The sequence below is a fragment of the Microbacterium gawkjiense genome (assembly GCF_031932225.1).
In the GTDB taxonomy this organism is placed as follows: Bacteria; Actinomycetota; Actinomycetes; order Actinomycetales; family Microbacteriaceae; genus Microbacterium; species Microbacterium gawkjiense.
On sequence record NZ_JAUZVV010000002.1, the window covers coordinates 1292812 to 1346159 of the forward strand.

Sequence of the window (53348 nt, forward strand, 5' to 3'; positions counted from 1 at the left end):
GATGTAGTCGCCGTCGAGGTAGTCGCCGGGGTCGGGCGCGTCGCCCTTCCAGCTGACGACGGCGTCCGGCGTCCAATGCGTGTCGGTACGCCAGGCACCGCTCACGTTGTCGAGCGCAGTGACCTGCGAGCGGTTCAGGTTCTGTCTCTGGCTGTGCTTGCGGAACATGTCCGCGAGCTGACGCACGTGGACGGGAACGCCGTCCAGCGAGTTCTTCAACGGTCTGATGACCTCACCGATGCCCATGATGCCCCTCCCCGGTCAGAGTAGCCACGACGATCGCCGGCCACCCAGGTCTTGCTTTCACGCCGTCCATGGTTCAATGTCCGCCCTCGACCATTGCAGGTCGGCGGGCGCACGTCCGGACGTCGTCTCACTGCGCCCCGAGACCCAGCGCGCCGGCACGAGGTGCACCGCGAGCGCCATATCGCCCGCCTCCGGATCTCCGGAGTGGACGAGGACGAGGCCGGTCTCGTTCAGGACCCACCATCGTGCGTCGCGGACGTCCGCCGCACGCAGCGCCGCCGCGTAGGCGGCCACCGGTCCGTCGCCGCGTCCGTCGAGCGGCAGATCGATCGGTCGCCCGGCGGCGTACTCGAAGGCTCCGGCAAGCCCCGCTGCACGATCGTCGACGCGCCGACGCTCCTCCGCGGCATCCCGCCCGGACGCGCCCGGCGCGGTGCCCTGCAGCATCACCGGCACGATCCTCGCCGCCTCTCGCTCGATCACCGGCACCGCCGAGGGCACCGGCTCGAAGCGGGTGAGCGCCGTCACCGCGTCGAGGACGGTGGCATCGGATGCCGGCAGGATCCAGCCGTCCTGCTCGGAGGCAGGATCACCGGTGGCGATCTCCGCACGCGCGTACGCCTCGGCCCCGTCGATCGCATCCAGGTCGAACCGGGTCAACTCCGGCGGAGCGGATGCCGAGATAAGCGGCCCCCAGTCGCCGAAGGCCGGCACGTCGAGCCACCTCAGCTCCTGCGGCGCGCTGATCTCGGTGACGAGATCCTCATCGATCGGAGAGGAGCGCTCGATGTGGACGACGCCGTCCGCGTACCAGCGGTGCTCGACTCGCAGCAGCCGGGAGAACGGTACGCGTCGCCCCGGATCGCCCTCGGGATAGAACAGATCGACCGCATTCCGACGCAGCAGGCGCCCGCCGGTCTCCTCCCACCCGATCCGGCGCATCGGCGTCTTCGTCGGTGCGTAGAACGTGACCGAGAACCGGTGGCGGCTTACAGACACATCGAGGAACCACGTCGGCGGGGTCGACGCCGCGACCACGCTCAGTCCCTTGCCGTCGTCGTACCGGCGGCGGGCATCGTCGTCGGTCAGATACGGGTTCTCACCGAGGGCCTCGAGCCGGTGGATCTCGAACCGCTCCGGGTATCGCGCCGGTCGAGATCCCGACATCATCGCCAGTTGTACGTGAACGCCCAGTAGAGAGCCTCGAGCGCCGCCGGCGAGAGATCGGGATGCCGGTCCGCCATCGTCGCCTGCGCGTGCCGCCCGCCCTCCTGGAGGGACATCGACGACCAGTCGACGGGGACGCCCATGCACTCCTCGACGATCGCGCGGACTTCTGCGACGAGCGCCTCACGGGTGCCCGGCGCGGCATCCGGAGCGACAGCGTCCTCGTCGGCACGGGGGAAAGGCGATCGCCCCTTCGCGAGGTACGCGATCACTGCGTCGCTCAGCGACTCGTTCATGGTGTTCTTTCCCATCGGATCAGTCGGGCCAGATGACGGTTTCTTCCAGAGTGTCCGGATGCACTCGGATGATGCGGGTGATGGCGTCGTTCTGCTGCAGCCGCTCCAACTCGCTGTACCACACGGCGCCGGGACGCAGATTGTCGCCGAGCACGGCCCGCACCTCGCCCGAGGCGCCCGACGCGTACGCCTCGGACACGCGGGTCCAGGTGTCGACGGCTGCGGGGTTGTCCGCATCCCACTCGGGCATCTGGATACCCCTCGACTCGATCAGCATCTCGAGCGTCGTTCCGCCCCGCGGTCCGGCGATGGCTCCCGCCACCTCGTCACCGCGACGCGGGTACATCCCCGACCAGTAGTACGCCGTGTTCGGGGCGGTCACGAAGTCGGCCGGATTCACACTGCCGTCCGCGTTGAAGCCGGGATGGGGTGAGCCGCTGGACGGGGAGGCGGTCTCGATCCTGTCGAGGTCGGTCACGCGCCCCGTCGTCTGGTTCTGGCGGTCGCCGTGTCTGCGGAACATGTGGGCGAGCTGCCGCACATGGACCGGAACACCGTCCAGCGCATCCTTGAGCGGCCGAATGACCGCGGAGCCGATTCCCATCCGTCAGTCGCCCCCGATGTTCAGGCCGGCGAGGTCGGACATGAGCCTCTCCGTGAGGGTTTCGACGTCGGCGGCGTGCTGTTCCATCTCGCCCTGCGCCTGCTCGAGAGCCTGCAGGTCGGCGTAGAACTCGTCGGGGTCGCCCGCGACAGCCTCGACGATGGGCGAGTCGAGGGCGGCCATGATGACGCCGGGCAGCTCGTTCGCGAGCGGTTCGATCACCATAGGGAGGACCTGGTTCAGCACCTGTTCGACAGCCATGTCGACGGCAGCGTTGAGCAGCTTCTTCTTGATGATGAGCATCGGGCCGGCCCCGGCGGCGGTGATCGGGTTCGTCAGCATCGCGACGAGCGCAATCATCGTCGAGGTGACGTCGGCGATGACCTTGATCTTGAGCGCGGTGACGGCACCGGCGGCGATGTCCACCCCGGTCGGCACGGGCCCGAGGATGTCGAGCAGCTTCTGCAGGTTCTGGGCGCGGTTCGCGTTCCAGGCCCCGACGTACGCCGGGCCCGCCTGGCCGCGCAGCGCCACGGCGAGCTCGGTGTTGACCTTGCGGTCCATCGCCTGCAGCTTGCCCTCGAGCTCCGTGCGGAACACCTCGATGATGTGGCCGCCGCGGCGGAGTTCGTCCTCATCGATGTCAGGCCAGTCGAAGCCGAGCTTCTCCATCACCCAGATGAGCTCGTTCGGCAGCATCATTCCCATGGCGGAACCTCCCGCGACGACATTAGGCGAACGACGGGACCGATTTCGATGGGGAGAACTCCCCCGGCTCCGACCCGCTAGTATTCTCCGCCACTTACTCAGTGGAAGAAGTGACGCTCCCCGGTGAAGTACATCGTGACCCCGGCGGCCTGAGCGGCGTCGATGACCTCCTGGTCGCGCACGGACCCGCCCGGCTGGATGATCGTCGTGATCCCGGCATCCAGCAGCACCTGCGGTCCGTCGGCGAACGGGAAGAACGCATCGGATGCGGCGACCGAGCCGGCGGCGCGGTCCCCCGCCCGCTCGACGGCGAGGCGGCACGAGTCGACGCGATTGACCTGTCCCATGCCGATACCGACCGTGGCGGAGTTCTTCGCCAGCACGATCGCGTTGGACTTCACGGCGCGGCAGCTCTTCCACGCGAACGACAGGTTCTCGAGCTGGTCGTCAGCGGGGCGTTCGCCCGATACGAGCTGCCATGAGTCGACGAGCGACTCGATCTCGTTCGGGAACCGGTCGGCGTCCTGCAGGAGGAGGCCACCCGAGACCAGACGCACGTCCATCGGCTCCTGGCGCCAGTCGGCGGGCAGCTGCAGGACGCGCAGGTTCTTCTTCAGCTTGAAGACCTCGAGCGCCTCGGGCTCGAAGTCGGGGGCGACGATGACCTCGGTGAAGATGTCGCGCAGGTTCTCCGCCATCTTGAGCGTCACGGTGCGGTTGGCGGCGATGACGCCGCCGAACGCCGACACGGGGTCGCACTCGTGCGCGCGCAGGTGCGCCGACGCGATCGGGTCGAGCGCCTGCGGGGCGCCGATCGCGATGCCGCACGGGTTCGCGTGCTTGATGATGGCGACGGCCGGCTTGATCAGGTCGAACGCGGCGCGGAGCGCGGCATCGGCGTCGACGTAGTTGTTGTACGACATCTCCTTGCCCTGCAGCTGCGTCGCCTGCGCGATGCCGTGCCCGCCGACGCGGGTGTAGATCGCCGCGCGCTGGTGCGAGTTCTCGCCGTAACGCAGCGTCGCGAGACGCTCGGCCTTGATCGTGAGGTGCTGCGGCAGGTCGCCTTCGCCCTCGAGGGTCTCCTCCGCGAACCAGGTCGCGACGGCGCGGTCGTAGGCGGCGGTGTGCGCGAAGGCGCGGGCGGCGAGCTCCCGCCGCTGCGCGAGGGTCGTCCCGCCCTGCCCGAGCGCGTCGACGATCGCCGGGTACGACTCCGGCGAGACCGCGATCGCGACGTTGGCGAAGTTCTTGGCCGATGCGCGCACCATGGCCGGTCCGCCGATGTCGATCTGCTCGACGACCGAGTCGCCCTCCGCCCCGGAGGCGACGGTCTCGACGAACGGGTACAGGTTCACGACGACGAGCTCGAAGGGGAGGATGCCGAGTTCGCCCAGCTGGGTCTCGTGATCCTCCAGCCGCAGGTCGGCGAGGAGGCCCGCGTGCACGCTCGGGTGCAGCGTCTTCACGCGTCCGCCGAGCGACTCGGGGAAGCCGGTGATCTCGGACACGTCCTTCACGGAGATGCCGTTCTCGCGCAGCAGCGCGGCGGATCCGCCGGTCGAGACGATCTCGACGTCCGCGGCGGCGAGCGCCTGCGCGAGCTCGAGGAGCCCTGTTTTGTCGCTCACCGACACGAGCGCCCGGCGCACCGGCACGACGTCGCGGTCGCGGTAGAGGGAGGGATCGATCTGCGGTCCGGCCATGCGGGAACTCCTCGGGTCGGGGGCGTTCGGGTGCGGTTCAGGAAGTGAGGTCGAGCTCGCCCGTCGCGATGCGACGCACGACGTCGATGAGCAGCCGGCGCTCGACCGGCTTGATGCGCTCGTGAAGGGTGTGCTCGGTGTCGTCGGGGAGCACCGGCACGCGCTCCTGCGCCAGGATCGGCCCGGTGTCGACGCCGTCGTCGACGACGATGACGCTCGCGCCGGTCTCGGTGACACCGGCGGCGAGCGCATCCCGCACACCGTGAGCGCCGGGGAACTCTGGCAGATAGGCCGGGTGCGTGTTGATCAGGCGCGGCGCCCACACCGCCACGACGGCGGCGGGCAGCAGGCGCATGAGCCCGCTCAGGACGACGAGGTCGGGCTCCCAGACGTCCAGGTGCGCCAGGAGCTCCTCGCCCCAGGCCTCACGACTGTCGAACTCCTGGAACGGGACCATGAAGGTCGGGATGCCGTACGCCTCCGCGTGGACGAAGCCGTCGGCCTGCCGGTCCGCCCCCACCACGATGATGCGCGCGGGGAAGTCGGGCTCGCTCGCGGCGTCGAGGAGGGCACGCAGATTGGATCCCGTGCCCGAGATGAGGACGGCGACCGTGAGCACCGGCTCAGTCTAGCGGGGTGGTGGGGAACTCATCGGGCGAGACCGCGGCGGCCGGTGCCGGACGGGACTCGGCGGTCGGAGTCGTCGCGGGCGTCTCGCGCACAAGGGGCTGCTCGGCGTCCTCACCGCGCGGTGAGAGGAGGACGACGGCGGCACCGACGGCCACCTCGGCCGCCGCCACGAGGGCGACGAGCCAGGGCTCGGGCCCGACCTGGATGAGGCGGCCCGGGCCGAGCGACCCCTGCGCCGCCCACGCGAGGACGGCGACCACGGCACCGGTGCCGAGGACGAGGATGGCGAGGGCGACCAGGCGCGGGCGGAGCGGCTCGGCATCCGTCCCCGGTCCCACCAGCAGGGCGCTGCGCGTCGCGGCGCCGGCCAGCGCGCCGAAGCCGACCACCACGAGTCCGAGCAGCAGCAGCCACCCCGACGTCGAGTCGGGGATGACGCCGAAAACGGGGATGCCGGGCACGACACCCAGGCTCGTCCCCGCCGGGGACACGGCCGTCCCGGTGCCGACGGCGAAGCCGGGCCCGACCGCGAAGCCGGCGAACCACATCACGAGGGTGGGCAGGTAGAGGATGCTGCCGAGGGCGAGGACGACGACGCCGAGGAGGTCGGCCTGCGCGGCCTGCGTCAATGCGATGACCTCGCCGCCGCGGGCGAAGAACAGGATGGCGAGGACGACGGCACCGACCGCCACGATCCCGGCGACGCAGATCGCGACGCCGCGGGCACCGGCATCCACTGCTTCCTGCACGTCGTCGGGGAGCCGCTCGGAGAGCGCGTCGATGATGCCGTCGTCGCCGTCGTTCCAGGCGCGGATGACGGCGCTGACGAGGGCGGGAACGGCGAACACGAGCGTCGGGCCGGCGACGGCGGGCAGCAGGTCGACCGCAGCGATCGAGGCGCGACCGGACAGGGCGATGAGGGTGGACACGACGGCGACCGCGATGGTGCCGCCGACCACGCCCGTCACCCACGCGCCCGCCCGCGCCGCGCGCGCGCCGGAGCGCCACGCCGAGATCGCGGTGAACGCCGCGAGGGCGGTGGGGGCGAGCGACAGGGTGAACTGCGCACCGCCCGACGGCAGACCGCCCGAGACGACGAGCTCGGCGGGCAGGGAGACGGCGACCGGCGCGAAGTGGCCGAGCTGCCAGATCGTCGCGGCGGCGGGCCACAACGCCGCCCAGTCCGCGTCGCCGCCGATCCCGAAGATCCAGACGAGGGTCACGGGCGCGAGCACGACGCCGACACCGACCGCGACGGCCAGGAGGGCGTCGACGGCGGCGAGGAGGGAGACGAGCAGGCGATTCACAACAGACCGACCCTACCCGCGCGCAGGCCTCCCGCCGGGCTCCCGCTCCGGCGCGGACGCACTACCCTCGGAGGGTGAACAGCACCACATCCCGCTCGTCCCGCGGGGCCGCAGCCCCGGCATCCGCGTCGTTCCTCGACCGCTACTTCGAGATCAGCCACCGCGGCTCCACCGTCGGCACCGAGATCCGCGGTGGCGTCGTCACGTTCGTGACGATGGCCTACATCGTCATCCTGAACCCGGCCATCCTGTCGACGCCCGACGTCGAGGGCATCACCCTCGCGCCGGCGGCCGTCGCCACGGCGACCGCCCTCACCGCCGGCGTCATGACGATCCTGTTCGGCCTCGTCACGCGCCTGCCGTTCGCGTTCGCGGCGGGTCTCGGCATCAACGCCTTCGTCGCGTTCTCGGTCGTCGGACAGGTCTCGTGGGGCGAGGCGATGGCGCTCGTCGTCATCAACGGTCTCATCATCGTGCTGCTTGCCGCGACCGGCCTGCGCAAGCTGATCTTCGACGCCGTGCCCGTGCAGCTGAAGCTCGCCATCACGGTCGGCATCGGCCTGTTCATCGCCTTCATCGGGTTCGTCAACGCCGGGTTCGTGAACCCCGCCGAGGGCACCCCACTGGAGCTCGGCGTCGGCGGCTCGATCACCTCGCCCGCCACGATCCTGTTCATCGCGACGCTGCTCATCGGCGGCATCCTCATGGCCCTGCGGGTGAAGGGCGCGATCCTCATCGCCCTCGTCGCGGGGACGATCCTCGCCGCGATCGTGAACATCTTCACGCCGATCGCCGACTTCGGGCTCTCGAACGGCATCTTCGCGGCCCCGAACCTCAGCCTCGTGGGCGCCGTCAACTTCGGGTTCGACCTCGGACGGGTGGGTGTGCTCGCGCTCGTCATGTTCGTGTTCACCCTCGTCTTCACGAACTTCTTCGACGCCATGGGCACGATGACCGGCCTCGCGCGCGAGGCGGGACTCGCCGACGAGCGCGGCAACTTCCCGCGCATCAAGTCGGCGCTCATCGTCGAGGGTGTCGGCGCCGTCGTCGGCGGTGGCACCTCGTCGTCCTCCGCGACCGTCTTCGTCGAGTCCGGCTCGGGCATCGGCGAGGGAGCCCGCACCGGTCTCGCCAACGTCGTCACCGGCGTGCTGTTCCTGCTCGCGATGTTCATCACGCCCGTGACGGGCCTCGTGCCCGGCTTCGTCGCCGCGGCCGCGCTCGTTCTCGTCGGCGCGCTCATGCTCACGCAGATCAAGAACATCGACCTGTCGGACTTCAACGTCCTGCTGCCCGTGTTCCTGACCGCCACGGTCATGCCGCTCACCTACTCGATCGCCAACGGCATCGGCGCCGGCTTCATCAGCTGGGTCGTGCTCAACACGTTCTCGGGCAAGGCGAAGCAGGTCCACTGGCTGCTATGGATCGTCGCGGCCGGCTTCGTCCTGTACTTCGCCCGCGGCCCCATCGAAGCCGCCTTCGGGGTCTGACCGCCCCCCACGTCGAGGTCCCGATCGGGCCGGGTATGCGCGTGCGATACCCGGCCCGATCGGGACCTCGGTCGTTCCGGGAACGACGAAGGGCCGGATGCCGCCGCGCGACGCGTCCCGGGGGGCTGGTGCGTGCGGGGTGGGGCGGCGCGCTCGGCAGGCGGACGCACGTTCCGGGGACGCCAACGGTCGGGTCACGGCGGACCAGGCCACACCTCGCGTCCCCGGAGCGCGGGCCGGGCGGGGTGACGCTCGTTCCGGGGACGCGAACGTCGCGTCGCGGCGGATCGGGCGACACCTCGCGTCCCTGGAGCGCGCACGGCGCGGGGATTCCGGCGACGCGTCCCCGAAGCTCGCCGCGCCCCACGGGCGTTCCGGGAACGACGAAGGGGCGGATGCCGCAGCATCCGCCCCTTCGTTCGTGTGGCTTAGAGCGCCTCGATGATGGCGCGCATCAGGTCGGCGGTCTCGGACGGGGTCTTCCCGACCTTGACGCCGGCGGCCTCGAGGGCCTCCTTCTTGGCCTGCGCGGTGCCCGCCGAGCCCGAGACGATGGCGCCGGCGTGGCCCATGGTCTTGCCCTCGGGAGCGGTGAAGCCGGCGACGTAACCCACGACGGGCTTCGTCACGTGCGCCTTGATGTAGTCGGCCGCGCGCTCCTCGGCGTCGCCGCCGATCTCGCCGATCATGACGATGGCCTTGGTCTCGGGGTCGGCCTCGAACGCATCGAGGGCGTCGATGTGCGTCGTGCCGATGACCGGGTCACCGCCGATGCCGATGGCCGTCGAGAAGCCGAGGTCACGGAGCTCGAACATCATCTGGTACGTCAGCGTGCCCGACTTCGACACGAGGCCGATGGGGCCCTTGCCGGTGATGTTCGCGGGCGTGATGCCGACGAGCGCCTCGCCGGGCGTGATGATGCCGGGGCAGTTCGGACCGATGATGCGGGTCTTGTTGCCCTTGCTCTTCGCGTAGGCCCACGCCTCGGCGGTGTCGCCGACAGGCACACCCTCGGTGATGACGACGAGCAGCGGGATCTCGGCGTCGATCGCCTCGATCATGGCGTCCTTCGTGAAGGCGGGCGGCACGAACGCGATGGAGACGTCGGCGCCGGTCTTCTCGATGGCCTCGGCGACCGAGCCGAAGACGGGGAGGTCGACCTCGCCCTCGTGCGGCTTCTCGTGGGTGACGGTCGTGCCGGCCTTGCGGGCGTTGACGCCGCCGACGACGTTCGTCCCGGCCTTCAGCATGAGGGCGGTGTGCTTGGTGCCCTCACCGCCGGTGATGCCCTGGACGATGACCTTGGAGTCCTTGTTGAGGTAGATAGACATGTCTGTTGTCCCTGTGTCTCGGTAGTCTCGGCGCGTCTCAGGCGTTCGCCAGCTCGGCGGCCTTGTCGGCGCCCTCGTCCATACCCGAGGCGAGCGTGACGAGCGGGTGGTTGGCCTCTGCGAGGATCGCGCGACCCTCCTCGACCTGGTTGCCGTCGAGGCGGACGACGAGCGGCTTGGTGGCCGCGTCGCCCAGGATCTCGAGGGCCTTCACGATGCCCTCGGCGACGGCGACGCATGACGTGATGCCGCCGAAGACGTTGACGAAGACGCTCTTGACCTGCTCGTCACCGAGGATGACGTCGAGACCCGAGGCCATGACCTGCGCATTCGCGCCGCCGCCGATGTCGAGGAAGTTGGCGGGCTTGACGCCGCCGTGGTTCTCGCCTGCGTAGGCGACGACGTCGAGGGTCGACATGACCAGGCCCGCGCCGTTGCCGATGATGCCGACCTGACCGTCGAGCTTGACGTAGTTGAGGCCGGATGCCTTCGCCTTCGCCTCGAGCGGGTCGGCGGCGCCCTTGTCCTCGAGCTCTTCGTGCTCGGGGTGGCGGACCTCGCTGGCGTTGTCGTCGAGCGACACCTTGCCGTCGAGGGCGACGATGTCGCCGGCGCCGGTGCGGACGAGCGGGTTGACCTCGACGAGCGTCGCGCCCTCGCCCTTGTAGACGTCGTAGAGCTTCACGAACACGTCCGAAACCTTCTCGACGAGGTCCTCGGGGAAGTTCGCGGCCTTCGCGATCTCGACGGCCTTGGCCTTGTCGATGCCCTGCAGCGGGTCGACCTCGATGCGCGCGAGCGCCTCGGGGCGCTCGACGGCGAGCTCCTCGATCTCCATGCCGCCCTCGACCGAGCAGAGGCTCAGGTAGGAGCGGTTCGAGCGGTCGAGCAGCACCGAGAAGTAGAACTCCTCGGCGATGTCGGCGCCCTGGGCGACCATCACGCGCTGGACGACGTGGCCCTTGATGTCGAGGCCGAGGATGGCCTCGGCTGCCGCGTAGGCCTCGTCGGGGGTCTTAGCGACCTTGACGCCGCCGGCCTTGCCGCGACCTCCGGTCTTGACCTGAGCCTTGACGACGACGACACCGCCGATCTTCTCCGCAGCCGCCTTCGCCTCCTCAGGGGTGTCGGCGATGATGCCGGCGAGCACCGGCACCTCGTACTTCTCGAACAGGTCTCGTGCCTGGTACTCGTAAAGGTCCACTGCAATCCTTCGCTGGGCGACGGTGGGGGTGACGGGCGCGGAATTATCTCGATGTCGAGAGATCGCCCGGTCGAAAAGCCTACTACCCGCGCCTGAGTGCCCCGCGCGGGAGCACCCTCGTTCGGCGGGGGTGCGTTCAGCGCTCGAGTGCGGCGCGCCAGACCCGCCGGTGCTGCTCGACGTAGGCCGTCACGTTCCGCCAGTGCGCACCGTGCCCGTCCGCGAACATCGACGACCACGGCTCGGCGCCCACCTCGTGCGACGTCCGGAGGAGGTCGTGCATCGCGGCGGTCCGCTGCGCCATCGCCTCGGGCAGTTCGCGGCGGAGCCGAGCCTCGGCGCCGTAGCCCTCGACGAAGGCGGCGAGTCCGCGCGCCGCCTCCGCGGCGACGACCGAGGTGTCGTTGAGCGTGAACGCCTGCGCGGCATAGGCGAGGTCCCACAGCCGTGTACTGGGGGCGGCCGCATCCCAGTCGATGAAGACCCACCGGTCTTCGCCGACGACGAGGTTCCACGGGGCGAGGTCGTTGTGGCACACGAGCTCGGCGCCGGGCGCCGGGATCGCGGTCTCCCAGACGGCGTCGGCGGGTACCGCGTACGCGGCGCTCGCGTCGTGGATGGCCCGCACCATCGCGCCCACGCGCCGCAGCTCGCCCGCCGACATCGGCCCGCGCCCGATCGCGAGCTCACCGGGGACGTACTCCAGGATCTGCCGCCCGGCATCGTCCCGCCCGCGCTGTTCGGGCGCGTCGACACCCGCCGCTCGCAGCGCCTGCACGTAGGCGATGACGCTCGGCGTCGACGCCGTCCACGGCTTGCGCACCGTGTCGCCGATGCGGACGACGGCCCCGCTCGCGTTGCCGCCCGCGAGGGGCTCTTCGTGCGGCATCCGTCAGATCCAGCCGCGTTCGCGCGCCGTGATCGCCGCCTGCTGGCGGGTCGCGAGGCCGAGCTTGCCGAGGATCGACGACACGTGGTTGCGGACGGTGCCGGCGGAGAGGTGAAGGGATGCCGCGATGTCGGCGATCGTCTCGCCGCGGGCGCCGGCGCGCAGCACGTCGAGCTCGCGGTCGGTCAGCGGCGAGCGCTCGTCGCTGAGCGCGTCGGCGGCGATCTCGGGGTCGACGTACCGGCGGCCGGCGGCGACCTCGCGGATGACGGCGGCGACGTCGCCCGCGGGCCGGGACTTCGGCACGAAGCCGTCGACCCCCGCGCCGAGCGCACGGCGCAGCACCCCGGGACGCGCGTGGCGGGTGACGACGACGCACCGTGCCGGGATGCGCTGACGGATGCGGGCGGCCGCCTCGACGCCGTCGATGCCGGGCATCTCCAGATCGAGCAGGCAGACGTCGGGGCGCAGCTCGAGCGCGCGAGCGACGGCGCTCTCGCCGTCGGCGCACTCCGCGACGACCTCGAGGTCGTCCTCAAGACCGAGCAGGGCGGCGAGCGCCGTGCGGATCATGTCCTCGTCGTCGGCGATGAGCACGCGGATCATGCGGGGCCTCCGTCGGCGGGGACGGTCACGATGAGCTCGAATCGGTCGTCCTCACGGCGGGTGACGGCGTCGCCCCCGACGACGCCGACCCGGTGGGCGATGCCCTCGAGCCCGGCGCCCGCGCCGATGGTCGAGCCGGGCCCGGGATCGTTCGCGGCGGTCAGCCGCCAGTACTGTCCCGCGCGCTCGAGACCGAGCCGCGCCCACCGGCCGCCGCCGTGCTTGAGTACGTTGGTCGTGCACTCGCGGACGACCGGCCCCAGCAGGTCGGCGGGAGCGGATGCCGCATCCGCGGCGACGTCGAGGGTGACCTCCAGACCGGCCGCACGCAGCAGGTCCGCCGCGTTGGCGAGTTCGTCGGGCAGCGGCACCCCGCGGAAGCGACCGGCGAGCGACCGGGTGCCCTCGCGCGCCTCGTCGACGGACGCGCGCGCGAGCGCGATCCGGTGCGCGGCGGCATCCGGGTCGCGTCCGATCATGCGCTCGGCGAGTTCGAGCTGCAGCGCGATCACCTGCAGGTGGTGCCCCTGCAGGTCGTGCAGTTCGCCCGCCAGACGCAGGCGTTCCTGCACCGCGGCCAGCCGCGCCTCGGTCCGCCGCGCGCGGTCGAGTTCGAGGACGACATCCCACGACCAGAGCGAGAGCGCCTGCATCGCGGGCAGGCTGAGCGCGAAGAACGCGGGCAGGAAGGCGTCGCTGCCCCCCGACGCCCGACTGAGTTCGACGACCCACAGGACGGCGAGGGCGACCTCGAGCAGCACGACACCGCGCCAGCGGATGCCGGGGGCCCACCGGACGAGGCAGAGGACCGTGCCGACGAGCGCCGCCCCCAGCAGCGCCGAGGCCGACACGAGGCCGACGCCGACTGATGCGAGCACCCCGGCGACGACGGGCAGCGACAGGAAACGCCGACCGCCGGACGGACGGTCGGTGTCATCGAGGTCGCCGTCGCGGCGGTAGCGGGCGAGCAGCACGATCATCGTCACGACGACGACGGTCGACAAGCCGAGGAACCCCACGAGCGTGACGGGGTCGCGCCAGCCGCCGCGCGCGACGAGGACGATGACACCCCACACCAGCAGCGCACCGATGAGGAAGAACACCATCGAGGACGCGATGTACCACCCGGTCGCGGTGACCCCGCGGGCAAGGGAGACGGCGGTGCGCGTCGGGGTCGGGTCGGGGCTGGTCACACGGCCACAGTACGACCATGACGAATGTCACCCCTCGGGTCATCGGATCTCCCGGCGAGAGGTGACGCCGCGGCACTGCCGCCGCCACCGCATCCTCGGTGGGATGGGAACACGGCGATACGAGATCCGGTCGCCGCATCCGAGAGGACATCATGTCGAACCCCGTCTCCGACCTCGTCGCCGGTTTCCAGGACCTCGTCGCGCAGGTGCCCGACCTCGTGCAGCCGCTCATCGTGGCCCTGGCGGGAGCCGTCCCCTTCATCGAGGGCGAGGGTGCCGCCGCGATCGGCATCATCGGCGGCATCCACCCCGTCGTCGCCGCGCTCGCCGGCGCCGCGGGCAACTTCCTCTGCGTCGCCATCGTCGTGCTCGCCACCGCCCGCGTGCGCACCGCCGTCACCACCCGTGCCGGAGCGGCCGAGAAGCCCGTGTCGGCGCGCTCCGAGAAGTTCCAGAAGGCCTACCACCGCTACGGCACACCCGGGGTGAGCCTGCTCGGCCCGCTCATCCTGCCCACCCAGTTCACCGCGGCCGCCCTCAAGGGCACCGGTGTGCCGACGCGCACCGTGCTCTTCTGGCAGGGCCTCGCGATCGTGCTGTGGACCACCCTCGTCACCCTCATCATCACCGGGGTGATCGCCGCGGCCGGCTGAGTCAGTCCACGCGTCGGAGGCCTCGCGATGCGGGGCCTTCGATGCGTTCCCCGGATGCCGTGAACCGCGACGCGTGCAGCGGACAGTCCCAGGTGCACTCGAGGTCGTTCCACTCGAGGACCCCGCCGAGATGCGGGCACACGGCGCTCACCGCGCGGGTCTCGCCCCCGGTCGTCGAGATCCCGACGGGACGGCCGCCGCGCTGCGCGACCACGCCCTCCCCCTCGGCCGGCTGCGGCACCGGGACGGCCTCGGCCTCGGCGGCGGCCCATCCCTTCGCCGCCGCGAGCCCGACCTTCGCGTTCTCGACCGCGCCCTGTGCGATGTCGGCGGGCATCGTCAGACGCGTGCCGATCTGCGTCATCCACCGCGGCCGGTCACGCCAGCTCTCGCCACGCAGCTCGCTGACGATGCGCAGCGCCGCCGCGGGCGCGTTCGTCAGCCCCCACTTGGCATAGCCGGTCGCGAAACGGACGCGGCCGAGCGAGCGCGGCATCGCGCCGATGAACGGGATGCGGTTATGCGAGACGTAGTCCTGCGCCGACCACCGGTGGGTCTCCTCCCCCACCGGCAGCGTCTGCTGCGCCCACTGCGACAGCTCATCGAGCATCGCGCGCTCCGACGCGGTGCGTCCGACGGGGTGGCCGGCTCCGCCGACCACGATCTGCGCGACGTCGGAGGGTCCGTCGCCGGGGAGGATCGTACGCACCGAACGGGTCGGCTCGTCGGCGGAGAGGTACATGCCGTCGGGCAGCGGAGCGGTGAGGGTGAAGGAGACGCAGGCCGACCGCATCCCGCTCACCTTCGCCCAGTAGAGCCCGCGGTCGAGGATCGGGATGCCGGTGGCCACCACGACCTGCGAGGCGAGGAGCGGCCCCAGGTCGGTCTCCACCCGCGGCTCGGGGAAGACCTTCACCCCGCGCACGTGGACGCCGAGATGGAGGGTCCCGCCCGCGGCGACGAACGCGCCGGCGAGCGCCGCGAGCAGCTGCATCGGATCGACGGCGCGCTGGTCGTCGAGCGCAACCGCGGCCACCATCGGCACGGCCGCCTCGCGGAGCTCGGCGTCGTCGACGAGGCGCACCGCGAGGCCCGCCTCGCGCGCGGCGTCGTACTCCTTCACGACCGAGCGCCGGCCCTCGTCACCCTGGGCGTAGGTGTAGGCGGTGCGTGAGGTGAGCGGCACGCCGAGACGGTCGGCGGTATCCGTCATCCACGCGAAGCCGTCGCGGTTCGCCTCGACGTAGGCCCGGACGAGGGATGCCGGGTGCCCCGATCGCAGCGACGAGAGCGTCGTCCCCTGCAGCAGCGACACCTTGCCGGTGTTCGATCCCGACGCGAGTTCGCCGACGCCGCCGCGCTCGACGAGGGCGACGTCGACGCCGGACCGCGCGAGCTCGTACGCGGTCGCGAGTCCCGTGAGTCCCGCACCGACGACGACCACCTCGTGGCGACTGCCGGGGGTGAAGGGGATGCCGGGGGACTCGGAGGGGCGCTGCTTCCACAGGGAGGACATGGGCCGAGTCAACGGTGTCGCGTCGCCGACGGCACAGGCCTTGACAGACGGCCGCCGGACTAGGCTTCCCTCCATGGCCGACGACCTCCGTCCCACGGGCAGCACAGTGGTGGCCGCCGCGCTCGCGCTGTTCGCCGAGCACGGCTACGAGCAGACCTCGGTCGAGCAGATCGCGCAGTCGGCGGGCGTCTCGCGATCGACCTTCTTCCGGCAGTTCGGCGGCAAGGACGACGTCGTCTTCGCCGACCACGAGGTCCTGCTCGAGATGCTCCGCACGTATCTCGCCGAGCCCCATGAGAACCCGTGGGCGGCGGTGTGCGAGGCATCGGTGCAGGTGTACCGCCACTTCGCCGCCGACCCCGAGGTCGCCCGGCGCCGCTACGCCGTCGTCCGTCAGGTACCGTCGCTCCGCGACCGCGAGATCGTGACCGTCTTCCGTTACGAGCGACTCTTCGACGACTACCTGCGACGCTCGGTCCCCGGGCTCGACCCCGTCGACGCCGTGGCCTTCGCCGCGGCGGTGACCGCCGTGCACAACCATGTGCTGCGTCGACTACTGCGCGGATCGAAGCGGGTCCCCGCCGCCGTCCTCGAGTCCGCCTATGACGAGCTGCTCCGCCGCTTCGGTGTGCACCCCGACCCCGAGCCGCCGGCGGCGGATGACATCGTCGTCGCGACGTTCCCCCGACGGATGCCGCCCGCCGAGGTCGCACGTCGGCTCGGCTCCCTCCGGTGACACCCAGAGCCTGATACGCCGTTCCACTCTCGGTGGAACTGAATGCCAACCCGGCGTATCCTGGCGCGATGACCACTCCCCTGCCCGGCGGCGCCTCGGGCCGTTACGACGTGCTCGGCCCCCTCGACACCGACTACTACGCCGTCTTCGCCGACATCACGGCCGCCGACCGGGACGTGTGGCAGCGGACGCGGGCCTTCGTCGACGAGGTCGGCGACCGGATGCGCGACGCGTGGGACACCGCCGAGTACCCGCTCGACATCGCCCGGCGCTTCGGCGAGCTCGACCTGCTGAACGACGGGATCGACCACCCGCGGCTCACCCGGCTCTCGCCCCTCGCCGCGGGGCTCGTCAACATGGAGATCTCGCGCGGCGACGGATCCCTCGGCACGGTCCTCGCCGTCCAGGGCGGGCTGGCGCTGCGCACCCTCGCCCTCTTCGGCAGCGACGAGCAGCAGGAGCGCTGGCTGACTCCCATCGCCCGCTTCGAGGTGCCCGCCGCCTTCGCCCTGACCGAACCCGACCACGGCTCCGACTCGGTGTCGCTCGAGACCGTCGCCCGCCGCGACGGCGACGAGTGGGTCATCCGCGGCGCGAAGAAGTGGATCGGCAACGGCGCCTCGGGCGGCATCACCTTCGTGTGGGCGCGGGTCGACGCCGAGGGCGACGAGCACCACGGCAATGTGCGCTGCTTCCTCGTGGAGCAGGACCGGCCCGGCTACACCGGCACCGTCATCGCGGGCAAGGCGTCGCTGCGCGGCATCCATCAGGCTCACATCGCGTTCGACGACGTGCGCGTGCCCGCAGACGCCGTCCTCCCCGGCACGAGGACGTTCAAGGATGCCTCGACCGTGCTGTACGCGACGCGGTCCGGCGTGGCGTGGTCGGCGCTCGGCCACGCGACCGCCTGCTACGAGACCGCGCTGCAGTACGCGCAGCAGCGGGTGCAGTTCGGCAAGCCCCTCGCGCGGTTCCAGATGGTGCAGGAGCGTCTCGCGCACATGCTCGAGGACCTCACCGCGATGCAGCTCTACTGCCGACGCCTCGCCGACCTCGAAACCGCAGGCGGACTGCGCCCCACACAGGCGTCGCTCGCGAAGTTCCACAACACGCGTGCCGCACGGCGGGTCGCCGCGACGGCACGCGACCTGCTGGGCGGCAACGGCATCCTGCTCGAGAACGGGGTCATGCAGCACATGGCCGACATCGAGGCGATCCACACGTACGAGGGCACCGAGTCGGTGCAGGCACTGCTGCTCGGTCGCGACATCACCGGCGTGAGCGCGTTCGCCTGACCCGTCGCCGCAACCCCGTTCCGGCACGGCGGCCGGGCGGGCAGGATGGGCCGCATGTACGAGATCCCCGCGCCGATGCTCGCGAAGTCCGTCCCCGGCATCCCCGATCCGGGCAAGACGGCCGGCGGCCTGCTCTACGAACCGAAATGGGACGGCTTCCGCGCCCTCATCGGCTGGGACGGGTCCGAGGTCGAGATCGGGTCGCGCGGCTCGAAGCCGCTCACCCGCTACTTCCCCGAGCTCGTCGACGCGATCTCCCGTCTCGTGCCCGAGCCGTGCCTGCTCGACGGCGAGATCGTCGTCGCCGACGGCGAGCCGGGCGCGCAGCGGCTGCAGTGGGAGCAGCTGTCGCAGCGCATCCACCCCGCCGCCTCGCGGGTCGCGATGCTGAGCGAGACCACCCCGGCCATGTTCGTCGCGTTCGACCTGCTCGCCCGCGGCGACCGTGACCTGCGCGACGAGCCGTTCGCCGAGCGGCGGGCGCAGCTCGAGGACCTGCTGAGCGAGGTGCCGCATCCGATCCACCTCACCCGCACGACGGGCGACCCGACCGTCGCCGAGCGGTGGCTCGCGGAGTTCGAAGGCGCCGGACTCGACGGCGTCGTCGCAAAACCGCTCGCCCTCCCCTACGCGCCGGGCAAACGCACGATGTTCAAGATCAAGCACGCCCGCACGGCCGACGTCGTCGCGGTGGGCTACCGCATCCATAAGAGCGGCTCCGGCGTCGGATCACTCCTCGTCGGCCTCTACGACGACGACGGGCACCTGCACCAGGTGGGCGGCGTCGCGGCCTGGAGCAACGCGCGCCGACTCGAGCTCATTGATGAACTCGCGCCGCTCGTCGTGCGCGACGAGGACGGCGACGCGGTCACCGGGCAGTCCGACCGGTCGCGCTTCGCGGCATCCAAGGACACCTCCTTCGTGCGGCTGCGCCCCGAAAGGGTGCTCGAAGTGGCCTACGACCAGCTCGAGGGCGACCGCTTCCGACACACCGTGCAGTTCCAGCGCTGGCGACCCGATCGCGACGCCCGGTCGTGCACGTTCGATCAGCTCGAAACCGTCTCGGCGTACGACCTGGCGGACGTGCTCGACTGAGTCAAGGGTCCGCACGAACGGAGGCGGGTCGATAGGGTCTCGGCATGGGCCTGTTCTTCTCCTCCTCCCGCACGGTGCGACCCGACGAGAACAGGCCGCTGCTGGTGACGTCCGCCGGCAAGCCGGGCAGCATGTGGTCCGACGGCTTCGGCACGCTCGCGACCCGCTCGCTGCAGGTGATCATCGTCGGCGTGATCGCGACTGCGCTCATCCTGGGGATGCTGCAGCTCACCGTCGTCGTCATCCCGGTGCTCCTCGCCCTCATCGTCGCCTCGGCGGCGGCGCCTCTCATGGCCTGGCTGCGTCGCCGCGGCATCCCGTCCGTCTTCGCGACGATTCTCACGCTGCTCGCGTTCGTCGTCGTGCTCGGTGGGATCGGCTGGCTGGTCGTCAACGCCGTCCGCGATCAGTTCGACGACCTGTCGAAGAAGGCGCAGGACGGATTCCAGAGCGTGCTCGCCTGGGCCGAGTCGCTGCCGTTCGACATCGACCAGAAACAGATCGACGAGTGGGTCGGCAACGCCACCGACTTCCTCACGAGCGCCCAGTTCGGGTCGGGCGCGCTCGCCGGAGTGAGCGCGGTCGCCAACTTCCTGACCGGGCTCGTCCTCATGATCGTGACACTGTTCTTCTTCCTGAAGGACGGGCCGAAGCTGTGGGAGTTCCTGATCCGCCCCTTCCGCGGGTCGGACTACGACCGTGCGGTGCGGGTCGGGCACAAGACGGTGCAGACCTTCGGCGCCTACCTCCGCGGCACGGCCTCGGTCGCCGCCGTCGACGCGATCGGCATCACGATCGGTCTGCTCATCCTGCAGATCCCGCTCGCAATCCCGCTGGGCGTCCTCGTCTTCCTGCTCGCGTTCATCCCCATCGTCGGAGCCACGGTCGCCGGCATCCTCGCCGCTCTCGTCGCCCTCGTGACGCACGGCTGGGTGATCGCGCTTATCGTGGTCGGCATCGTCGTCCTGGTCAACCAGCTCGAAGGTAATTTCCTGCAGCCGGTGCTCATGGGACGGTCGATGAAGCTGCACGCCTTCGCGGTGCTCATCGCCCTGACGATCGGCACCGTGCTCGGCGGCATCGTCGGCGCGATCCTCGCCGTGCCGCTCACGGCGGCCGTGTGGGGCATCGTCCAGGTGTGGGACGGGCCGAACACGCCCGCCCGGTGGGCACGACGCAAACAACCCATCGAGGAGAAGGTCGACACGGTCACGGCCGGCACGCCGCGCTCCGCTGACTGAGCGTCAGTCCTTCTTCGCGCGCGACGGCTGCACCCGCGGCGGCTCGCCCGGCATCTTGGGGAACTCCGGAGGGAACGGCAGCTCGCCCAGGCCCGCCTCGAGATCGCGCTGCCACCACTCGAGCAGCGTGTCGATGCGTCCGGGCGAGTCCTGCAATCGGTCCCAGGGGTCCCCGGCGTCCGCCAGCCGCTCGGGCACGGTCCGCACGGTGAACGCGGTCGGGTCGACGCCGTCGGCGAGCTCGTCCCAGGTGATCGGGGTCGCGACCGTCGCGCCCGGCAGCGCGCGCGGACTGTAGGCGCCGGCCATCGTGCGGTCGCGGTTGGCCTGGTTGAAGTCGACGAAGATGCGCTCGCCGCGCTCCTCTTTCCACCAGTTCGTCGTGACCCGGTCCGGCATCCGCCGTTCCAGCTCGCGACCCGCGGCGATCACGGCGTGGCGGACGTCGAGGAACTCGTGCGTCGGCTCGATGGGACAGAAGACGTGGATGCCGCGATTGCCGCTCGTCTTCAGCCAGGGCTCGAGCCCGGCCTCGCGCAGCACCTCGCGCAGCACGGGCGCGACGGCGGCGGCATCCGCGAAGTCCGTCCCGGGTTGCGGGTCGAGGTCGATGCGAAGTTCGACCGGGTTGTCGGTGTCGGACGCGAGGGAGGCCCACGGGTGGAAGACGACGGTGTTCATCTGCACGGCCCAGACGGCCGCGGCGATCTCGCCGAGCACCACCTGCGGGTGCCGGCGTCCGCTGTTGTAGGTGCACATCACCTGGTCGACGTAGTCCGGAGTCCCCTTCGGCGGGTTCTTCGAGAAGAAGCTGTCGCCGTCGACCGTGTCGGGGAACCTCTCGAGCGATACCGGGCGGTGCCCGTTCGCGCGCAGGAACGGGACCTCGACGGCGAGGAGGTACTCGGCGAGTTCGTGCTTCGTGATCCCCACCTCGGGGAAGACGACCCGGTTGGGGCTCGAGAGCGAGAGCTCCCTACCTCCGGGCAACTGCAGGGTGATCCGCTCCGACGCCATGCGCCCCACCCTAGGGGTGGACTCGGGGTCGGGACAGGGGCTTGCTCAGGCCTTGTCGTCGTCGTCGGTGTCGGCAGCGGCGTCGACGGCTTCCGCCGCGTCGGCGATCGTGATGAGCGCGTCCAGCTCGGCGCGCTCGATCCGGATCCACGGGCCGGCGGGGTCGATGAGGAATCCGTCGAGCCCCGATTCGCTCTTGAGCGCGGCGCCCAACTGGGCGGCCGTGAGCGGCATGGGCTGATCCTCGCGACGCAGGGTCAGCACCTCGAGCGGGTGCGAGAAGACCTGTAGGTAGCGGCCGCCCTCGGCCGAGCGGGCCTCGGCGACGCCCATCCCCTGGCCGTCGGCTCGCGGGCCTGCCGCGATCCAGGCGCCGCGCGCGACGAGCGCGTCGACGACGGCGCGGGCGGTCTCGTCGGTACGCGGGCCGGCGAGGAGGTTCTTGATCGTGAATTCGGGGTCGGCCTGGTCGAGGCTGCGCTGGATGAGGCCCGTCGGCAGGACGATGCGGCGGCCGGGGCCGGCGTGGTCGAAGACGATGCCGTCGTACCCGGCGTCGATGACGTTGCGGAGGACACGCTGCGACGGCTGGGCCAGGATCGACGTGCTCTGCGCCTCGTCGCCGAGCCCCGCCTGCAGCGCGGCCGCTCCCGTGTAGGCGAGCAGGAACTTCTTGTCGTTCACGATCGAGATCGCGAGACGCAGCGGCTCACCGGCAGCGGCCTGAGCGCGGGCGTCGCCGAGGATGCGCAGGTACAGGGTGCCCTGCAGCGCCTGGCGCATGACGGCGAGGATCGCGGCGTTGTCGACCTCTTCGGGGACTTCCTGCAGCACCGTGCTGAGCAGGGTGTTGTCGGGCATCCCGGGACGGCTCTCGCTCGGGGCGGGCGCGGTCTCGGGGGTCTTCGGCAGACGCTCCGGCTCGGGGGCCGGGCGCGGGACGGGCTTGCCGTAGGTCGAGACCGAGATCGGCACGTGGGGCACCGGCTCGGCATCCGTGTCATCGGCCTGTTCGGCCGCGACGGCGGCGTTGACGTCCTGCTGGACCTCGTCGACGTCGGCCTGCGCGTCGACGGGGACCTCGCCCTTCGGGTCAGAGTCCTTCTTCGGGCGGCGGGAGAACAGGGCCATTGCTTCAGGGTACGCGGGATGCGGGTGGCCGGACGCCGGAGTTCAGCTCTCCGGGGTCCGGCCGGTCGTCATCGCTTCGACGCGCGGTAGCCGGCCTTCCTGGCTGCGGCCTCGGTCGCGAAGCACTGCTCGGGGTGAGTCGCCTTGTAGAACTGGCCGCCCGGCACGTGGTAGATCCAGTCCGTCGTATGCCGAGTGGTCTGGTTGCCCTTGATGGGATGACTCTTCGGGCAGGACGTCTTGCTGACGGGCTTGGCGACCGCACTCGCGACGGTCTTCGCTTTGACTGCCGCGGTCGCCTTGGAGGTGGTGGTCACCGTCGCGTACCCGGACTTCTTTCCCGTGACCTTGACGGTGATCTTCTTGCCCTTCACGCCGGACGTCAGGGTCAGGGTCTTCCCCTTCGCCTTCGCGATCGCCTTGCCGTTCGCGTACCACTGATAGGTGAGCTTCATCCCGGAGCCCCACTTTCCGGGGTTCGCCGTCAGCTTCTGCCCGACCTTCGCCGTCCCCTTGATGGTGGGAGTGGCGGACTGACTTACCTTGGGCGTCGCCTTCGCCGTTTTGGCGGCGGTGACGTATCCCGCCTTCTTGCCGGTGACCTTGACGGTCACCTTCTTGCCGACGAGGGATGCCGGGAGTTTGTAGGTCGACTTCGTGGCGCCCTTGATCGCCTTGCCGGACGCGTACCACTGGTAACCGAGCGTGGTGCCCTTGGTCCACGTCCCCGTCTTCGCAGTGAGTGTCCCCCCGACCTTGGCCGTCCCGCTGATCGAGGGTGTCGCGGACTGCAGCGCTCCTGCGGTGACCGCGGACGTCTCGGCGCTGCGCTTGAACTGCAGGGCATCGTCAGCGGGGTAGCCCGTCTCGGCGAGAGCCGCATAGACGTCGACCGACACGCGAGCACCGAGCGCCTCGGGACCGACGGTGATCGTCGACGCCGTCCCGTTCGCAAGCAGGGTGTCGCCCGCGTACCAGGCGTAGCCGAGTTCGACGTCCGACGGCCAGACCCCGCGAGACGCGGAGAGCTTCTTGCCGACGACCGGGCTTCCGGAGATGACCGGATCGCTCGCCGCGCCCGCGAGCGTATCGACGTTCGCGCTGATGCCGTCGATCGTCGCACCGTCGACCACGATCGGTGCCGAGAGATCCAGAGAAGCGGCGTCGTCCCACCACTCGGTGAAGCTGGTGATCCCGTCGCCGTCGTCGTACCCCAGCTCGTTGAAGCCCACTCGATACTCGCCGGCGGGAAGGCCCGCGATCAGGTAGGTGCCGTCACGTGCGATGGGCGCCGAGTAGACGTAGAAGGACCCCTCGCCGTCGAGCAGCCACGCGCTCGCGACGCCGTCTCCGACAGCGATCCGGTCGCCGCTCACGCTGCCCGAGATCGCACCGAGTGACGCCGTCTCGTCGGCCGACGCCGCTTGGGGCATCGCTCCCACGGATCCTGCCACCAGTGCCACTCCGGCCGCATACGCGACCGACCGACGACGCCATGACGCGCCCATGCGCTTCCCCAGTCTCGCGACCCCCGCCGCGTGCTATCAGCGGATTCCCAGCGAACCGCTGGGCTCAGTGTTGCACATGCGGAGAGTCGCGGTGGTCACAGCTTGGTGATGGGCGCGACCTTGATCAGCAGCTTCTTCGGACCCGCGGTGTCGAAGCGCACGTGCGCGACGCGCTTCGCGCCTTCGCCGGTGACCATGTCGACCTTGCCCTCGCCGAAATCGTCGTGACGGATGCGGTCGCCTGCCGCCAGCTCCATGTCGCCGTTGTCGCGGATCTTCGCCGGGATGCGATTGGCGAACTTCGCGAGCGCGTCGGACTTCTCACGGGGCGGCAGCGGCACGAGGTCGTCGCCGTAGCGGTTCGAGCCGCCGAAGCGGGATCCGCCCGATCGCCCGTTGAGCGCCCGTGACTGCGTCCCGCCGCGCGAGTTCACGTCGCCCGGCGACTGCCGCCAGTCGATGAGCTCGTGCGGGATCTCCTGCAGGAAGCGGCTCGGCATCGCCGCAGACACCTCGCCGAACTGCGCGCGGGTCATCGCCAACGAGAGGTGCAGACGCTTGCGGGCGCGGGTGAGGGCGACGTAGAACAAACGCCGCTCCTCCTGCGGTCCGCCGGGCTCCCCCGCCGAGATGCGGTGCGGGATGAGGTCCTCCTCGACACCGGTGACGAACACGGCGTCGAACTCGAGGCCCTTCGCGGTGTGCATCGTCATGAGCGAGACCGAACCACTGGCGTCGTCGAGGTCGTCGGCATCCGACACCAGCGTCACCTCGGTGAGGAAGTCGAGCAGCGTGCCGTCGGGGTTGTTGCGGGCGAACTCGCGCGTGACCGCGACGAGCTCGTCGAGGTTCTCGACGCGGGCCTCGTCCTGCGGGTCCTTCGACATGCGCAGGGCGTCGTAGTAGCCGGACCTGTTCAGCAGGACGTGGAGCCCCTCGGTCACCGACGTCGACGGCGCGATCTCGCCCGAGCTCGGCAGCATGATTTCGGATGCCTCGGCGAGGACCGCGTCGAGGTCGGCGATCGCCTTCTGCACCTTCGCGCCGACGCCGAGTGCGGAGGAGTTCGCGAGCGCGTCGCGGAAAGTGATCCCCTCGGATGCCGCATAGCGGGCGATCGCGGTCTCGGTGACGTCGCCGATGCCGCGGCGGGGCTTGTTGAGGATGCGGCGCACCGCCATCTCGTCGGCGGGGTTCGCGACCGAGACGAGGTAGGCCAGCGCGTCCTTGATCTCGGCGCGCTCGTAGAACTTCGTGCCGCCCATGATCTTGTACGGGACGGCCGAGCGAATGAAGATCTCCTCGAGCGCACGGGACTGCGAGTTGGTGCGGTAGAACACCGCCATCTGCGCGTAATCGACGCCCTTGCGGTGCAGCGCTTCGATCTCGTCGGCCACGAACTGCGCCTCGTCGTGCTGCGAGTAGCCGGTGAAGCCGATGATCGGGTCGCCGTCGCCGACGTCGGTCCACAGCTTCTTGTCCTTGCGGTCGAAGTTGTGGCCGATGACGGCGTTGGCGGCCGACAGGATGTTCTGCGTCGAGCGGTAGTTCTGCTCGAGGAGCACGACCTTCGCGCCGGGGAAGTCGCGCTCGAACTCGCTGATGTTGCGGATGTCCGCCCCGCGGAAGGCGTAGATCGACTGGTCGGAGTCACCGACGACGGTGAGCGACGCTCCCTCGACCTCAGGGGCCTCGTCGGGCTCGAAGATCATCATGCCGCCGCTGGAGAAGGCGTCACCGGCTTTGCCGACCACGGGGCGGGTCAGCTCGTGGATGAGCGCGTACTGGGCGTGGTTGGTGTCCTGGTACTCGTCGACGAGGATGTGCCGGAACCTCTTGCGGTAGACGTCGGCGACGTGCGGGAACGCGCGGAACAGGTAGACGGTCTGCGCAATCAGGTCGTCGAAGTCGAAGGCGTTCGCCTTCTGCAGCGACCGCTGGTAGTCGGCGAAGATGTCGACGAAGACGCGCTCGGCGGGGTCGCTCATGTTCGCCTGGCGCGCGTAGGACTCGGCATCCGCCAACTCGTTCTTGAGCTTGGAGATGCGGCCCTGGACGGCCGCGGGGGTGAATCCGAACGAGTCGCCCTCGTGCTCTTTCACGAGGCGCTTGATGAGGGCGCGGGAGTCGCCCGAGTCGTAGATGGTGAAGCTCTTCGTGAAGCCGAACTGGTCGGCCTCGCGGCGCAGGATGCGCACGCAGGCGGAGTGGAACGTCGAGATCCACATGCCCTGGGCGCTCTCGCCGACGAGCTGCCGGACGCGCTCGCGCATCTCGCCCGCGGCCTTGTTCGTGAAGGTGATGGCGAGGATCTGGCTGGGGTACGCCTCGCGCGTGCGCAGCAGCGACGCGATGCGCCGCGTCAGGACGCTCGTCTTACCCGAGCCGGCGCCGGCGATGATCAGCAGCGCCGGACCGCGGTGGATGACGGCCTCGCGCTGCGGCGGGTTGAGCCCTGCCAGCAGGTCCTCGTCGGGGCGGGAATCGCCGGCGGGGCGGGACGCTCCGGCGCCGACGATCACGGGCTTGATGGAGTCGCTCATGTCCCCACGAGTCTACGTTCGCCCACCGACATCGATCCCGCCCGGCCGCGGTCAGGGCAGGGCGTCCGAGACCCGTCTCGAGATGTCGGTCATCCGTCCCAGCGTCGCCGCCAGCCAGAGCCCCGGTTGGTCGTGCGTGTCGGTGGCCTCGTCGGGGGCGGGCAGCGACGCGCCGTAGGCGTCGATGTCGCGCCACGCGGCATCCGTCCGCGCCCCCGTCTCGGCGTCTCCCGGCGGCGTCGCGAGCAGGTCCGCGACGGACCTCATCGCCGTGGCGAGCGCCTGCGGATCGCCGTGCCGCTCGTCGAGCCGTTCGTGCTGCGCCAGGACGTCAAGCAGGTCGCGGGCGAGATACGTCGCGCGCTCGAGACCCCACCACCGCTGCGCGTTCTCGTCGTGCACACCGCCGACACCGCGGGCGCGGATGTTGGCGCGCTCGGACCGGGACGCCTCGTCGACGTCGGCGGACACCGCGATCGACAGCTCGGCGAGCGCCTCGCCGTCCTCGCGCAGCACCCCGGCGTCGGGCCGGCCCTGGGCCACGGAGTCCGCCGCACGGTCGAGCGCGGTGGCGACGGCGGCGCGCAGCTCGGACAACCGGTCGCGCGCCGACTGCAGGTACAGCGGCGGCACGAGCACGTAGTTCGCGACGACCCCCACGAGCACCCCGAAGGCCATCGTGGCGAGGTACGAGGACGAGAAGCCGTCGGGATCGTTCTTGCTGAGCAGGAGGACGAAGAGCCCGGCCAGAGCCACCCAGTCCCGGCCGACACCGAGGGCACGGATGCCGCCGACCGCCACGCCGACCAGCACCACCGCACCGACGGCGACGATCCCCGGAGCGCCCGAGGCGACGATCGCGAGGCCTCCGAACCCGACCGCGATGCCGCAGGCCAGGCCGACGAGCGACTGGACGCCCGCGCGGGCGGAGTCCGCCACGGTCGGGTACATGCTGACGAGCACACCGAGGGGGGCGTAGTAGGAGTAGTCCGCGTCGGCGAACGGGACGAGGGGCGCGAAGAACCACGCCACCGCGGCCGCGACCGCGGTCTTGAGCGCGAGGATCAGTCGTCGCGGCGTGAACACGTCGCCTCCGGCCCGACGCACGCCGAGCGCGACCTGCGCCGCGGTGCGTCGAGGAAGCGAGGGGGCCATGCCGGAACCGTAGCCGCGCACGCGCCACCCCCGCGGCCCCCTTGCGTCCACGGCGGCGGCGTCGTAGCCGTCCGCGATCAGCGCGTGAGTGCGCGCGGCAGTCCGGGCGAGACAGCGGCGACGCCCGTCGCCCCCCGTCGCGCGCTCAAGGTCCGCCGACGCCGAGTCGGCGGGGCGTGGACGTCCGAAGGGGTGGGGAGGCGAAGCATCCCCCAGGCGAACAGCGCGGCGAGGGTGGCCGGCACGATGGGGCCCGCCGCCGCGGCAACCGAACCCGACACGAGGACGGCGGTCACGACCAGGAGCGGTACGAGCACGATCTCGTCGCGGAGGAGCGCGACCGCCGTGATCGCCCCCGGTCGGGAACGTCGCTTCGGGGTCACCCAGAAGGTCGCGCGTCGACCGAGGGCCGTCCGGATCACGGCGGCGAGGACCACGAACGTCGTGGACGCGTACAGCAGGCCGGCGGTCAGCGCGAAGGCGACACCGGCGGCCGGGCGCTGGGACCGCGCCCGGCGGACGGCTTCGGGGAGGAGCGGAGCCGCTGCCGCGACGGCGGAGACGATCATGCCCCAGACCGGCGGCGGCGCGCCGAGGCCCGCCAGCGCCGCCCCGGTGATGAGCGTCGCAGCCCCCGCGAGCGCCGTCACGGGGACGAGCGCAGTCTCGAGCGCCAGATCGAGGCCCTCGCGTAGCCGCATTCCACGCATCCGCCCGGGATGCCGCAGGAACTCCACCGCTCCCTCGGCGGTCTTGCGCAACTGCACCCGGAACGCCGCGTAGTCGATCGGGTAGTCCTCGGAGAAGCCGACGTCGGCGTCGACGATCCGCCAGCCCCGGCGACGCAGCCGGACGGTCATGGCGAGGTCCTCCGCGACGGCCTCGGGGAAGCCGCCGACGTCCTCGACGGCCGCAGCCCGGACGAGCGCGCCGCGCCCGAGGAACGCCGTCACTCCGTGCGCACCCCGGCCACGTCGGGTGACGCCGAGGTGGGTCGCGAGGAGGGGACCGAAGTAGCGCGCGAAGCGACTGCGGCCGGGGGATGCCGCCGGTGCAGCCTGGGCCACCGCGACCCCCGGGTCGGCCAGGACCGCGCTGCACACCCGCGCCACGCCGCTGCCCAGGACGACGTCGCTGTCGCAAATCAGATACGCGTCATACCGTCCACGCAGCCGGGCGATCCCGGCGTTGAGGTTGCCGGCCTTGAAACCGGTCCGCTCCGGGCGCCGGATGGCGGTCCATCCGTGCGCGGCCGCGAGGGCATCGACCCGCGCCATGACTTCCGGCTCGCGCGAGTCATCGAGGAGCACGACGTCGACCGGCAGGTCCTGTCGCGAGCTGCGGACCACCGCCGCCGCATCCAGATCGTCGCAGACGCAGACGAGCAGGGCGATGCGGTCGGGCCGCGCGCCGGGGGCGGGATGCGGGACACGCTGCGGAGACGACGCCCGCAGCCACAGCGCGACGGCCCGCCCGCCGGAGATCCACGTGAGCGCGCTCGCCGCGGCGAACGCGATCGCGAGAGGCGAGTTCTGCGCGGCCGCCCACATCACCAGCGGCACGGCGAGGGCGACCCACACGGCACCGACGACCAGGGTCGAAGCGCGCGCCGTCCAGCCGCTCACAGAAGGCGCCGTTCGGATGCCCACACGGTCAACTCGTGTCGCGACGACAGTTGCAGCTTCCGCAGCACCGACGAGACGTGGGTCTCCACGGTCTTGACCGAGATGTAGAGCTCCTGCGCGACCTCCTTGTAGGAGTAGCCGCGCGCGATCAGCCGCATCACCTCCTGCTCGCGCCCCGAGAGCCGATCCAGTTCGTCGTCGACGGCGGCCGTTTCGCCCGCCGCCGCACCGAAGGCGTCGAGCACGAAACCCGCGAGGCGCGGGGAGAACACCGCATCCCCGTCGGCGACCGCGCGCACCGCCCGGCTGACGTCGGCACCGGACGACCCCTTGGTGATGTACCCGCGGGCGCCGGCTCGGATCACGCGCACGACATCGGCCGCGGCATCCGACACGCTCAGCGCGAGGAAGCGCGCCGGAGTGCCGGCCGACCCGAGGATGACGGCCTCGCCGCCCAAGGAGGCCGCGGCGCCGTCCCCTCCCGGCAGGTGCACGTCCAGCAGGACGACGTCGGGGCCCTCCGCGGCGATGACCGCCACAGCGCTCTCGACGTCGGCGGCCTCGCCGACGACGTGCACCGACGCGTCGAGATCGGCCCGGAGACCGGAGCGGAAGATGGAGTGGTCATCGACGATGACCACTCGCAGCGGTGCGACGCCCGACTCAGTCACGCCGTGCCCCTGACGTCGGCATGCTGAGTCTGACCTCGGTGCCGGTCACCTCGGGGACCGATCGGATGACGGCGGAGCCGCCGACCCGCCGCATCCGTCCGATGATCGACTCGCGGACCCCCCAGCGGTCCGCCGGCACCGCTGCCGGGTCGAACCCGTCACCGCGGTCCCGGATGAACACGTCGACGGCGGATGCCGCGCCCTCGATGTACACCGAGACGTCACCGCCCGCATGACGCGCCGCGTTGAGCATGGCCTCGCGCGCCGCGGCCGCGAGTTCGCCACTGGCTCGCTCGGCGGAGCTGCCCGTCGAGACGACGTCGATGCGCACGGGGAAGTCGAGCTCGAGCGCCCCGGCGTAGTCGCGCAGGTCGGTGGGCAGATCGCTGTCGGCCGGCGAGTCGCCGTCGTACAGCCAGGCGCGCAACTCCCGCTCCTGTGCACGGGCGATGCGGGACACCTCGCTCGAGGCCTCGGATCGATTCTGGATGAGCGCCAGAGTCTGCAGGACCGAGTCGTGCAGGTGGGCCGCCATCGCCGCACGCTGCTCGTCGCGCACCCGCCCGATCCTGTCGTCGACGAGGCGCCGCCAGGCCTGGAGCAGAGCGGATGCAGCGATAGCCACCGCACCCGCGACGGGAACGACAAGGTCACCGAGCACCGCACGCCCGCCCCGCTGCTCCGCCGTCGGGACGACGATCATCACGACGACGGCGAGCGCGAAGGCAGAGAGAGTGCGGACGATCGCCGCGTGACGGGGGCCGCGGGCGGGGTCATCCCGATCAACGGCGCCCGCCCAGACACCGGCGGAGGTCGCGAGGACGGTGACCGTCCAGACCCAGGGCAGCGTCGACCAGAACCTGAAGCTGTACCCCGTCAGCTCCCCCGTCCGAAACCAGACCCAGAGCGACCGCCCGTCCGCCGCGGAGAGCAGGAGGCCCGCGAGCGCAGCGCCCGCCCCCGTCAGCAACACCCAGGCGACGGGAACGCGGCGTGTGGGCGTCGTGTCGCCGGCGCGCATCGGCATCAGCGCCCAGCACCAGGCGTAGAAGAGCAACCCGACGCCGCACAGGCCGGCCAGGACGAACAGGACCCGCACCCGCAGGGCGGAGACCCCGAGATGGTCCGCGAGTCCCGCCGCGACCCCGGACACCGCCATCACCCGCGGGCGGGCGAGCGGGATGCGGTGGGGCCGCCGCGCGGGGCGGGCCGGGCGCACCGGGCGCACCGCGGCATCCGACACGGTCGAGGGGGAGGACATGTCCACATCACACCATCTCCCACCCGGGACGACCATCGCCCGGAAGGATGATCAGGGACGGATCAGGGTGACCCCCGATTCCGACGGATGCCGCACCCCGGCACGATCGGAGCATGGAATCCCAGCCCACGCTCGCTCCGCCTGCCGACCCGCCGCCCCCTCGACCGAGCCGCGGCGATCGCTTCTTCGGCTGGACCTCGTCTCTGGGGGTCGTGCGCGCCGACGGCTGGTTCGGCGGCGTCGCTGCCGGAGTGGCCGCACGCTGGGGCGTCGACCCGCTCATCGTGCGGGGCATCCTCGTCGTCCTGGGTGTGATCGGGATTCCCATCGCCCTCCTCTACGGTGCAGCGTGGGCCGTCCTGCCCGACGCGGACGGCCGGATCCCGGCGCAGGAGGCCCGTGACGGCCGGTTCCACGCTGGGCAGGTCGGTGCCGCGATCTTCATCGCCGCATCCTTCGTGCCGTCGCCGATCGGGCTTCTCTTGGGGCTCCCGGCATCCTCGGTCTTCGCCGGGGTGGCTTCGGATGGCTTAGCCGCCGTCACGGTCATCGTCGCATCCGCCGCGATCCTGTTCGCCGTGATCGTGGCGCTCCTCCCCCGCCGACGCGTCGGTGCGACGCCGCCCCCGCCGCAGCCTGACGCGAGCGACCCCGTCGACGAGCCCGTCCGTCCGGAGGAGCCTGCGGCACCCGGCCGGGAGGCGGACGACGACGAACTCGCCCGGTGGCGCGAGCAACACGCCGAATGGAAGGCGCAGGACCAGGCATGGCGACGAGAGCAGCAGGATGCCGCTCGCGCCGCCCGTGACCAGTTGCGGCGCGAACGTCAGGAGCGCACCGCGGCCTTCGCCGCGGAAGCCGCCGCACGCCGGCGGGAGCGTCAGACGGTCGCGCCTCGTGCGCCGCACGCTTTCGTGGCACTCGCGATCGGTGCGGCCCTGATCACCGGCACGATCGTCGCCCTGACCGCGCAGGCGGCGGATCCGATCGCGTCGGGCCTGTTCGTCGCGGCCCTCGTCCTCGCGGGGGCGATGACGGTCGCCGGGATCCTGCGCCGTCGGAGCGGGTTCCTCGCCTTCGTCACGACCCTGACCCTCGTGGGCGGCCTGGCGGCGACGGGCTTCACCGTCGCGCGCGTACTCCACCTGGGGAGTTGGGGGATCTCGAACGTCGAAGGACCCTTCTCGTCCGAGGCCGACCCCTTCGTGCAGCCCTGGGGTGACCTCTCGATCTCGCTCCAGGACACCGGTGAGGAAGGGATCACGCGGGTGGAGAAGCGATCCGGAGCAACCAGCGTCTACATCAACACCCGCGTGAGGGTCGACGTGACGATCGTCACGGAGACCGCCGCCGTGGGGGTGTCGAGGCCCTCCGAGGGATGGGTCGATGTCGGCGAATTCGAGGACGTGGCCCGGACGACGACATCGGACGGCCGGACACGGTACTCGTTCGCCCTGGGCGGCGAGTCAGCGCGCACCACCGAAACACTCGTGATCGAGCAGGACTCCGGGTACATCGACCTCAACCCGGAAGCAGACATCGCCCCGGAAGGACCGTCCTCATGACCGACGCGCGCAGCGACATCGACGCCGGCCCCGACACCGCGGCATCCGCTGTTCCCGGTCCTCGCATCCGCTGGGCGGCCGTCGTGTGGGGCATCGCCTTCGCGGCGATCGCCGCCGCCGGGTCCGCCGTCGCCGGGTCCGCCGCCGCGATGGACACGCTCACCGACACCCTCGCGAGCGCCGAGCCGAGCGGCGCGATAGCGGTGCTGCTTCTCGTCGTCGGCGCCCTGGTCACGGTCGGGGCGATCGCCGGACTGCTGCGCGGCGCGCAACGTTCGTTCGGACGCCGCGCCATGCATCAAACGAGCCCGGAGTCAAGCCGCCAGACCTGAATCCGTAGAGGTCATACCGTCGGACTGTCGCGCCGCAGGCGACGTACCGACGGGCCCGCCGCAGCCCGGAACACCCGCAGGAGTGGCCGTGACCGAACCGCCCGCCGAACCGATCACCTCGGGGATGCTCGATGGGCGCTACGTCCTCGGGCGCTGCGTCGGTCAGGGCGGCATGGCGCGGGTGTACCGCGCTGAAGACGTCGTCCTGGGTCGCACCGTTGCGATCAAGATCATGCGCACCGAGGCGGAGCATCCCGCGATCCCGCCGCGTGCGCGCACCGAGATGTCCCTGCTCGCGTCCCTGAACCACCCGTCACTCGTCACGCTCTTCGACGCGAAGGTCGTCCCGGGCCAGCCCGAGTACCTCGTGATGGAGTTCGTCGAGGGCACGTCGCTTGCCGTCGCGTTGCAGGACGGACCTCTGGATGCCGCCGAGACCGCCGGCATCGCCGCGGAACTCGCGTCGGGTCTCGACACGGTCCACCGTGCGGGCATCGTCCACCGCGACGTCAAGCCGTCGAACGTGCTGCTCGCCGCCTCGACGACGCCGGGGCGCAGGTTCTGGCCGAAGCTCGCCGACTTCGGTGTCGCCTACCTCGCCGACAGCACACGGCATACGAGCCCCGGCACGGTCATCGGGACGGCCGCCTACCTCGCCCCCGAGCAGGTCCGCGGCGAACCCGCCGGTCCCCCCGCCGACGTCTACGCTCTCGGTCTGCTGCTGCTCGAGACGATCACGGGCGACCGGGCCTTCCCCGAGGCATCCGGGATCGGTCGTGTCATGGCCCGCCTCGTCGAGACCCCCGAGATCCCGGTGTGGCTCGGCCCCGAATGGTCGGAGTTGATCGCGTCGATGATCGCGCGCGAGCCCGCCGACAGACCCACCGCGGCGCAGGTCGCCTGCCGCGCCCGCTCACTCCCCCGTGACGTCGTCCGCCCGACGCGGCCTGCCACCGCCACCCTCGACGAGGACACGCAGGCGTTCGACGCGATGGCTGCGGCGCCCGCGCTCGTCGGCGCGGCGTCCGCGCCGACCGCCCTGCAGGATCACGTCCCCCGCACCCGCCGCGCCTCGCGATCGGCACGTCGCACGCGGCGGATGCGCGTCTGGCTTCTCACCGGGGCGGCGACCGTGATCGTCGCCGCCTACATCCTCGTCGGCGCTCTCTGGGCCGGCGGCGCGCCGGGTGAGGCGCCCGCGCCCGAGCAGACGCTGACCGAGCCGACGACACCGGCCCCCGCCGAGCTCGTCGCGGACGACGACAGCGACTCCGCCGTCGTCACGGTCGATCAGCCCGACGACCGGGCGTCGACGACGGATACCCCGACCCAGTCGGTCGCGCCCGCGCAGCCCGCATCGGGCGTCGCTCCCGCGAACACTCAAGACGCCGGTGACGAACCGAGCCAGCGGGCGCAGGACAGGGCGAACGAGAAGGCGAAGGAGCGCGCCGCGGACAAGGCCGCCGTCCACGGTAAGACCCCGAACGTCGGCAAGGGCCAGGAGAACGCGAAGGACAAGGACAAGAACGGCAAGAACGACAACGGCAAAGGCAAGGGCGCGAACGGATGAACCGCGTCACACGGGGACACCGGACGTCATCCCGGGTCATGACCCGACCGGAGGTCGGAGCCTCGGGTTAGCGTGAGGTCATCGCGACGGTCCGGGTGGTCCCGGGCACCGGGTCATACCGGATGTGAAGCGGGTTCGACTCCCGCCGTCGCGTCGGACGCGAGGTCGACCGACCTGAGCCTCGACCGGACAGCCTCTGTCAGTTCCCCTTCGTCAGATCCGGAGCGAGTCCTTCGGCGTCGAGTTCGACCCACAATTCATCGGGAATGTCCGTCGTGCGCCGGTCGATGCTGCTCTCGACGTGCGCCGCAGTACGCATCCCGATCACCGCGGAGACGACCGCCGGATGCCGCAGGGAATACTGCACGGCGGCAGACGGGAGGTCGACGCTGTGCGAGCGGCAGATCGCGGCGAGCCGGCGAGCGCGGGCGAGCATTTCGCTCGACGCCGGCGCGTAGTCGAAATGGGCGTCGGGGCTGATCTCCGTCGAGCTGAGCAGCCCCGAGTTGTAGACCCCGGCGGCCACGACGGCCACCCCTCGTCGGGCCGCAAGCGGCATCAGATCCGTCAATCCCGTCTGGTCCAGGAGCGTCAGCCGCCCCGCGAGCATCACGACGTCGAGGTCGTGCGCCTCGATGAACCGAGCCGGCATCGCCGACTGATTCATCCCGGCGCCGACGGCACGGATCACACCCTGTGCGCGCAGATCGAGGAGGGCAGGCAGCGCCTCGCGTGTCGCCTGCTCCTCGTGGTCGTCGGGATCGTGGAGGTAGACGATGTCGATCCGGTCCGTGCCCAGACGGGTCAGGCTGTCCTCGATGGACCGCTTCACGCCGTCCGCCGAGAAATCCCACTCCCGGCGGACGGATGCCGGAACGACGAATCCCTCGCCGTCCTGAAGGTCGGCGGTGTCGGGACTGTCGACGAGCAGGCGACCGACCTTGGTGGAGATGATGATCTCCTCGCGCGGGGTCTCCGCCAGCGCCCGCCCCAAGCGACGTTCGGACAGACCCAGGCCGTAATGCGGGGCCGTGTCGAAGTAGGTGATGCCGGCGGCACGCGCGGCGTGGACCGCAGAGGTCGATTCGTCGTCCGTCGTCGTGCGATTGAGGTTCCCCAGCTGCGCGGCCCCGAATCCGACCTCGGTGACGGGCACGTTTCCCCGGATCGAGCGGGAGGGGAGGGCGGGGATGGTCATTGATCACCGAGTCTTCTGTGGCTGGGGGCGATGCACGCGGAACGGCGGCTGGGGCAGATCGCGTCGACGAACCAATCTATCGGCGTCACGAAACAGCCGGCGCCCGAAGATGCTCAGGACGCGGCGTACCGCTCGCCGACCGGGACCTCCCGGGCGAGCACATTGCCCGGCTGCGCGAGCGGGCACGCCCAGGCCGGGTCGTACGCGCACGACGGGTTGTAGGCGAAGTTCAGGTCGAGCACGATCGTGCCGGCCGCGGCATCCGTCCCGAGGTCCGCACCCTTGATCGTGTCGATCAGATAGCGTCCGCCGCCGTACGTCCCCCCGGCGACGCCGGCGAGGCCGTCACGGAGCGGGATGAAGACCCCGCCGCCGTAGGTCGTCAACCGCCAGACGTCGAGGCTGCCGACCTCCGGCAGGTCGACGACCGCGAGGCGCTCGAACGGGACGACGCCGTCGGTGCCGGTCGGGAACTCGAATCCGCCGGGCTCCGCCTCGCGCAGCGGGACCTCGAACCGCCAGGCCGGGTCGTACGGCGCGACGGGCAGCCCCGCAAAGCCGTCGCGGTCCTCGGGGAGGAGGGGGCTGGCGGGATGCCGCGCGAACAGGTCGTCGCGCTCCGCCCGCCACCGGTCGTGCGCACGTCGCGGATCGCCGGCCGCCCGCACCTCCGCGTACAGGGCGAAGACGCGACGACGCCAGTCGGCGACCTCGAGGGCGGTGCGTGCCGGAGCGCTGGTCATGGCTTCAGGCTATGCGGCCGGCACTGTCTCCGGGCCGGATCCCGGCGTAACCTCGCCGGGAGGAGAATCATGCCCGCACCACGCGCCGCCCTCGCCGCAGCGATCCTGCTGTCGGCGCTCACCCTGGCCGCCTGCGCGACGGAAGGAACCTCGATGCCCTCCCCCGGCGACACGAGCGACACCAGCCCCTCCGCACGACCGCCGTTCCGCACGGCGAACCCCGCCCCGCTCGGCCCGACCGGATCGCCGGCCGACCTCCCGCCGGCCAAGTGGGAGGCGATCGTCGCCGATCTCGTCACGCGCGGAGTGGCCGGCGAGCCCGTCCTCGTGTCGGCGGAACGGGTCGAGTTCTCGGACGGCTCGCTCGGGTGCCCCTCCCCCGGCATGTCCTACACCCAGGCGATCGTCGACGGTTATCGCGTCGTCGTGCGGGCGGACGGCCGCACGTTCGACTACCGCTTCGGGTCGGGTGACGAGCCCCGCCTCTGCGAGCGCTGACGACGGATGCCGAGAGGGGCGGCGCGTCCGCTGACGCACCGCCCCTCTCGTGAATCCGGCCTTACTTCACCGGGACGAGCAGCGCCTCGTCGGCGCCCGACTCGTTGTCGACGACGACCACCATCGCGCCGAGCGGCTTCTGCGCCGCGTAGGCGGAGGCGTCCGTGCGGACGGTCACCGAGGCCCGGCCGCCCTTCGGCACGACCTCGTACTGCCCGTTGGTGATCGCGGGATCGCCCGGGTTGTACGTCGCCGTCCCCGCGAACGCGTCGCTGCCATCGGTCGTGACGCTGAACGACTGCACGGTGTAGTCGAACGGCCCGGTGATCTTCAGGTCGGCGAGGTTCACCGGCAGCAGGATCGTGCTGCTGTCGGTCGGCGCCTGCGCGAGGAATCCGCTCGGGGTGAGCGCGCCCGTCTTCACGTTCTGCACGAACACCTCGGCGACACCGTCGACCGAACCGCTGCGCACGGCGCCGGAGTCGTACGAGAACACGACCCAGTCGGGCGTGCCGTCGCGGTTCGTGTCGATGACGACGTCGAACTCGTTGCTCGCGGCGTTCGACCACCGCGAGTGCGTGTTCACGGCGAAGACGGCCAGCTGGTCACCGCTCGCGGTCGCGAACGACTGCACACCCGCGGCGCGCAGGTCGTAACCCGTGTCGGCGATCGCCTTCGGGGCATCCTTCTTGTCCGTCAGACCCCAGGTGTAGACGTCCGCTGCCGCATCCAGCGCACCCTTGCGGTTGCGCAGGTCGAGGACGTGGTCGGCGTCGGCCACGCGGCCGCGCGAGCTGAGCGAGCCCTTCACCGTCACGTCGCTGTTCGACCGCGGGACGAGCAGGTAGGGCACGCGCAGGGTCGACCCCGGCGCGGTGAACACGACATCACCCGAGATCTCGGCGAACGAGAACTGGTCGTCCGCGCTCAGCGAGCCCGGCACCGAGGACGCCGGAGCGGACACCGTCACCCGGACGCTCTCCGTGCGACCCGGCTTCACCGTCACCTTCTTGGTGCTCGTCGTGACCTTGGCCTTCACCGACTGGGGCGAGGCCTGCGTCGAGACCGTGAAGGTCACGCTCTTCTTGCCGTCGTTGCGGACGGTGACCTTCTTCGTCCCGCCGAGCGTCGAACTCGACTCGTCGAAGCCGAAGCTCAACGCCGCCTCGCGCACACGACCGCTGTCGGTGCGGAAGCTGTCGCCCGTGGCGGTCACCGTCGTCCGCACCGCCTGCGCGGTGTCGACGAGGCCGACGCCGCCGCGGGTCGGGTTGATCCGCGCGACGCCGTCGGGGTCGGCGGTCGAGACGATCGCCGCCGAGATCCGCTCGGTGTCCCACGTCGGGTGCGCCTGCACCGTCAGCGCGGCGACGCCGGCGACGTGCGGGGCGGCCATCGAGGTGCCCGAGAGCACCGACGCGTCGCCGCCCGTGCCGACGGCGACCGACGAGATCGAGACGCCCGGCGCCGCGACGTCGGGGCTGATCGAGCTGTCGCCGCTGCGCGGACCGGACGAGCTGAACGAGGCGTAGTCGCGGAACGCGGGGTTCGCGATCTGCGCCGCCTGGACGGTCACGGCCGCGCCCGAGGTGAAAGCCGCGCCGTCGGACGAGCGGACGCCGAAGAACGGGATCGTGACCTCGTACGGCGTGCCGTCGTCGGGATTCTCCGTGATGACGCCCTCGTACGGGGGCAGGTCGTTCGTGGAGTTCACCATGACGACCGCCTCGGCTCCGGCCTGCTGCCCGAAGATTGGCTTGGCCGCGCGGGCGCACGTGCCGCGTTCGACGACGGCGATCTGGCCGCCGCCCTGTGTGATCCCGGCACGGGTGTAGTCGGATGCCGCGCACCCGAGCGCCTCGTTGGCGGCGGTCGCGGGGTCGTCGGTCAGTCGCACGACCGTCAGCTGCCCGACGTCGTCGAGCGCGGCACCGTTCGCGTTGATCGCCTGGACCTTCTTGCCGCCGACCGTGAGGGTGGCGCCGGGGAAGGATGCCGTGCTGTCGACGGCCGACACCGCGATCACGCCGTCACCGCTGCCCGGCGAACCGGTGAGGTACGGGCTCGGTCCGGAGTTGCCGGCCGACGCCACGACGACCACGCCCGCCCCGACCGCGTTGGCGGCGGCGACGGCGCTCGGGTCGTCGCCGCGGCCGAAGGACGAGCCGAGCGACATGTTGATGACGTCCATGCCGTTGTCGACGGCCCAGTCGATGGCCTGGATGGTGACGTCGGTCGAGCCGTCGCAGCCGAACACTCGGACGGCGTACAGGTCGGCCTCGGGCGCGACACCCGGTCCGACCCGGAAGTCGACGGACGGCGTCGTCTCGTCGTACGGACCGGTGTAGGTCTTGCCGTCGGTGGTGACGCCCGATCCGCCGGTCGTGCCGGCGACGTGGGAGCCGTGGCCCTCGCAGTCGAGGGGGTTGTTGTCGGGCTTCGGGATCAGGGCGTCGCCGGTGCCGCCGGCGTCGTAGTCGTCACCGACGAGGTCGATGCCGCCCTTGACGCGCGGGGCGCTCGGCCCGAAGAGCTTCGGGTCGGCGGGCGCATCCGAGGCGGCCGCGGCCTTCTCGTAGGCCTCGACCGTGCCCGGGCCGCCGAAGCCGGCGTGGGTGTAGTCGATGCCGGTGTCGATGATCGCGACCTTGACGTCCTCACCGGTGTACCCGGTGCTCTGCCAGACCGAGGGGACCCCGAGGAACGGCACGGAGACGGCGTTGTCGAGTTCGTGCGTCACGACGGGGTGTACCGCGACGACACCGGGGAGCGCGGCGACGTCGTCGAGCTCGGCGGCGGGCACGGTGGCCTGGATGCCGTTGTAGGCGGACTGCATCTGCGCGCGGATCTTGCCGCCGCGCTGGGTGATGTCGCCGCGGATGGCGTCCTGCGCGGCCTTCAGGTCCTTCTTCACGTCGGTCCGCTCGGTCTTGCTCAGCGAGCGGCCTTCCTCGGCCTCGACGACGGCGACGGGCTCACCCTCCATCTCGATGACGACCGACACCTGCCGATCGGGGTCGATCGCGGCCGCCGAGATGTCGCTGTCGAGGGCGCCGGTCGACGTGCTGCGGTCGAACCGCGCGGTGGGATCGTCGTCCGGCGTCGCGGCGAGGGCCGCGGTGGTGGGCAGTGAGAGCGCGAGGACGCCCGCAACCGCCAGGATGCGTCGGTGCAAGGGGGGACCGCCTTTCCTTCTGGGAAGAGCGCTCGGCTGGCTTGGGCGGGATCCGACCGGATGCCGCGGCCGAGGCTGATAGGAGGCTATGCACCCCCTGACCGTTCCCCAAGAGGAAGATGCACAGATGAGAGGATCCTCACCCGGCGGGTGTCACGCGATGCGGGTCCCCGGCGGCAGACGACGCGCCGGCGTGCGGGTGCGCACACCCGCCCACCACAGCAGGAGGCCCGCCGCGATCACCTGCACGCCGAGGCCGACGAACCAACTCGGCACCGTCGACGCGATGATCTCCTCCGGTGTCGGGCCGCTGTCCTGCACGACGCAGTCGCTGTACGAGCTGACCGGCTCGGGGGCGATCTGCGACTGCCGGACGGAGTACTTCGTCCATCCGAACAGGTCGTCGGGGTTGCCGTAGCGATCGAAGGTCGACGGTGTCGCGTCGGCGAGGATCACGAAGGGGTTCGCCGCCAGGATCCACCAGAAGTAATCGAACCGCGGCACCTCGTAGGTGGTGCTCTCCCAGTCGCCGCAGACCCACTGCTCCGGATCGTTCGGGCAGCTCGAGGAGCCGTCCGCGCACACGGGCGCGCCGGTCTCGTCGTACTGCGCCGATTGGTACCGGTCCACGCGCTCGGTGCGGACGCTCGACCCGAGCAGGCCGAACGCGATGACCGTCCCGACGGTGAGGGCCGCCACGACGAGGTAGGTCGTCGCGACGGAGAACAGCGGACGGGCGAGGATGCCGCTGAACGCCGTCCCGAGCGCCGCGACGACACCCGCTTCCACGACCAGCACGACGGCCGAGACCACGACCGCGAGCGGGTTGATGCCTCCGCCGAAGGTGGCGATGACGAGGAACGGCACGGCGACCACGGCGAACGCGAGCCCGGTCAGCCACGCGGCGAGGAACTTGCCGAGCACGATCTCGCGGGTCGTCGCCTGGGTGACCTGCAGCGGGGCGAGGGTCGCGGCATCCCGGTCGCCGTTGATGGAGTTGCCGCTGAGGGTCGGCGAGACGAGCACGACCAGCAGCAGCGTGACGAAGACGACGACCGAGTAGACGCCGGGTCCGGAGTCCTCCTGGCCCGAGAACGAGAGGAAGGCGAGCGCGGTCGTCCCGACGAGGACGAGCGCGAAGACACCGAGCAGCACGTACCAGGACACCGTGCGGATGCGCTGGGTCAGGTCGAGGCGGGCGATGGTCCACAGTCGCGAGAGGTTCATCGCGCACCTCCTTCGAGGTCGAGGAAGGTGTGTTCCAGGATGCCGCTGGCCGCGGAGAACTCCGCGACGGGCAGACCGGCCGCGACGAGCGCGGCGAGTCCCTGCGCCGCGGCCGCGTCGCCGGCGAAGCTCACGAGCAGGTCGCGTCGGTCGACGGGGAGGGTCGCGACGTCGAGCCCGAGGGCCCGGGCCACCGGGAGGGCGGCGGTCGCGGCATCCCGATCCGCGAGGCGGATCCGCCACGTCCGTGCCCGACCGGCCGCCTCGGCGACGCGCTCGGAGCTCACGGTCTCGCCCTGCGTCATGAAGACGGCGTCGTCGACGACCTCCTCGAGCTCGGAGAGGATGTGGCTGGAGACCAGCACCGTGCGTCCCTCCGCCGCGAGCGAGCGCAGCAGCAGGCGCAGGTCGATGCGCGCCTGCGGGTCGAGACCCGAGGCGGGCTCGTCGAGCAGGAGCACCCGCGGGTCGTGGACGAGGGCGCGCGCGAGGCCGAGGCGCTGCTTCTGGCCGCGGGAGAGCACCCGGGCCGGAGCATCCCCGAGAGACTCGAGGCCGACGGTGGTGAGCAGTTCCGCGGCGCGTGCCGCGGCGGCCGTCCGGTCGAGGCCGGAGAGCCGGCCGGTGACGGCGATCGTCTCGCGGGCCGAGAGCGAGGGCCACGCGCCCAGGCTGTCCGGCATCCACCCGAGCTTCGCGCGCGCCGCCGCGGGGTCGGTTACGGGATCGATCCCGGCGATCCGGATGGTGCCGGCGTCGGGGGCCAGGAGCGAAGCGAGCATCAGCAGCAGCGTCGTCTTGCCCGCGCCGTTCGGGCCCACGAGGCCAGTGACCGCGCCCTCGGGCGCCTGGAAGGTGACGTCGCGGACGGCGTGGACGTTCCCGAAGGATCGTCGCACCCCCTGGGCGACGATGCCGGCATCAGTCATACCGCTCACCCTAGGGGGCGGAGATGTCCTCCTGGGGAACGCGCGGACGCACACGCAGATTGAGCAGGCCGAAGGTCAGCAGCAGCGCGACCGCGACGACGGGTGCCCACAGGGCCACCGCGGCCCCGGCGGACTCGGCCAGCGCGCCGACCACCATGCTCGCGAAGGCCTGTCCGACGACGACCGCCGAACCGAGCACGGCCATGACCGTCGCCTCGCGTCCGCGCGGCGAACGAGCGGCGGCGAGCGCGTAGATCGTCGCGAGCGTCGGGCCGATGCCGCAGCCGGCGAGCGCGAGAGCCCACCCCATCGAGATCGCCCCCGTTGCCCCGGCGGCGAGAATCGCACCGATCAGCAGGACGGCGGTGAAGCCGATCCAGCGCCACGGCAACGCGAAGCGTCGCGGCAACAGGCCCACCCCGAGCGCGAGGATCGCTGAGCCGATGCCCATGATCCCGTAGAGGATGCCGGTCTGCTCGGGGAACCCGCCCTCGTCCGCGAAGGCGGTGAGCGAAGTCAGCATCGCTCCGAAGAACAGTCCGGTCGCGAAGGTGCCGGCGGCGGCGACGAGGATGCCGGGGCGCAGCACGGCCCGCGCCGGCTCACGCGCCGCACCCTCGTCCGCGTGGCCCGCGGTGCGAGCGGTCGGGTGCAGCGCGAACGCGGTGACGAAGACGACGGTGAGGACGGCGGCGGCGAGAACCGGGGCGGCGGGGCTAGCCGCGATCGCGACGACGCCGACGAGGACCGGCCCGAAGACGAAGACGATCTCATCGACGGCCGACTCGAACCCCATCGTCGATTCCTGCAGCCGTCCGCGGGCGCTGCGATCGAGGCCCATCCGGCCGATCGCGCCGACCAGCCGGGCGCGCGACATCGGCGAGACCTGCGGAGCGGTCGCCCCGGCGAGCACCGAGACGCCCAGGAGCACACCGTCCGGGGTGTCGCCATAGGCGACGGCGACGAGGGTCACCAGGACGGCGCTCTGGACGAGCGTCGCGAGCAGCAGCACCGGGCGCTGACCCCAGCGATCGGCGGCCGCACCGATGAGGGGGCCGGTCGCGATGGTGCCGAGGCCGACCATCGCCGAGGTGAGCCCGCCGACGGCGAGCGATCCCCGGGCGTCGACCACCATCGTGAGGACGCCGACGACGATCATCGCGTACGGCAGTCGCGCGATCAGGGCGATGGCGAAGTATCCGATACCCACAGAAGCGGCGAGCGTCCGGAGGGGGCTGTCGCGTTCGGGGGCGCGCACCGGTGTCGAGTCGGTGAGGGGCATGTGTCATGACCTCCGTGCAGCTGAGGCGTCGTGCCGCCTTGACTCTCCACGGATCAGGTAGTTACACGGGGTGCTGGCGCACCGGCGTCCATTCTACCGCGCGCCACCTGAGCGTCCCGGGTGGGCGAAGAAGGCGACGCCGAGGTCCGGGTGGTCGACGAAGACGCCGTCGACGCCGGTCTCCGCGATCCGGCGCCACTCCCCCTCCCAATCGCCGAACGCCGCGTCGTCGCCGGGGCCGCGGAAGAGCGGGTCGAGGAACGCGTTCTCCGGTCGGCACGTCCACACATAGACCTCGAGCCCGCGACGATGCGCGTCCGCCACGACGGACGGATGCTCGAGCACGATCCGCTTGTCGAGACTGATCCCGTCAACCTCCCCCGCGAGCAGGTCGAGCCCCGCCGGGGTGAGCTGGTCGGCGTAGGTGAGTGCGTCGTCGCCGTCCGCCGCCCGGAGGTCCCACGCGGACCCCTCCGCCTCGAGCAGGTAGATGTAGCGGGCACGGATGCCGCGACCCCGCAGCTCCTGCAGGATCCGCTGCTCGAACGATTCGATCACCAGCGGCCGGGCCCCGACATCCCATCCGGCGCTGCGCAGTTCGTCGGCGAGCAGCCCCGCGACGTCGTACCCGATCGACCCGAAGTACGTCGCGTGCTTCACCTCCAGCACGACGCCGGCCGCCGCCGGGGCCGCAGCCACGAGGTCGAGGAGCTCGCGCAGCCGCAGGATCGGCTGACCGCGGTCGCTCGCCGCGCTCCCCGGCCGCAGGTGCGGCAGCCGTTCCCGGCACCGCAGCGTGGCCAGCTCGTCCCACCTGAAGTCCTCCGTGAACCATCCGGTCAGGGGCGCACCGTCGACGACCTTCGTCGCCCGACGGGACGCGAACTCGGGGTGGTCGGCCACGTCGGTCGTCGACCCGATCTCGTTCTCGTGCCGGACCACGGCGATGCGGTCCGAGGTGAAGACGACGTCGGGCTCGACGGCGTCCACCCCGGAGGCGAGAGCGAGGTCGTAAGAGGCGCGCGAATGCTCGGGCAGGTACCCCGGCGCGCCGCGGTGACCGATGACGAGCGAGCGGTTCACGGACATGCGGTCAGGGTACCCAGCTCGGGTGACGCGACCCGCCGCACGAGCGCGGCCAGAGGGGCCTCATAGTCCTCTCACAGCGGGGGCCCGCACCCGCGGAAACACGGTCCGATACGCTGGATCGACAGCACAGCGCTGTGAGTCGACTTTTGGAGTGAGACACACAATGGCAGCGTCCGGCAATTTCGCCTTCAACAATCCGGTGTTCCAGGAGGATCAGCGCCGTCCCGGCCTGACTCCCCCTGCCGCCCCGACGAACTACTCGGCCGCCTCGCACCAGGCCGCCGACCTCGCCGCGAGCGCTCAGCTCGAGGGCATGTACGCGGCCCCGACCGCATCCTCCGTCAACACCGGCCGGATGACGGTCGAGGACACCGTTCTGAAGACGGTCATCCTCTTCGGGATCCTTCTCGTGACAGCGGTGGTCGGGTGGGTCTGGACCCTCTCGCCCGTCAGCGTCGAGAACCCTGTCCCCACGATGATGCCCTGGATCATCGGTGCGCTGGGTGGTTTCGTCCTCGCGATGATCATCACCTTCACGTCGCGCAAAAAGGTCCGCCCCGGCCTGATCTTCGCGTACGCGGCGTTCGAGGGTCTGTTCGTCGGAGGTATCTCGGCGTTCTTCGAGTTCATCTGGCCCGGCATCGTCATGCAGGCCACGCTGGCCACCGTCGCTGTCGTCGGAACCACTCTTGCTCTCTTCGCAAGCGGAAAGATCCGCGCCTCGGCTCGTGCCACGAAGATCTTCATGATCGCGCTTGTGGGCTACATGGTCTTCTCGCTCGTGAACCTCGTCCTGATGTGGACGAACGTCCTCCCGCAGGACATGATGTTCGGTCTGCACAGCGCCAAGATCGGACCGTTCCCGCTGGGACTCGTGATCGGTGTTCTCGTCGTGATCATGGCCGCGTACTCCCTGGTCCTGGATTTCGACCTCGTGCAGCAGGGTGCCCGCAACGGCGCTCCCCGCGAGTTCGGCTGGATCGGCGCCTTCGGCATCATGGTCACGGTCGTCTGGCTCTACGTCGAGATCCTCCGCATCATCGCCATCCTGCGGGGCAACGACTGACCCCCGCCTCACACGACGAAGGCCGTCCGGGAAACCGGGCGGCCTTCGTCGTTGCGGGCGGTCCGCGTGCTCAGGACGGGAGCCGCAGGACGGCGACCGTGCCGCGCGGGGCGTGCGACTCGAGCGCCACGGTCGCCCCGTAGGCCTCGGCGAGCGACGCGGCGTTGGAGAGCCCGATGCCGGTGCCGGGAATGGCGGCATCGTGTGCGTACGGAGCCCGGTAGAACCGGTCGAAGGCGTGCGTGCGCTCCTGCTCGGTCATCCCGACACCCTGGTCCGCGACGGTGACGACGATCTCGCGTCCCTCCTCGTAGGCCGAGACCACGACGTCGCCGCCTCCCGCGGGGGTGAACTCGACGGCGTTGCGGAGGAGCTCCTCCAGGATCGACGCGAGATCGCGGACGGCGATGCGAGCCGCACGCTCGGGCATCGCGCCCATCTGGATGTGGATGCGGCGGTCCCGCGCGCGGGCCGCGACCTCCGAGATCGCGTGTTTGACGACAGGGCCGACGTGGGAGGCTCCCGAGCGCGCCTCGACGTCGCGTGTCGACTGTCCGGCGGCGATGAGGCGCTCGACGAGCCGCAGCAGGCGCTCCGCGGACCGCTCGACCGCTTCCCACCGTTCGGTCTCGGCCGACTCGTTCATGAGGGCGATGTCGGTGTGACCGAGGATCACCGTGAGGGGCGTGCGGAATTCGTGACCGACGGTGCTGAGGAACCGATCGCGGACTTCGACGGCACCCACGAGCTCGGTGACGTCCTGACCGACGATCACGATCCCGACCTCCTCGCCGCCGGCGACGACGGGACGCACGATGACCTGCAGCACGCGCCGCGGGTCGCCGCCGAACTCCACCGTCCGCGGCGCGGCGAAGTCCCCCGAGCGCACGCGCTCGACGAAGTCGGCCGAGGTGGCCTCGGCGGGCATCGAGGTGTCGGCGCGCCAGATGACCGAGAGGAATCCGTCCCGGTCGATCTCGTCTATCCCGGATCGTCCGCTGATCTCGGCGGCCACGGCGTTGAGCAGGATCGGGCGTCCATCCGGTCCGAAGACGGCGACGGCGTTGTCGGTCGCGTCGAGCGTGGCGCGCAGCATGGCGGTGTCGCGGCCCGACAGCCGCAGCGCGTGATCGAGTTCGTCCGACACGGCCTCGGTGTGCGCCCGCATCCGCCCGAGGTCCCGGGCGATGAGGGCGATGGTCCCCGCGATGAGCCCCGCGATGATGGGCAGGGCGACGACCGAGACGACGTCGGCGGCGTCGCGGAATCCGCCGGTCCGGATGATCTGGATGAGCGGTCCGAGAGCGGTCAGCAGCACCCCGGCCACGACGGTGGCGGGCGGGAAGGCGAAGGCGAGCCAGCCGAGCGGGAAGATCATCAGCAGGCCCGCCGCGGGCAGGACCTCCACACCGGCGTCCCGCAGGGGGACGCACGCGAGGATCTGCACGAGCGGGATGGCCGCCAGCCACTCCGTGTGCTTGGTCGGCTGGACGAGCCAGACGGCGGTCATGGCCGCCGTGCTCAGAACGATGACGCCGAAGCCGGCGAGCAGCAGCGGGGTGATGCGGGCGCTGTCGATCGTCCCGAGGATCAGCACGACGATGAGGGTCGAGATGGCCAGGACGAACTGCGCGTACGGCTGTGTACGCGGACGCTCGATCAACGCCTCACCCCCTCCTCAGACGGCGGTGCAGAACGGGGCAGGAGCCCGCGCTCACTCTGACCGGGCCGGACACGCCGTGTCAAGGGCTGGCGGCGCGGCTCGTCACGGGGGCTCCCCCCGCGACTCACTCCCATTCGATGGTCCCCGGGGGCTTCGACGTGACGTCGAGCACCACCCGGTTGACCTCGCGCACCTCGTTCGTGATGCGGTTGCTGATCTTCGAGAGCACGTCGTACGGCAGCCGGGTCCAGTCCGCCGTCATGGCGTCCTCGCTCGAGACGGGGCGAAGGACGATCGGATGCCCGTAGGTCCGCCCGTCCCCCTGCACACCCACCGAGCGGACGTCGGCCAGCAGCACGACGGGGCACTGCCAGATCTCGCCGTCCAGTCCCGCCTTCGTCAGCTCGGCGCGAGCGATGGCGTCGGCGTCACGCAGGATCTCGAGGCGGTCAGCGGTGACCTCACCCACGATGCGGATGCCGAGGCCGGGCCCCGGAAAGGGCTGCCGTCCGACGATGGCTTCCGGGAGCCCGAGCTCACGGCCGATCGCGCGGACCTCGTCTTTGAACAAGGTGCGCAGCGGCTCGACGAGCTCGAACTGCAGGTCTTCGGGGAGTCCTCCGACGTTGTGGTGGCTCTTGATGTTCGCCGTGCCGGCACCGCCGCCGGACTCGACGACGTCCGGGTACAGGGTGCCCTGCACGAGGAACCGGATCGGGTCGCCCTCCGCGGCGGCCTCGGCGATGAGGTCCGACTGGACCTTCTCGAAGGCGCGGATGAACTCCCGGCCGATGATCTTGCGCTTCTGTTCGGGATCGCTCACGCCGGCGAGGGCGTCGAGGAAGGTCTCCCGCGCGTCGACGGTGATCAGGCGCACCCCGGTCGAGGCGACGTAGTCGTTCTCGACCTGCTCGCGCTCGCCCTTGCGGAGGAGCCCGTGGTCGATGAAGACGGCGGTGAGCTGGTCGCCGACAGCCTTGTGCACGAGGGCGGTGGACACCGCCGAGTCGACGCCTCCCGACAACGCCGAGATGACCCGGCCCGTCCCGACCTGCGCGCGGATCTTCTCGACCTGCTCGGCGATGACGTTGTCGCTGTTCCAGTCGGCGGGCAGTCCCGCCGCCTTGTGCAGGAAGTTCTCCAGCACGCGCTGGCCGTGGTCGGAGTGCTTGACCTCGGGATGCCACTGCACGCCGTAGAGCTTACGGGCGTCGTTCGCGAAGGCGGCGACGGGGGTGGCCGCGGTCCGCGCGAGGACCTCGAAGCCGTCGGGAGCGGCGCTGACCTGGTCGCCGTGGCTCATCCACACGTTCTGGTCCACGGGCTGTCCGTCGAGCAGCACGTTGTCGGTGACGATCGTGGCATCCGTCGCCCCGTACTCGCGGAGGCCGGTGTTCGCGACCTCGCCGCCGAGGGTCTTGGCCATCACCTGGAAGCCGTAGCAGATGCCGAGCGTCGGGACACCGAGGTCGAAGACACCGGCATCCAGCTGCGGCGCTCCCTCCTCGTAGACCGACGAGGGACCGCCCGAGAGGATGATCCCGACAGGGTTCTTCTCGGCGATCTCCGCAGCCGTCGCGGTGTGCGGCACCAGTTCGCTGTACACGCCGGCCTCGCGGACGCGACGGGCGATCAGTTGCGCGTACTGGGCGCCGAAGTCGACGACCAGCACGGGTCGCTGGGAGGTTTCGGTCTGCTCTGTCACCGGGTCTCCGTGGGGGTTTCGAGGGGGACGGATGCGGCGGCCTCCCGCTCGGCCAGGTACTCCCTGACCTCGCGGGCGACCTTCGCCTCCATGAAGAAGGACAGGAGGGGCACGATGCCGCCGAGTGCGAGCACGATGAAACGCGGGAAGCGCCACCGCATGAGGCTCCACACCCGGAAGCACGCGAAGAGATAGACGACGTAGAACCACCCGTGCACGACGAGGATCGCGAGCGAGATGTTGACGCCGTCTCCGGTGGAGACGATGTCGCACGTGTTCGTCATCGGCGCGAACAGCGAGTACCACTGGCAGTCGGGGCCGGGGATCGCCGTCGCGAACCACAGCAGCCCACCCGAGCCGCCGGCGAAGAGCTCGACGTGGAGCGGCGTGTACTTCAGGATCATCTCGGCGACCAGCAGAAGCAGGCCGACACCGGTGATGATCGATGCGATCTGGTAGAACCGCAGGGCGCCGCGGATCGCCGGGAACGTGGCGAGTTTGGGCTGGACGGGCATGGCTTCCAGTCTACGGGCGCGGCAGGGGCTGCTCGGCGCCCTCGCCGTCGTCGGAGAGCGCTTCGACTTCCTTCTCCCACGCGTCGCGCGCCAGTCGGTACCACATGTAGAAGGCGAAGCCCGCGAATACCGCCCACTCGATGGCGTAGAAGATGTTGAGCCAGTTCACCGACGACAGCTCGGTCGGGGCCGGCGCATGGATCTGCTGCAGCGCGCCGAAGGCCTCCGCGGAGACGAGGTAGGGACGGTAGACGTCGAGCTCCTCGATGTCGCTCCACTGCGAGAGCAGCGCGGCCGGAGACATCGAGGTGATCTCGAGAGGGTCGGCGTCCCGCGGCGGCTCCTTCGCGCCCTCGTCGGAGATAAGCCGTCCCGTCAGCGTGACGTCCTGCGGCGGCGCGTCGCTCAAAGCGGATGCCGCGGCATCCGCGTTCTCCCGGTCAGGCGTGAACCCGACCGCCACTGCGAGCGAGGTCGGACCGTCCACCCCGGCGGTCGTCGAGTCGACGCGGAATTGTCCCGCCACCCAGTATCCGGGCGTGCCGTCGTCGTAGCGGGAGGTGACGACGCGGAAGTCGCCGGCTACGAAGGCACCCGTCACCTCGACCCGTTGGCCCACGAGCGGCTCCGGCAGGTAAGCGCCGGGAGCCACGACCTCACCCAGCGGACGCACCTGCTCGGTCATGCCCGCGGGCGGCGGATCGGTGTCGATGGCGTTCCCCAGCTGCCACTGCCCGAGCCACGCGAAGATCCCGGCCACGAGCAGGGCGAGGCCCAGCATCCCGATCCAGAACGGACGGGTCATGACCTCCCGCAGCGTCGGCGGGAAGACGTCGGGAAGATCGTCGACGGCGGGGGTTCCGGTCATCAGTGGGACGACGCGTACGGCGCGACGACGACCTCGACGCGCTGGAACTCCTTGAGATCCGAGTAGCCGGTCGTCGCCATCGACTTCCGCAGCGCACCGATGAGGTTCGCCGTGCCGTCGGCGACGGGGGCCGGGCCGTAGAGGATCTCTTCCAACGGCGAGACCTGACCGACCTCGACGCGGGTGCCGCGCGGCAGCTTGGCGTGGTGCGCCTCGGGTCCCCAGTGGAAGCCGCGGCCGGGGGCGTCGGTCGCGCGCGCGAGCGCGACGCCGAGCATGACGGCATCGGCGCCCATGGCGAGCGCCTTCACGATGTCGCCCGACGTGCCGACACCGCCGTCGGCGATGACGTGCACGTAGCGCCCGCCCGACTCGTCGAGGTAGTCGCGGCGCGCACCGGCGACGTCGGCGACCGCGGTGGCCATCGGCGCGTGCAGGCCGAGGGTGGCGCGAGTGGTGGATGCCGCTCCCCCGCCGAACCCGACGAGGACGCCGGCGGCGCCGGTCCGCATGAGGTGGAGCGCAGCAGTGTAGGTCGCCGCGCCGCCCACGATGACGGGGACGTCGAGGTCGTAGATGAACTTCTTGAGGTTGAGCGGCTGGTCGACGCTGGACACGTGCTCGGCCGAGACCGTGGTGCCGCGGATGACGAACAGGTCGACGCCGGCGGCGACGACGGTCTCGTACAGATCCTGCGTGCGCTGCGGGGTGAGCGCGCCGGCCACCGTCACGCCGGCGGCGCGGATCTCGGCGAGGCGGTCGCGGACCAGCTCGGGCCTGATCGGAGCGGAATAGAGCTCCTGCATCCGACGGGTCGCGCCGTCCGCGGGGAGCGCGGCGATCTCGGCGAGCAGCGGCTCCGGGTCGTCGTACCGGGTCCACAGCCCCTCGAGGTCGAGCACACCCAGGCCGCCGAGCTGACCGAGCATGATCGCCGTGCGCGGGCTCATCACCGAGTCCATCGGCGCGCCGAGGACCGGGATGCCGAAGCTGTAGGCATCGATCGACCAGGCGGTCGAGACGTCCTCGGGGTTGCGCGTGCGCCGCGAGGGCACGACGGCGATGTCGTCGAAGGCGTACGCGCGACGCGCGCGCTTGGCGCGGCCGAGCTCGATTTCCATGGTCACCGTCCCAGCCTACCGTCGGGGCCCGACGCCCGCCCCGCCTGCTCAGCGGGCACGCGCCACCCGCCGTTCGTCCCACACGGGCTCGTCGGACTCGTAGACCGTGCCGTCGGCCCCGAAGACGAGGAACCGGTCGAACGACCGTGCGAACCAGCGGTCGTGGGTGACCGCGAGCACGGTTCCCGAGAACGCGGTCAAGGCGTTCTCCAGCGCCTCGGCCGACACGAGGTCGAGGTTGTCGGTCGGCTCGTCGAGCAGCAGAAGCGTCGCACCCGACAGTTCCAGCAGCAGGATCTGGAACCGCGCCTGCTGGCCGCCGGACAGACTCGCGAAGTCCTGCTCGGCCTGGGCGACGAGCCCGTAACGGTCGAGCGCCGAGCTGGCGGCGTCGCGCGGCATCCCGCTCCTCCGGTCGTCGCCCCGGTGCAGGATGTCGAGCAGGGACCGCCCGGTGAACTCCGGATGCCGGTGGGTCTGCGCGAACCACCCGGGCACCACCCGCGCGCCCAGTGCGGCGCTGCCGGTGTGCGCCACCGGCTCCAGCGCCGCCCCGGTGACCGTGACGTGCCCCAGGAGGGCGTCGGGATCCGAGCCGCCCGCGGCGAGCAGCCGCAGGAAGTGGGACTTCCCCGAGCCGTTCGATCCGAGCACCGCCACGCGGTCGCCGAACCACACCTCGAGGTCGAACGGTCGCATGAGCCCGGTCAGCTCGAGGGACTCCGCGACGACGGCGCGCTTGCCGGTGCGCGCACCGCGCAGCCGCAGGTCGAGCTTCTGTTCCGCGGGTCGCTCCTCGGGCGGACCGGCCTCCTCGAATCGACGGAGCCGGGTCTGCGCCGCGCGGTAGCGTGACGCGAACTCGTCGCTCGCGGCCGCCTTCACCTTCATGTCGGCGACGAACTTCTTCAGCTTCGCGTGCTCCTCGTCCCACCGACGGCGCAGCTCGTCGAGGCGCGACATGCGGTCCTCGCGCGCTCGGTGGTACGTCGTGAACCCGCCGCCGTGGACCCAGGCGGTGCTGCCGGCCGCGCCCGCCTCGAGCGTGACGATGCGGCTCGCCGCACGGGCGAGCAACTCGCGGTCGTGCGAGATCAGCAGGACGGTCTTCGTCGTCTCGCGCAACCGCTCCTCGAGCCACCGTTTGCCCGGGACGTCGAGGTAGTTGTCGGGCTCGTCGAGCAGGAGCACATGGTCCGTTCCGCGCAGGAGTGCTTCGAGCGCGAGCCGCTTCTGCTCACCTCCCGACAGGGTGACGAGTTCCCGGAACCGCGCACGTTCGAACGGGATGCCGAGGGCCGCCGTCGTGCACGTGTCCCAGACGGTCTCGTACTCGTAACCGCCGGCATCCGCGTAGTCGGCGATCGCCGCGGCGTAGCGCATCTGTGCATCGAAATCTTCGGACTCGATGAGCGCGTTCTCGGCGTCCTCGAGCTCTCGCGCCGCGGCGCTGATCCGAGCCGGAGCCACAGTGATGAGGAGGTCGTGGACGGTCTGGCCGGAAGCCCCATGCCCGATGAACTGATCCATCGCACCCAGCGAACCGTCGATCGTGACGGCGCCGCCGTGCGCGCGGAGCTCGCCGCGGATGATGCGCATGAGCGTGGTCTTGCCGGCACCGTTCTGCCCGACGAGGGCAGTCGTCGATCCCGCCGGGACCCGGAACACGACGTCCTCGAGAAGCGGGGTCCCGTCGGGGAGGGTGAATGAGACGCTCTGCACGTCGATGTGGGCCACGATGGTCGGTCCTTCCGCCCCGAGACCGGAGCCGACCAGCTTATCGGAGAACGCAGGTTCTCACGAAGATGCCCGGAAACCACGAAAGCCCCGACCAGCATTGGTCGGGGCTTTCGATCGAAAGAAGTCCGGCGGTGTCCTACTCTCCCACAGGGTCCCCCCTGCAGTACCATCGGCGCTGTGAGGCTTAGCTTCCGGGTTCGGAATGTGACCGGGCGTTTCCCTCACGCTATGGCCGCCG

46 protein-coding genes and 1 rRNA gene (1 of these 47 running past the window's edge) are annotated in these 53348 nt (G+C 71.0%); 11 read left to right on the forward strand and 36 right to left on the reverse strand.

Annotation, left to right across the window (positions count from 1 at the left end; all coding sequences use genetic code 11):
• The 8 genes from Q9S71_RS14440 to Q9S71_RS14475 form a co-directional block, all read right to left on the reverse strand.
• Nucleotides 1-246, reverse strand: partial view of a hypothetical protein gene (locus Q9S71_RS14440; RefSeq protein ID WP_311863123.1) — the start only. Its footprint begins 453 nt before the window's first position; 246 of the gene's 699 nt are visible here — the first part of the coding sequence; the start codon lies at nucleotides 244-246; the stop codon falls past the left edge of the window.
• A 57-nt stretch (nucleotides 247-303) separates the two neighbouring features.
• Nucleotides 304-1413, reverse strand: a complete 1110-nt coding sequence (locus Q9S71_RS14445; protein ID WP_311863126.1) for a hypothetical protein — start codon at nucleotides 1411-1413, stop codon at nucleotides 304-306.
• A complete protein-coding gene (locus Q9S71_RS14450; protein ID WP_311863128.1) occupies nucleotides 1413-1724 on the reverse strand; it encodes a hypothetical protein in 312 nt (103 codons plus the stop codon). The genes Q9S71_RS14445 and Q9S71_RS14450 overlap by 1 nt, the downstream gene beginning before the upstream one ends.
• A 4-nt stretch (nucleotides 1725-1728) precedes the next feature.
• Complete coding sequence (locus Q9S71_RS14455; RefSeq protein WP_311863131.1) at nucleotides 1729-2232, reverse strand: hypothetical protein; 504 nt, start codon at nucleotides 2230-2232, stop codon at nucleotides 1729-1731.
• A gap of 84 nt (nucleotides 2233-2316) precedes the next feature.
• Nucleotides 2317-3021, reverse strand: a complete 705-nt coding sequence (locus Q9S71_RS14460; protein WP_254632232.1) for a WXG100-like domain-containing protein — start codon at nucleotides 3019-3021, stop codon at nucleotides 2317-2319.
• 98 nt (nucleotides 3022-3119) lie between these two features.
• Nucleotides 3120-4727: a bifunctional phosphoribosylaminoimidazolecarboxamide formyltransferase/IMP cyclohydrolase gene (gene purH, locus Q9S71_RS14465; protein ID WP_311863137.1), complete on the reverse strand. Its 1608-nt coding sequence runs from the start codon at nucleotides 4725-4727 to the stop codon at nucleotides 3120-3122.
• Between the two features lie 37 nt (nucleotides 4728-4764).
• Nucleotides 4765-5346: a phosphoribosylglycinamide formyltransferase gene (purN, locus tag Q9S71_RS14470; protein ID WP_311863139.1), complete on the reverse strand. Its 582-nt coding sequence runs from the start codon at nucleotides 5344-5346 to the stop codon at nucleotides 4765-4767.
• A 4-nt stretch (nucleotides 5347-5350) separates the two neighbouring features.
• Nucleotides 5351-6664: a cell division protein PerM gene (locus Q9S71_RS14475; protein WP_311863142.1), complete on the reverse strand. Its 1314-nt coding sequence runs from the start codon at nucleotides 6662-6664 to the stop codon at nucleotides 5351-5353.
• Nucleotides 6665-6738: 74 nt separating this feature from the next.
• On the opposite strand from Q9S71_RS14475, the gene Q9S71_RS14480 reads away from it, so the two are divergent.
• Nucleotides 6739-8154, forward strand: a complete 1416-nt coding sequence (locus Q9S71_RS14480; protein WP_311863145.1) for an NCS2 family permease — start codon at nucleotides 6739-6741, stop codon at nucleotides 8152-8154.
• 428 nt (nucleotides 8155-8582) lie between these two features.
• On the opposite strand, the gene sucD is transcribed toward Q9S71_RS14480, so the two are convergent.
• From sucD to Q9S71_RS14505, 5 genes are all read right to left on the reverse strand, one after another.
• Nucleotides 8583-9485 (reverse strand): succinate--CoA ligase subunit alpha, encoded by a 903-nt coding sequence (gene sucD, locus Q9S71_RS14485; protein ID WP_311863149.1) that lies wholly within the window; start codon nucleotides 9483-9485, stop codon nucleotides 8583-8585.
• A gap of 37 nt (nucleotides 9486-9522) precedes the next feature.
• Nucleotides 9523-10689, reverse strand: a complete 1167-nt coding sequence (gene sucC / locus Q9S71_RS14490; RefSeq protein ID WP_064001263.1) for an ADP-forming succinate--CoA ligase subunit beta — start codon at nucleotides 10687-10689, stop codon at nucleotides 9523-9525.
• A gap of 136 nt (nucleotides 10690-10825) precedes the next feature.
• A complete protein-coding gene (locus Q9S71_RS14495; RefSeq protein WP_311863154.1) occupies nucleotides 10826-11578 on the reverse strand; it encodes a phosphotransferase in 753 nt (250 codons plus the stop codon).
• 3 nt (nucleotides 11579-11581) lie between these two features.
• Entirely contained in the window at nucleotides 11582-12184 is a 603-nt protein-coding gene (locus Q9S71_RS14500; RefSeq protein WP_311863158.1) for a response regulator, read from the reverse strand.
• On the reverse strand, nucleotides 12181-13377 hold the full coding sequence (locus tag Q9S71_RS14505; RefSeq protein WP_311863161.1) for a sensor histidine kinase: 1197 nt from the start codon (nucleotides 13375-13377) through the stop codon (nucleotides 12181-12183). Before Q9S71_RS14505 ends, Q9S71_RS14500 begins: the two co-directional genes overlap by 4 nt.
• A 152-nt stretch (nucleotides 13378-13529) precedes the next feature.
• On the opposite strand from Q9S71_RS14505, the gene Q9S71_RS14510 reads away from it, so the two are divergent.
• A complete protein-coding gene (locus Q9S71_RS14510; RefSeq protein ID WP_311863164.1) occupies nucleotides 13530-14030 on the forward strand; it encodes a small multidrug efflux protein in 501 nt (166 codons plus the stop codon).
• A 1-nt stretch (nucleotide 14031) separates the two neighbouring features.
• On the opposite strand, the gene Q9S71_RS14515 is transcribed toward Q9S71_RS14510, so the two are convergent.
• Nucleotides 14032-15546 carry an FAD-dependent oxidoreductase gene (locus Q9S71_RS14515; RefSeq protein WP_311863167.1) on the reverse strand — a complete coding sequence of 505 codons (1515 nt, stop codon included), beginning with the start codon at nucleotides 15544-15546 and terminating at the stop codon, nucleotides 14032-14034.
• Nucleotides 15547-15619: 73 nt separating this feature from the next.
• Here Q9S71_RS14515 and Q9S71_RS14520 point away from each other — a divergent pair, with 73 nt between their 5' ends.
• The 4 genes from Q9S71_RS14520 (at nucleotide 15620) to Q9S71_RS14535 (ending at nucleotide 19913) form a co-directional block, all read left to right on the forward strand.
• Entirely contained in the window at nucleotides 15620-16282 is a 663-nt protein-coding gene (locus Q9S71_RS14520; RefSeq protein ID WP_217531573.1) for a TetR/AcrR family transcriptional regulator, read from the forward strand.
• A 68-nt stretch (nucleotides 16283-16350) separates the two neighbouring features.
• Nucleotides 16351-17577, forward strand: coding sequence for an acyl-CoA dehydrogenase family protein (locus Q9S71_RS14525; protein ID WP_311863169.1), 1227 nt, complete (start codon nucleotides 16351-16353; stop codon nucleotides 17575-17577).
• 54 nt (nucleotides 17578-17631) lie between these two features.
• Nucleotides 17632-18672, forward strand: coding sequence for an ATP-dependent DNA ligase (locus tag Q9S71_RS14530; protein ID WP_311863171.1), 1041 nt, complete (start codon nucleotides 17632-17634; stop codon nucleotides 18670-18672).
• A gap of 44 nt (nucleotides 18673-18716) precedes the next feature.
• A complete protein-coding gene (locus Q9S71_RS14535) occupies nucleotides 18717-19913 on the forward strand; it encodes an AI-2E family transporter (protein ID WP_311863173.1) in 1197 nt (398 codons plus the stop codon).
• Between the two features lie 3 nt (nucleotides 19914-19916).
• Here Q9S71_RS14535 and ligD read toward each other — a convergent pair whose 3' ends face one another.
• From ligD to Q9S71_RS14575, 8 genes are all read right to left on the reverse strand, one after another.
• Complete coding sequence (gene ligD / locus Q9S71_RS14540) at nucleotides 19917-20930, reverse strand: non-homologous end-joining DNA ligase (RefSeq protein ID WP_311863175.1); 1014 nt, start codon at nucleotides 20928-20930, stop codon at nucleotides 19917-19919.
• Between the two features lie 45 nt (nucleotides 20931-20975).
• Nucleotides 20976-22061, reverse strand: coding sequence for an SseB family protein (locus tag Q9S71_RS14545; protein ID WP_311863177.1), 1086 nt, complete (start codon nucleotides 22059-22061; stop codon nucleotides 20976-20978).
• A 68-nt stretch (nucleotides 22062-22129) separates the two neighbouring features.
• Complete coding sequence (locus Q9S71_RS14550; RefSeq protein WP_311863317.1) at nucleotides 22130-23494, reverse strand: sunset domain-containing protein; 1365 nt, start codon at nucleotides 23492-23494, stop codon at nucleotides 22130-22132.
• A 170-nt stretch (nucleotides 23495-23664) separates the two neighbouring features.
• Complete coding sequence (locus Q9S71_RS14555) at nucleotides 23665-26112, reverse strand: ATP-dependent helicase (protein ID WP_311863179.1); 2448 nt, start codon at nucleotides 26110-26112, stop codon at nucleotides 23665-23667.
• Between the two features lie 51 nt (nucleotides 26113-26163).
• Nucleotides 26164-27267 carry an aromatic acid exporter family protein gene (locus Q9S71_RS14560; protein WP_064002396.1) on the reverse strand — a complete coding sequence of 368 codons (1104 nt, stop codon included), beginning with the start codon at nucleotides 27265-27267 and terminating at the stop codon, nucleotides 26164-26166.
• A gap of 77 nt (nucleotides 27268-27344) precedes the next feature.
• Nucleotides 27345-28892 carry a glycosyltransferase family 2 protein gene (locus tag Q9S71_RS14565; protein WP_311863182.1) on the reverse strand — a complete coding sequence of 516 codons (1548 nt, stop codon included), beginning with the start codon at nucleotides 28890-28892 and terminating at the stop codon, nucleotides 27345-27347.
• Complete coding sequence (locus Q9S71_RS14570; protein WP_311863185.1) at nucleotides 28889-29563, reverse strand: LuxR C-terminal-related transcriptional regulator; 675 nt, start codon at nucleotides 29561-29563, stop codon at nucleotides 28889-28891. The genes Q9S71_RS14565 and Q9S71_RS14570 overlap by 4 nt, the downstream gene beginning before the upstream one ends.
• Nucleotides 29556-30824, reverse strand: a complete 1269-nt coding sequence (locus Q9S71_RS14575; protein ID WP_311863186.1) for an ATP-binding protein — start codon at nucleotides 30822-30824, stop codon at nucleotides 29556-29558. Before Q9S71_RS14575 ends, Q9S71_RS14570 begins: the two co-directional genes overlap by 8 nt.
• 113 nt (nucleotides 30825-30937) lie before the next feature.
• Between Q9S71_RS14575 and Q9S71_RS14580 the strand changes: the two genes are divergently transcribed.
• From Q9S71_RS14580 to Q9S71_RS14590, 3 genes are all read left to right on the forward strand, one after another.
• Nucleotides 30938-32389, forward strand: a complete 1452-nt coding sequence (locus Q9S71_RS14580) for a PspC domain-containing protein (protein ID WP_311863188.1) — start codon at nucleotides 30938-30940, stop codon at nucleotides 32387-32389.
• Entirely contained in the window at nucleotides 32386-32721 is a 336-nt protein-coding gene (locus Q9S71_RS14585; RefSeq protein WP_311863190.1) for a hypothetical protein, read from the forward strand. Before Q9S71_RS14580 ends, Q9S71_RS14585 begins: the two co-directional genes overlap by 4 nt.
• An 88-nt stretch (nucleotides 32722-32809) precedes the next feature.
• Nucleotides 32810-34291: a serine/threonine-protein kinase gene (locus Q9S71_RS14590; RefSeq protein WP_311863192.1), complete on the forward strand. Its 1482-nt coding sequence runs from the start codon at nucleotides 32810-32812 to the stop codon at nucleotides 34289-34291.
• A 199-nt stretch (nucleotides 34292-34490) separates the two neighbouring features.
• On the opposite strand, the gene Q9S71_RS14595 is transcribed toward Q9S71_RS14590, so the two are convergent.
• Nucleotides 34491-35489, reverse strand: a complete 999-nt coding sequence (locus tag Q9S71_RS14595; RefSeq protein WP_311863194.1) for an aldo/keto reductase — start codon at nucleotides 35487-35489, stop codon at nucleotides 34491-34493.
• 113 nt (nucleotides 35490-35602) lie between these two features.
• Nucleotides 35603-36232: a DUF1684 domain-containing protein gene (locus Q9S71_RS14600; RefSeq protein ID WP_311863196.1), complete on the reverse strand. Its 630-nt coding sequence runs from the start codon at nucleotides 36230-36232 to the stop codon at nucleotides 35603-35605.
• Nucleotides 36233-36301: 69 nt separating this feature from the next.
• Between Q9S71_RS14600 and Q9S71_RS14605 the strand changes: the two genes are divergently transcribed.
• Nucleotides 36302-36730: a hypothetical protein gene (locus Q9S71_RS14605; protein WP_311863199.1), complete on the forward strand. Its 429-nt coding sequence runs from the start codon at nucleotides 36302-36304 to the stop codon at nucleotides 36728-36730.
• Between the two features lie 61 nt (nucleotides 36731-36791).
• On the opposite strand, the gene Q9S71_RS14610 is transcribed toward Q9S71_RS14605, so the two are convergent.
• The 5 genes from Q9S71_RS14610 to Q9S71_RS14630 all read right to left on the reverse strand — a co-directional run bounded on the left by Q9S71_RS14610 (nucleotide 36792) and on the right by Q9S71_RS14630 (nucleotide 44432).
• On the reverse strand, nucleotides 36792-39905 hold the full coding sequence (locus tag Q9S71_RS14610; protein WP_311863201.1) for a S8 family peptidase: 3114 nt from the start codon (nucleotides 39903-39905) through the stop codon (nucleotides 36792-36794).
• A 153-nt stretch (nucleotides 39906-40058) separates the two neighbouring features.
• A complete protein-coding gene (locus Q9S71_RS14615; protein WP_217531555.1) occupies nucleotides 40059-41132 on the reverse strand; it encodes an ABC transporter permease in 1074 nt (357 codons plus the stop codon).
• Nucleotides 41129-42061 carry an ABC transporter ATP-binding protein gene (locus Q9S71_RS14620; protein ID WP_311863203.1) on the reverse strand — a complete coding sequence of 311 codons (933 nt, stop codon included), beginning with the start codon at nucleotides 42059-42061 and terminating at the stop codon, nucleotides 41129-41131. Before Q9S71_RS14620 ends, Q9S71_RS14615 begins: the two co-directional genes overlap by 4 nt.
• Before the next feature lie 10 nt (nucleotides 42062-42071).
• Complete coding sequence (locus Q9S71_RS14625; RefSeq protein ID WP_311863206.1) at nucleotides 42072-43343, reverse strand: MFS transporter; 1272 nt, start codon at nucleotides 43341-43343, stop codon at nucleotides 42072-42074.
• A gap of 93 nt (nucleotides 43344-43436) precedes the next feature.
• Nucleotides 43437-44432: a glycerophosphodiester phosphodiesterase family protein gene (locus Q9S71_RS14630; RefSeq protein WP_311863208.1), complete on the reverse strand. Its 996-nt coding sequence runs from the start codon at nucleotides 44430-44432 to the stop codon at nucleotides 43437-43439.
• Between the two features lie 163 nt (nucleotides 44433-44595).
• Here Q9S71_RS14630 and Q9S71_RS14635 point away from each other — a divergent pair, with 163 nt between their 5' ends.
• Entirely contained in the window at nucleotides 44596-45498 is a 903-nt protein-coding gene (locus tag Q9S71_RS14635) for a Bax inhibitor-1/YccA family protein (RefSeq protein ID WP_311863210.1), read from the forward strand.
• A gap of 70 nt (nucleotides 45499-45568) precedes the next feature.
• Here Q9S71_RS14635 and Q9S71_RS14640 read toward each other — a convergent pair whose 3' ends face one another.
• The 7 genes from Q9S71_RS14640 to rrf all read right to left on the reverse strand — a co-directional run.
• Entirely contained in the window at nucleotides 45569-47161 is a 1593-nt protein-coding gene (locus Q9S71_RS14640) for a sensor histidine kinase (RefSeq protein WP_311863212.1), read from the reverse strand.
• A gap of 124 nt (nucleotides 47162-47285) precedes the next feature.
• On the reverse strand, nucleotides 47286-48866 hold the full coding sequence (gene guaA, locus Q9S71_RS14645; RefSeq protein WP_217531550.1) for a glutamine-hydrolyzing GMP synthase: 1581 nt from the start codon (nucleotides 48864-48866) through the stop codon (nucleotides 47286-47288).
• Complete coding sequence (locus Q9S71_RS14650) at nucleotides 48863-49381, reverse strand: DUF3817 domain-containing protein (RefSeq protein ID WP_217531549.1); 519 nt, start codon at nucleotides 49379-49381, stop codon at nucleotides 48863-48865. Before Q9S71_RS14650 ends, guaA begins: the two co-directional genes overlap by 4 nt.
• Nucleotides 49382-49391: 10 nt before the next feature.
• Nucleotides 49392-50249: an SURF1 family protein gene (locus Q9S71_RS14655; RefSeq protein WP_311863215.1), complete on the reverse strand. Its 858-nt coding sequence runs from the start codon at nucleotides 50247-50249 to the stop codon at nucleotides 49392-49394.
• Nucleotides 50249-51370 carry a GuaB3 family IMP dehydrogenase-related protein gene (locus Q9S71_RS14660; RefSeq protein ID WP_311863319.1) on the reverse strand — a complete coding sequence of 374 codons (1122 nt, stop codon included), beginning with the start codon at nucleotides 51368-51370 and terminating at the stop codon, nucleotides 50249-50251. The genes Q9S71_RS14655 and Q9S71_RS14660 overlap by 1 nt, the downstream gene beginning before the upstream one ends.
• Nucleotides 51371-51418: 48 nt before the next feature.
• Complete coding sequence (locus tag Q9S71_RS14665; RefSeq protein WP_311863217.1) at nucleotides 51419-53107, reverse strand: ABC-F family ATP-binding cassette domain-containing protein; 1689 nt, start codon at nucleotides 53105-53107, stop codon at nucleotides 51419-51421.
• 126 nt (nucleotides 53108-53233) lie between these two features.
• Nucleotides 53234-53348: ribosomal RNA gene (gene rrf / locus Q9S71_RS14670) — 5S ribosomal RNA — on the reverse strand; the annotation flags it as partial.

Coding starts and splice junctions, on each gene's coding strand:
- Q9S71_RS14445 (WP_311863126.1), bottom strand. CDS start 1,413: ATGTCGGGATCTCGACCGGCGCGATACCCGGAGCGGTTCGAGATCCAC.
- Q9S71_RS14450 (WP_311863128.1), bottom strand. CDS start 1,724: ATGGGAAAGAACACCATGAACGAGTCGCTGAGCGACGCAGTGATCGCG.
- Q9S71_RS14455 (WP_311863131.1), bottom strand. CDS start 2,232: ATGTTCCGCAGACACGGCGACCGCCAGAACCAGACGACGGGGCGCGTG.
- Q9S71_RS14460 (WP_254632232.1), bottom strand. CDS start 3,021: ATGGGAATGATGCTGCCGAACGAGCTCATCTGGGTGATGGAGAAGCTC.
- purH (WP_311863137.1), bottom strand. CDS start 4,727: ATGGCCGGACCGCAGATCGATCCCTCCCTCTACCGCGACCGCGACGTC.
- sucD (WP_311863149.1), bottom strand. CDS start 9,485: ATGTCTATCTACCTCAACAAGGACTCCAAGGTCATCGTCCAGGGCATC.
- Q9S71_RS14495 (WP_311863154.1), bottom strand. CDS start 11,578: ATGCCGCACGAAGAGCCCCTCGCGGGCGGCAACGCGAGCGGGGCCGTC.
- Q9S71_RS14500 (WP_311863158.1), bottom strand. CDS start 12,184: ATGATCCGCGTGCTCATCGCCGACGACGAGGACATGATCCGCACGGCG.
- Q9S71_RS14510 (WP_311863164.1), top strand. CDS start 13,530: ATGTCGAACCCCGTCTCCGACCTCGTCGCCGGTTTCCAGGACCTCGTC.
- Q9S71_RS14515 (WP_311863167.1), bottom strand. CDS start 15,546: ATGTCCTCCCTGTGGAAGCAGCGCCCCTCCGAGTCCCCCGGCATCCCC.
- Q9S71_RS14520 (WP_217531573.1), top strand. CDS start 15,620: ATGGCCGACGACCTCCGTCCCACGGGCAGCACAGTGGTGGCCGCCGCG.
- Q9S71_RS14525 (WP_311863169.1), top strand. CDS start 16,351: ATGACCACTCCCCTGCCCGGCGGCGCCTCGGGCCGTTACGACGTGCTC.
- Q9S71_RS14530 (WP_311863171.1), top strand. CDS start 17,632: ATGTACGAGATCCCCGCGCCGATGCTCGCGAAGTCCGTCCCCGGCATC.
- Q9S71_RS14535 (WP_311863173.1), top strand. CDS start 18,717: ATGGGCCTGTTCTTCTCCTCCTCCCGCACGGTGCGACCCGACGAGAAC.
- ligD (WP_311863175.1), bottom strand. CDS start 20,930: ATGGCGTCGGAGCGGATCACCCTGCAGTTGCCCGGAGGTAGGGAGCTC.
- Q9S71_RS14545 (WP_311863177.1), bottom strand. CDS start 22,061: ATGGCCCTGTTCTCCCGCCGCCCGAAGAAGGACTCTGACCCGAAGGGC.
- Q9S71_RS14550 (WP_311863317.1), bottom strand. CDS start 23,494: ATGCCCCAAGCGGCGTCGGCCGACGAGACGGCGTCACTCGGTGCGATC.
- Q9S71_RS14555 (WP_311863179.1), bottom strand. CDS start 26,112: ATGAGCGACTCCATCAAGCCCGTGATCGTCGGCGCCGGAGCGTCCCGC.
- Q9S71_RS14560 (WP_064002396.1), bottom strand. CDS start 27,267: ATGGCCCCCTCGCTTCCTCGACGCACCGCGGCGCAGGTCGCGCTCGGC.
- Q9S71_RS14575 (WP_311863186.1), bottom strand. CDS start 30,824: ATGTCCTCCCCCTCGACCGTGTCGGATGCCGCGGTGCGCCCGGTGCGC.
- Q9S71_RS14580 (WP_311863188.1), top strand. CDS start 30,938: ATGGAATCCCAGCCCACGCTCGCTCCGCCTGCCGACCCGCCGCCCCCT.
- Q9S71_RS14585 (WP_311863190.1), top strand. CDS start 32,386: ATGACCGACGCGCGCAGCGACATCGACGCCGGCCCCGACACCGCGGCA.
- Q9S71_RS14595 (WP_311863194.1), bottom strand. CDS start 35,489: ATGACCATCCCCGCCCTCCCCTCCCGCTCGATCCGGGGAAACGTGCCC.
- Q9S71_RS14600 (WP_311863196.1), bottom strand. CDS start 36,232: ATGACCAGCGCTCCGGCACGCACCGCCCTCGAGGTCGCCGACTGGCGT.
- Q9S71_RS14605 (WP_311863199.1), top strand. CDS start 36,302: ATGCCCGCACCACGCGCCGCCCTCGCCGCAGCGATCCTGCTGTCGGCG.
- Q9S71_RS14615 (WP_217531555.1), bottom strand. CDS start 41,132: ATGAACCTCTCGCGACTGTGGACCATCGCCCGCCTCGACCTGACCCAG.
- Q9S71_RS14620 (WP_311863203.1), bottom strand. CDS start 42,061: ATGACTGATGCCGGCATCGTCGCCCAGGGGGTGCGACGATCCTTCGGG.
- Q9S71_RS14625 (WP_311863206.1), bottom strand. CDS start 43,343: ATGCCCCTCACCGACTCGACACCGGTGCGCGCCCCCGAACGCGACAGC.
- Q9S71_RS14630 (WP_311863208.1), bottom strand. CDS start 44,432: ATGTCCGTGAACCGCTCGCTCGTCATCGGTCACCGCGGCGCGCCGGGG.
- Q9S71_RS14635 (WP_311863210.1), top strand. CDS start 44,596: ATGGCAGCGTCCGGCAATTTCGCCTTCAACAATCCGGTGTTCCAGGAG.
- Q9S71_RS14650 (WP_217531549.1), bottom strand. CDS start 49,381: ATGCCCGTCCAGCCCAAACTCGCCACGTTCCCGGCGATCCGCGGCGCC.
- Q9S71_RS14655 (WP_311863215.1), bottom strand. CDS start 50,249: ATGACCGGAACCCCCGCCGTCGACGATCTTCCCGACGTCTTCCCGCCG.
- Q9S71_RS14660 (WP_311863319.1), bottom strand. CDS start 51,370: ATGGAAATCGAGCTCGGCCGCGCCAAGCGCGCGCGTCGCGCGTACGCC.